Annotated in this window: 55 protein-coding genes and 1 riboswitch; of the genes, 17 read left to right on the top strand and 38 right to left on the bottom strand. The window is 44.0% G+C overall.

Annotated elements, in window-relative coordinates:
• Positions 1-349: 349 nt before the first annotated feature.
• The 7 genes from ACFSB2_RS05120 to ACFSB2_RS05150 all read right to left on the bottom strand — a co-directional run bounded on the left by ACFSB2_RS05120 (position 350) and on the right by ACFSB2_RS05150 (position 4,785).
• Positions 350-1,120 carry an ABC transporter permease gene (locus ACFSB2_RS05120; RefSeq protein WP_377941822.1) on the bottom strand — a complete coding sequence of 257 codons (771 nt, stop codon included), beginning with the start codon at positions 1,118-1,120 and terminating at the stop codon, positions 350-352.
• On the bottom strand, positions 1,121-1,879 hold the full coding sequence (locus ACFSB2_RS05125; RefSeq protein ID WP_377941823.1) for an ABC transporter ATP-binding protein: 759 nt from the start codon (positions 1,877-1,879) through the stop codon (positions 1,121-1,123).
• Between the two features lie 15 nt (positions 1,880-1,894).
• Positions 1,895-2,245 (bottom strand): DUF1048 domain-containing protein, encoded by a 351-nt coding sequence (locus ACFSB2_RS05130; protein WP_377941824.1) that lies wholly within the window; start codon positions 2,243-2,245, stop codon positions 1,895-1,897.
• Between the two features lie 11 nt (positions 2,246-2,256).
• Positions 2,257-2,604: a DUF1048 domain-containing protein gene (locus ACFSB2_RS05135; RefSeq protein ID WP_377941826.1), complete on the bottom strand. Its 348-nt coding sequence runs from the start codon at positions 2,602-2,604 to the stop codon at positions 2,257-2,259.
• Positions 2,604-2,909, bottom strand: coding sequence for a PadR family transcriptional regulator (locus ACFSB2_RS05140; protein ID WP_377941959.1), 306 nt, complete (start codon positions 2,907-2,909; stop codon positions 2,604-2,606). The genes ACFSB2_RS05135 and ACFSB2_RS05140 overlap by 1 nt, the downstream gene beginning before the upstream one ends.
• A 446-nt stretch (positions 2,910-3,355) precedes the next feature.
• Positions 3,356-3,961 carry a recombinase family protein gene (locus ACFSB2_RS05145; RefSeq protein ID WP_377941828.1) on the bottom strand — a complete coding sequence of 202 codons (606 nt, stop codon included), beginning with the start codon at positions 3,959-3,961 and terminating at the stop codon, positions 3,356-3,358.
• Between the two features lie 125 nt (positions 3,962-4,086).
• The gene (locus tag ACFSB2_RS05150) at positions 4,087-4,785 is read right to left on the bottom strand and encodes an IS6 family transposase (protein ID WP_377941829.1); all 699 of its coding nucleotides are present in this window, start codon (positions 4,783-4,785) and stop codon (positions 4,087-4,089) included.
• Between the two features lie 184 nt (positions 4,786-4,969).
• On the opposite strand from ACFSB2_RS05150, the gene ACFSB2_RS05155 reads away from it, so the two are divergent.
• On the top strand, positions 4,970-5,347 hold the full coding sequence (locus ACFSB2_RS05155) for a hypothetical protein (RefSeq protein ID WP_377941830.1): 378 nt from the start codon (positions 4,970-4,972) through the stop codon (positions 5,345-5,347).
• A 206-nt stretch (positions 5,348-5,553) separates the two neighbouring features.
• Here the strand turns inward: ACFSB2_RS05155 and ACFSB2_RS05160 are convergent, their stop codons facing one another.
• The gene (locus ACFSB2_RS05160; RefSeq protein WP_377941831.1) at positions 5,554-5,760 is read right to left on the bottom strand and encodes a hypothetical protein; all 207 of its coding nucleotides are present in this window, start codon (positions 5,758-5,760) and stop codon (positions 5,554-5,556) included.
• 171 nt (positions 5,761-5,931) lie between these two features.
• On the opposite strand from ACFSB2_RS05160, the gene ACFSB2_RS05165 reads away from it, so the two are divergent.
• Positions 5,932-6,042: a putative holin-like toxin gene (locus ACFSB2_RS05165; protein WP_377941834.1), complete on the top strand. Its 111-nt coding sequence runs from the start codon at positions 5,932-5,934 to the stop codon at positions 6,040-6,042.
• 233 nt (positions 6,043-6,275) lie between these two features.
• Here the strand turns inward: ACFSB2_RS05165 and ACFSB2_RS05170 are convergent, their stop codons facing one another.
• A complete protein-coding gene (locus tag ACFSB2_RS05170; protein ID WP_377941836.1) occupies positions 6,276-7,184 on the bottom strand; it encodes an ATP-dependent DNA ligase in 909 nt (302 codons plus the stop codon).
• Positions 7,185-7,332: 148 nt separating this feature from the next.
• Positions 7,333-8,094: a hypothetical protein gene (locus ACFSB2_RS05175; protein WP_377941838.1), complete on the bottom strand. Its 762-nt coding sequence runs from the start codon at positions 8,092-8,094 to the stop codon at positions 7,333-7,335.
• Positions 8,095-8,206: 112 nt separating this feature from the next.
• Here ACFSB2_RS05175 and ACFSB2_RS05180 point away from each other — a divergent pair, with 112 nt between their 5' ends.
• The 3 genes from ACFSB2_RS05180 to ACFSB2_RS05190 all read left to right on the top strand — a co-directional run bounded on the left by ACFSB2_RS05180 (position 8,207) and on the right by ACFSB2_RS05190 (position 10,287).
• A complete protein-coding gene (locus tag ACFSB2_RS05180; RefSeq protein ID WP_377941842.1) occupies positions 8,207-8,848 on the top strand; it encodes a hypothetical protein in 642 nt (213 codons plus the stop codon).
• 65 nt (positions 8,849-8,913) lie between these two features.
• Positions 8,914-9,444: a hypothetical protein gene (locus tag ACFSB2_RS05185; protein WP_377941844.1), complete on the top strand. Its 531-nt coding sequence runs from the start codon at positions 8,914-8,916 to the stop codon at positions 9,442-9,444.
• A gap of 183 nt (positions 9,445-9,627) precedes the next feature.
• Entirely contained in the window at positions 9,628-10,287 is a 660-nt protein-coding gene (locus tag ACFSB2_RS05190; protein ID WP_377941846.1) for an SOS response-associated peptidase, read from the top strand.
• Between the two features lie 84 nt (positions 10,288-10,371).
• Here the strand turns inward: ACFSB2_RS05190 and ACFSB2_RS05195 are convergent, their stop codons facing one another.
• Positions 10,372-10,707: a hypothetical protein gene (locus ACFSB2_RS05195; protein ID WP_377941847.1), complete on the bottom strand. Its 336-nt coding sequence runs from the start codon at positions 10,705-10,707 to the stop codon at positions 10,372-10,374.
• Positions 10,708-10,940: 233 nt separating this feature from the next.
• Between ACFSB2_RS05195 and ACFSB2_RS05200 the strand changes: the two genes are divergently transcribed.
• The 3 genes from ACFSB2_RS05200 to ACFSB2_RS05210 all read left to right on the top strand — a co-directional run bounded on the left by ACFSB2_RS05200 (position 10,941) and on the right by ACFSB2_RS05210 (position 13,186).
• A complete protein-coding gene (locus ACFSB2_RS05200; RefSeq protein WP_377941849.1) occupies positions 10,941-11,198 on the top strand; it encodes a YhjD family protein in 258 nt (85 codons plus the stop codon).
• Positions 11,195-12,457 carry a DNA polymerase IV gene (locus ACFSB2_RS05205; RefSeq protein ID WP_377941852.1) on the top strand — a complete coding sequence of 421 codons (1,263 nt, stop codon included), beginning with the start codon at positions 11,195-11,197 and terminating at the stop codon, positions 12,455-12,457. The genes ACFSB2_RS05200 and ACFSB2_RS05205 overlap by 4 nt, the downstream gene beginning before the upstream one ends.
• 498 nt (positions 12,458-12,955) lie before the next feature.
• Positions 12,956-13,186, top strand: a complete 231-nt coding sequence (locus ACFSB2_RS05210; RefSeq protein WP_377941854.1) for a helix-turn-helix domain-containing protein — start codon at positions 12,956-12,958, stop codon at positions 13,184-13,186.
• Positions 13,187-13,294: 108 nt separating this feature from the next.
• Here the strand turns inward: ACFSB2_RS05210 and ACFSB2_RS05215 are convergent, their stop codons facing one another.
• The 3 genes from ACFSB2_RS05215 to ACFSB2_RS05225 form a co-directional block, all read right to left on the bottom strand.
• Positions 13,295-14,614: a hypothetical protein gene (locus tag ACFSB2_RS05215; protein ID WP_377941857.1), complete on the bottom strand. Its 1,320-nt coding sequence runs from the start codon at positions 14,612-14,614 to the stop codon at positions 13,295-13,297.
• 206 nt (positions 14,615-14,820) lie between these two features.
• Positions 14,821-16,395, bottom strand: a complete 1,575-nt coding sequence (locus ACFSB2_RS05220) for a PcfJ domain-containing protein (protein ID WP_377941860.1) — start codon at positions 16,393-16,395, stop codon at positions 14,821-14,823.
• A 13-nt stretch (positions 16,396-16,408) separates the two neighbouring features.
• Positions 16,409-16,750 (bottom strand): hypothetical protein, encoded by a 342-nt coding sequence (locus ACFSB2_RS05225; RefSeq protein WP_377941862.1) that lies wholly within the window; start codon positions 16,748-16,750, stop codon positions 16,409-16,411.
• Between the two features lie 546 nt (positions 16,751-17,296).
• Positions 17,297-17,382, top strand: a riboswitch (cyclic di-GMP riboswitch).
• 230 nt (positions 17,383-17,612) lie between these two features.
• Here ACFSB2_RS05225 and ACFSB2_RS05230 point away from each other — a divergent pair.
• Complete coding sequence (locus ACFSB2_RS05230) at positions 17,613-18,803, top strand: helix-turn-helix domain-containing protein (protein ID WP_377941864.1); 1,191 nt, start codon at positions 17,613-17,615, stop codon at positions 18,801-18,803.
• A 67-nt stretch (positions 18,804-18,870) separates the two neighbouring features.
• The gene (locus ACFSB2_RS05235; RefSeq protein WP_377941866.1) at positions 18,871-19,113 is read left to right on the top strand and encodes a hypothetical protein; all 243 of its coding nucleotides are present in this window, start codon (positions 18,871-18,873) and stop codon (positions 19,111-19,113) included.
• 41 nt (positions 19,114-19,154) lie between these two features.
• Here ACFSB2_RS05235 and ACFSB2_RS05240 read toward each other — a convergent pair whose 3' ends face one another.
• The 12 genes from ACFSB2_RS05240 to ACFSB2_RS05295 form a co-directional block, all read right to left on the bottom strand.
• Positions 19,155-19,721 carry a restriction endonuclease gene (locus ACFSB2_RS05240; protein WP_377941867.1) on the bottom strand — a complete coding sequence of 189 codons (567 nt, stop codon included), beginning with the start codon at positions 19,719-19,721 and terminating at the stop codon, positions 19,155-19,157.
• A gap of 53 nt (positions 19,722-19,774) precedes the next feature.
• Positions 19,775-19,960, bottom strand: coding sequence for a hypothetical protein (locus tag ACFSB2_RS05245; RefSeq protein WP_377941869.1), 186 nt, complete (start codon positions 19,958-19,960; stop codon positions 19,775-19,777).
• Positions 19,961-20,046: 86 nt separating this feature from the next.
• Complete coding sequence (locus tag ACFSB2_RS05250) at positions 20,047-20,475, bottom strand: hypothetical protein (protein ID WP_377941872.1); 429 nt, start codon at positions 20,473-20,475, stop codon at positions 20,047-20,049.
• Positions 20,476-20,642: 167 nt separating this feature from the next.
• Positions 20,643-21,836, bottom strand: a complete 1,194-nt coding sequence (locus ACFSB2_RS05255) for an FtsZ/tubulin family protein (protein ID WP_377941873.1) — start codon at positions 21,834-21,836, stop codon at positions 20,643-20,645.
• Position 21,837: 1 nt separating this feature from the next.
• Positions 21,838-22,158, bottom strand: a complete 321-nt coding sequence (locus ACFSB2_RS05260; protein ID WP_377941874.1) for a hypothetical protein — start codon at positions 22,156-22,158, stop codon at positions 21,838-21,840.
• 127 nt (positions 22,159-22,285) lie between these two features.
• Positions 22,286-23,239 carry a hypothetical protein gene (locus ACFSB2_RS05265; RefSeq protein WP_377941876.1) on the bottom strand — a complete coding sequence of 318 codons (954 nt, stop codon included), beginning with the start codon at positions 23,237-23,239 and terminating at the stop codon, positions 22,286-22,288.
• Positions 23,236-25,692 carry a VirB4 family type IV secretion system protein gene (locus ACFSB2_RS05270; RefSeq protein ID WP_377941879.1) on the bottom strand — a complete coding sequence of 819 codons (2,457 nt, stop codon included), beginning with the start codon at positions 25,690-25,692 and terminating at the stop codon, positions 23,236-23,238. Before ACFSB2_RS05270 ends, ACFSB2_RS05265 begins: the two co-directional genes overlap by 4 nt.
• A complete protein-coding gene (locus tag ACFSB2_RS05275) occupies positions 25,655-25,996 on the bottom strand; it encodes a hypothetical protein (protein WP_377941881.1) in 342 nt (113 codons plus the stop codon). Before ACFSB2_RS05275 ends, ACFSB2_RS05270 begins: the two co-directional genes overlap by 38 nt.
• Positions 25,986-26,942, bottom strand: a complete 957-nt coding sequence (locus tag ACFSB2_RS05280; protein WP_377941883.1) for a conjugal transfer protein TrbL family protein — start codon at positions 26,940-26,942, stop codon at positions 25,986-25,988. Before ACFSB2_RS05280 ends, ACFSB2_RS05275 begins: the two co-directional genes overlap by 11 nt.
• A 4-nt stretch (positions 26,943-26,946) precedes the next feature.
• Positions 26,947-28,929 carry a VirD4-like conjugal transfer protein, CD1115 family gene (locus ACFSB2_RS05285; protein WP_377941886.1) on the bottom strand — a complete coding sequence of 661 codons (1,983 nt, stop codon included), beginning with the start codon at positions 28,927-28,929 and terminating at the stop codon, positions 26,947-26,949.
• A 15-nt stretch (positions 28,930-28,944) separates the two neighbouring features.
• Positions 28,945-29,310 carry a hypothetical protein gene (locus ACFSB2_RS05290; RefSeq protein ID WP_377941888.1) on the bottom strand — a complete coding sequence of 122 codons (366 nt, stop codon included), beginning with the start codon at positions 29,308-29,310 and terminating at the stop codon, positions 28,945-28,947.
• A gap of 14 nt (positions 29,311-29,324) precedes the next feature.
• Complete coding sequence (locus ACFSB2_RS05295) at positions 29,325-31,664, bottom strand: type IA DNA topoisomerase (protein ID WP_377941890.1); 2,340 nt, start codon at positions 31,662-31,664, stop codon at positions 29,325-29,327.
• 167 nt (positions 31,665-31,831) lie between these two features.
• Here ACFSB2_RS05295 and ACFSB2_RS05300 point away from each other — a divergent pair, with 167 nt between their 5' ends.
• Complete coding sequence (locus ACFSB2_RS05300) at positions 31,832-32,152, top strand: hypothetical protein (RefSeq protein WP_377941892.1); 321 nt, start codon at positions 31,832-31,834, stop codon at positions 32,150-32,152.
• A 154-nt stretch (positions 32,153-32,306) separates the two neighbouring features.
• Here the strand turns inward: ACFSB2_RS05300 and tnpA are convergent, their stop codons facing one another.
• The 8 genes from tnpA to ACFSB2_RS05340 form a co-directional block, all read right to left on the bottom strand.
• Entirely contained in the window at positions 32,307-32,567 is a 261-nt protein-coding gene (gene tnpA, locus ACFSB2_RS05305) for an IS66 family insertion sequence element accessory protein TnpA (protein ID WP_377941893.1), read from the bottom strand.
• Positions 32,568-32,708: 141 nt separating this feature from the next.
• Positions 32,709-35,765 carry a P-loop NTPase gene (locus ACFSB2_RS05310; protein ID WP_377941896.1) on the bottom strand — a complete coding sequence of 1,019 codons (3,057 nt, stop codon included), beginning with the start codon at positions 35,763-35,765 and terminating at the stop codon, positions 32,709-32,711.
• Between the two features lie 121 nt (positions 35,766-35,886).
• Positions 35,887-36,390 carry a hypothetical protein gene (locus ACFSB2_RS05315; RefSeq protein ID WP_377941898.1) on the bottom strand — a complete coding sequence of 168 codons (504 nt, stop codon included), beginning with the start codon at positions 36,388-36,390 and terminating at the stop codon, positions 35,887-35,889.
• 14 nt (positions 36,391-36,404) lie between these two features.
• Entirely contained in the window at positions 36,405-41,114 is a 4,710-nt protein-coding gene (locus ACFSB2_RS05320; RefSeq protein WP_377941900.1) for a hypothetical protein, read from the bottom strand.
• Positions 41,115-41,251: 137 nt separating this feature from the next.
• Positions 41,252-42,625 (bottom strand): hypothetical protein, encoded by a 1,374-nt coding sequence (locus tag ACFSB2_RS05325; RefSeq protein WP_377941903.1) that lies wholly within the window; start codon positions 42,623-42,625, stop codon positions 41,252-41,254.
• 66 nt (positions 42,626-42,691) lie between these two features.
• Positions 42,692-42,922 (bottom strand): hypothetical protein, encoded by a 231-nt coding sequence (locus ACFSB2_RS05330; RefSeq protein ID WP_377941904.1) that lies wholly within the window; start codon positions 42,920-42,922, stop codon positions 42,692-42,694.
• An 82-nt stretch (positions 42,923-43,004) separates the two neighbouring features.
• Complete coding sequence (gene iscB, locus ACFSB2_RS05335) at positions 43,005-44,282, bottom strand: RNA-guided endonuclease IscB (RefSeq protein ID WP_377941906.1); 1,278 nt, start codon at positions 44,280-44,282, stop codon at positions 43,005-43,007.
• A 249-nt stretch (positions 44,283-44,531) separates the two neighbouring features.
• A complete protein-coding gene (locus tag ACFSB2_RS05340) occupies positions 44,532-44,774 on the bottom strand; it encodes a hypothetical protein (RefSeq protein ID WP_377941908.1) in 243 nt (80 codons plus the stop codon).
• A gap of 368 nt (positions 44,775-45,142) precedes the next feature.
• Between ACFSB2_RS05340 and ACFSB2_RS05345 the strand changes: the two genes are divergently transcribed.
• Positions 45,143-46,357: a hypothetical protein gene (locus ACFSB2_RS05345; protein ID WP_377941909.1), complete on the top strand. Its 1,215-nt coding sequence runs from the start codon at positions 45,143-45,145 to the stop codon at positions 46,355-46,357.
• A 130-nt stretch (positions 46,358-46,487) separates the two neighbouring features.
• Positions 46,488-46,598, top strand: a complete 111-nt coding sequence (locus tag ACFSB2_RS05350; protein ID WP_377941910.1) for a putative holin-like toxin — start codon at positions 46,488-46,490, stop codon at positions 46,596-46,598.
• Between the two features lie 243 nt (positions 46,599-46,841).
• Here ACFSB2_RS05350 and ACFSB2_RS05355 read toward each other — a convergent pair whose 3' ends face one another.
• A complete protein-coding gene (locus tag ACFSB2_RS05355) occupies positions 46,842-47,090 on the bottom strand; it encodes a hypothetical protein (protein ID WP_377941912.1) in 249 nt (82 codons plus the stop codon).
• Between the two features lie 284 nt (positions 47,091-47,374).
• Here ACFSB2_RS05355 and ACFSB2_RS05360 point away from each other — a divergent pair, with 284 nt between their 5' ends.
• The 3 genes from ACFSB2_RS05360 (at position 47,375) to ACFSB2_RS05370 (ending at position 49,296) form a co-directional block, all read left to right on the top strand.
• Positions 47,375-48,205, top strand: coding sequence for a hypothetical protein (locus ACFSB2_RS05360; RefSeq protein ID WP_377941914.1), 831 nt, complete (start codon positions 47,375-47,377; stop codon positions 48,203-48,205).
• Positions 48,206-48,718: 513 nt separating this feature from the next.
• Complete coding sequence (locus tag ACFSB2_RS05365; RefSeq protein WP_377941915.1) at positions 48,719-48,829, top strand: putative holin-like toxin; 111 nt, start codon at positions 48,719-48,721, stop codon at positions 48,827-48,829.
• 200 nt (positions 48,830-49,029) lie between these two features.
• Positions 49,030-49,296: a hypothetical protein gene (locus ACFSB2_RS05370; protein ID WP_377941917.1), complete on the top strand. Its 267-nt coding sequence runs from the start codon at positions 49,030-49,032 to the stop codon at positions 49,294-49,296.
• On the opposite strand, the gene ACFSB2_RS05375 is transcribed toward ACFSB2_RS05370, so the two are convergent.
• From ACFSB2_RS05375 to ACFSB2_RS05385, 3 genes are all read right to left on the bottom strand, one after another.
• Entirely contained in the window at positions 49,293-49,673 is a 381-nt protein-coding gene (locus tag ACFSB2_RS05375) for a DUF2750 domain-containing protein (RefSeq protein WP_377941918.1), read from the bottom strand. The genes ACFSB2_RS05370 and ACFSB2_RS05375 overlap by 4 nt on opposite strands.
• A 19-nt stretch (positions 49,674-49,692) precedes the next feature.
• Positions 49,693-56,022, bottom strand: coding sequence for a polymorphic toxin type 8 domain-containing protein (locus ACFSB2_RS05380; protein ID WP_377941920.1), 6,330 nt, complete (start codon positions 56,020-56,022; stop codon positions 49,693-49,695).
• Between the two features lie 385 nt (positions 56,023-56,407).
• Positions 56,408-57,001: a DUF4352 domain-containing protein gene (locus tag ACFSB2_RS05385; RefSeq protein WP_377941923.1), complete on the bottom strand. Its 594-nt coding sequence runs from the start codon at positions 56,999-57,001 to the stop codon at positions 56,408-56,410.
• Positions 57,002-57,499: 498 nt separating this feature from the next.
• Between ACFSB2_RS05385 and ACFSB2_RS05390 the strand changes: the two genes are divergently transcribed.
• Positions 57,500-57,610, top strand: coding sequence for a putative holin-like toxin (locus ACFSB2_RS05390; protein WP_377941910.1), 111 nt, complete (start codon positions 57,500-57,502; stop codon positions 57,608-57,610).
• The last annotated feature ends 61 nt before the right edge of the window (positions 57,611-57,671 follow it).

Consider the following 57,671-nt stretch of genomic DNA (forward strand, 5'->3'; position numbering starts at 1 on the left):
TTTTGATTTGTCAAGTCGGGCTCAGCAACATGGGGGCAAGCGAACAGACCTCGGGCACAGAACCGTTGGTGGTTCAATGAAAACCAAATGCCGAGAGGCTATTAGAAGCTGTGGGGGCGAATGATTGAAACAGGAGGCTTCTGCGGCTGATGGCAACTCTTGAGATGCATGTACAAACATAAATCGAGGCACACCGTTAGCCCGGGTCTGCCTCGACAAAGCGCGAAAAACGTACGCTAAAACATTTAGCGGTATTCGTTCAATCTGAATCATCATTTGCTTTGGTAAACACGGCGATAACGTTCATGGTTAAAATTAGAGCCACCGCTGTCGAATTCACATAACGGATTTAAGATATTCTCCGTTTATAAACCAACATGGCGACTACATACGCAACCACTAGAATACCGAAACACCATGCGAGTGCAATCCAGATGTTATTGCCGACTGGCTGCCCCGCGAGCAAAGACCGAATTGCATCGACAATTGAGTTGACAGGTTGATTATTGGCAAAGGCGCGGACGATGTGCGGCATGTTCTTGGTCGGCACGAACGCCGAACTGATAAACGGCAGGAATAGAAATGGATAGGAAAATGCACCCACTCCATCAGCTGACTTTGCAGACAGTCCAGCAATCACCGCAATCCAAGTTAAGCACAGTGTAAAGAGCGCGAGTAGCCCCGCTACGGCAAGCCATGACAGCACTCCTGCGGATGAACGAAAGCCCATCAGGAGTGCAACAAGCATGATGACAACCACCGAAATCGCGTTGGACACTAGCGAAGTCAAAACGTGCCCCCACAGAATGGTAGATCTCGCTATGGGCATGGAGTGAAACCTCTCAAATATTCCCCGTTGTAAATCCATAAAGAGGCGATAAGCTGTATAAGATATACCGCTTGCAATAGCCATTAACAGGATCCCTGGTAGCAAGTAATTCACATAGTTATCTGTGCCGGATTTTATCGCTCCACCGAACACATAGACAAACAACAGCATAAAAGCAATCGGTATGATTGTGACCGTGATGATGGTGTCCATGCTGCGGGATATGTGTCGCATGGAACGACCAAACATAACGCTCATGTCGCCGAAAAAGTGTCTCTGTAGAGATTCCATTTACCTTTCCTCCTTCTTGCTAACGATTGCGAGAAATATCTCTTCCAAGGTAGGCTGTTTCTCCACATACTCCACTTTGGCAGGAGGAAATAACTCTTTTAGCTGTGCGAGCGTGCCATTGGCGATAATCCTACCCTCGTGCAGGATGGCAATTCTATCTGCGAGCTGTTCAGCCTCATCCAAATACTGCGTGGTCAGGAATACCGTCGTACCACCGTCGGCAAGCTTTTTGACAGTCTTCCAAACGTCGATGCGCGCCTCGGGGTCAAGCCCGGTGGTTGGCTCGTCGAGGAAAATAACTTGTGGTTTCCCGACAAGGCTCATAGCAATGTCGAGTCTACGACGCATGCCTCCCGAATAAGTAGAAACTCTGCGGTTAGCGGCTTCGGTCAGGCCAAAGCGATGAAGCAAGTCGTCTGCAACTGGCCTGGGGTTCTTGAGGTGCCGTAGTTTGGCCATCATGATGAGATTTTCCCGTCCGGTCATCATCTCGTCCACCGCGGCAAATTGCCCGGTAAGGCTGATGGACTGGCGCACATGCTCAGGCTTTAACGCAACATCGAATCCGTTTACGGCGGCAAATCCATTGTCTTGCTTAAGGAGCGTAGTGAGAATATTGACAACCGTTGTCTTTCCCGCACCGTTTGAGCCAAGCAGGGCGAAAATACTACCCTGTTTCACTTCGAAATCTACACCCTTTAGGACTCCTGTGTCCTTAAAAGACTTTTGCAGACCTTTCACTTCAATTGCTGTTTTCATCACCATATCCCCCTTTCACTTTGTTTTATCCGTAACCTTTTTGATGGCCTTATTAACTTCTTGACCAACAGATTCTTGATAGATGTCAGCGTAAGTTTTTGAATCTTTGACTAGAGCGTCGCTGAAAGCTGCTACATCAGTGCCCGTCACTTCGAGCACGCTTTTCCCCAGGACCACGCCCTCTTCAAAAAGATCGATAATCCCTGAAAGCAAGCCCGTCCCGTCGGTTAGTTCAACAGGGCCGACCTTAAAGAGATATTTTTGAATCTCTTTATAAACAATCTGATAGTCTTTCGGGAGCGCTTTGACACGAGCCATGTGCGCTCGCCACTCCTTTTTGCCTTCGATGATGTCGTGTATTCTCATTTTTTACCCTCCTATTTGCCTAATTTTTTAGCGATGTTATTATTGAGTTGCTCGCGCCACTTGTCCCGAAAAGACTTTGCCCCTTCTTCCCCGGCCAACGCTGAACAGAAGCCTTTGATATCGTCACCCAAAATCTCTTGGACACTCTGACCTTCCGCGGCCGTTTCTTCGAGCAGGCCAAGTACACCATCAAGAATTGGCATGAGGTTGCGCCCGCTAAAATCTGAATGCGGCCAAAGATTAGCCTTAATTTTTTCCCATTCAGTTTGATAATCAACCGGCAGCATCTTAGCTCGCGATTCAAAAGCCTTAACTTCTCTAGTCATATCATTGCCTGTGATTTTGTCCCAGAAGTTCATCACTTTATCTCCTTTAGTTCTTCGATTTTCGATGATACGAACTCCCATCTTTCCCAGAACTTCTTCAATTCCTCGCGTCCTGCATCGTTGAGTACGAAAAACTTTCGGGGTGGTCCCATATCGGAGGGCTTTTTGCTGACCTCCACCAGCTTGTTTCTTTCGAGCCGGACGAGGATGGTATACACCGTTCCATCCACTACATCTGTGAAGCCGAGGGCATTCAGTCGCCGCGTGATTTCGTAGCCGTAGGTCTCTTTGCGGCCTATGATTTCAAGGACGCAGCCCTCAAGTACTCCTTTAAGCATTTCTGTTATGTTTTCCAAATCAATCAGTCCTTCGTGTTGAGTACTCTGTAACACGTGTATTCCGTGTTACATATAACAAGTGTTACTTAGTACCGGTATATAGTATTACATAATAGGACTGCGTGTCAAGATGGGACTGATTAAGAATAAGTCAAAGCAATACGCAGTTGGGGCATGATGCGGCGGGCAGGTTACTACGTTACTGGTCGAGACGTCAGTGTAAAGGTTACATCGCTCTTGAACATTGCTGCCCAAGAGTCCCAGAACGGAACTCCTTATCAGCCGAATGTTTATGCACCGTTAAACATGTGTTCCGATCATCGGGAAGACGGGCTTTTTTACCCCATTAAAACTTGGGTGTTTTTGCCCATCCCCCCGAAAAGGTTCATTTCAGGTTTTCTAATTCATCGTATATCTATCGCCCGATTAAGAGTGGCCGTTAACAGTTAAAGATTCGCCTCGTACTCTTTAACCCTTCTGTAGAAGGTATTGCTTTTCATCCCCACTCTTTTCATGGCTTCCACAGCTGTGATTTTATTTTGTTTCCATTCGGGATAGACGGATTTAAAGGTGTCGTCAATCTCGAACTTCTTTCTCCCAAATTTGATTCCCTTCTGAACGGCTACTCGAATCCCTTCTTCTTGCCTTTCCCGTATTCTTTTGCGCTCATCCTCAGCCATATAGCTCAATAATTGCAGAATTAAATCCGAGACCAAGGTCTCAATGCCGTTCAGATTTCTATATTTCGTGGTGTCAAGAAGCGGCATATCTAAAACGGCAATATCAACTCTTTTGACTGTGGCCAATTCCTGCCACTCGTCCAAGATCATTTGTTTATTACGTCCCAATCGGTCCAGCGACTTAATATATAAAGCATCTCCACTTCGAAGCATCCGTTTCATCAATTGGTACTCCGGTCTTTGAAAATCCTTACCGCTAGCCTTGTCTACGAATATGTACTCTTCCTCAATGCCAATCTCTCTGGCGGCAGAAAGCTGCCTTTCTAACGACTGGTCCTTACTACTGACTCTGGCATAAAAAAAAGTCCTCATGGATATCCTCCATCTTTCGGGAGTAAATGGAATACCTTTGGATGCCCGAACTGTATTAGAGCATTTCTGGTTCTGGTGCAAAGATTATGAGCAATTGAGATTGATCCCTACATTATTTTTTTCGATTATGCAGATAAACCAAACAGGTGATCGATGAACCCTGCGACGTTAAGGGCAGGCGAGTTCTGTAACTCGACCTGCCCCTTCCTCAACATGTGCAAAGCCTCAATTCCCTTAAGCGTGCTCTCTGCAGTTTGAAACGATTTGAATCCCAGCATCGGGTTCGTGATCTTCTTGATGAATCGGTGGTCTTGTTCAATAATGTTATTCAGGTATTTTGTCTGCCGGATTAAAGTTTCTTGCGGTATCTTTGTTTCGTCCTTTAATTGTTGTAGTGCCGGAGGATACGCAGGATTTTTATCCACGGTGATGACTCGCGGTGATTGATTATGTGGAGAGGATAACGCCTTTTTAAAGAATCGCTTTGCGGCGATGATATCTCGATTTGCAGACAGCATGAAGTCAATCGTTTGACCTGTAGAATCCACGGCTCTATAGAGATACTTCCATTCTCCTTTAACCTTAATATAGGTTTCGTCAACTCTATACGAATCCGTTGTAGGCTTCAAAAAACGTCGAATTCGCTTATCTAATTCAGGACCATACTGGTGAACCCACCGCATGATCGTGGTATGAGAAACCTGAACTCCTCTTTCTTTCAGCAGTTCGACGATGTCCCGGTAACTTAAGCTGTATCGCAAATACCACCGAACCGCCATCAGGATAATATGAGATTCGAAGTGCTTCCATTTGAACTCATTCATACTATGCTAGCCTCATTCCTGAATTTTATCCGGACAATACTAGCATGCCTGCTGTTTTTGCACCAGAACCACTTTCTTTATATTTTGGGAAACGGAATGTCCACTGTCATACCGTAATTTCTAACGATCGTGTAATTTGTAACGTGTAATTGTGTATAATGAATTCAAGAGGAGTGTGATTATGATGCGCAATGTTCATGATGGAAAGCGAAAGACCAAAGTCACCGATCCCATTGATGAGAGTATTAATGAGTTAATCGACAAACAAATTGAACAAAAGGTCGAATTAGACATCAACATGTCAATGGGAAAACAGGAAAGAAATAATGTTGTATCAGTTCGACTGACAGATGACGGAGTGAGCTGTTTAGACGATTTAATTTTTGCCAAGATCGCCAAAAGTCGTTCTGAGGCAGCAGCTTTTTTAATTACAGAGGGAATCAACGCAAATGCAGCACTGTTTACTCAAACTAAGAAGTATACCCAACAAATTAATGAGGCTAAGAAGATGCTTCAAGAAACAGTTCGGATAAACCGTTCTGTTCAATCTACCGAAAGATAAGAACCTGACAGCGAATCGAATCTATAAAATATAATGAAAGAATAATGAAGGGGAGGACTATTTTCCTCCCTTCATTTGTAAAATAAGGAACCAAAAGGAAATTGGTTTGCTTCCTCCAAAATTCCTGTGAAGATCGTTAACCCAGTGATGAATGGGTCATTGGTTTGCCTAAAGTCAAAATTCCCAAGTGGGCAGTCCACCGTGGCTTAAATAGTTGTTCTACTGTTTGCAACCATACGATATAGCGCTATGACCGCTTTATTTTCACGCTCCCACTCATGGTCTTGCATTAGTGGGACTCCAAACGCGGCCTTGATCTCATCCATCAGAGAGGAGAGGTTGCGATCTCTGTCCTCACTTGGTTCATCCCTCATAATCAACTCGTAACGCTCATGAAAATCAGCTAAGCTCACCATTCCACCTCTTCTCTTCCAGAAATTCATCGGTATGACCAGAATTCCACCATTTAAAACCAATAATCTTGTTTATGGTTTCACTTGCTAGTAAACTCTAGGTACGGTACTAGCTAAATCTGGGGTGACGCCTTCCCGCAAGTCCTACTCGGACAGGGGGAGGTCGGACGAATGTATGTGACATATGAAGCTCTCGGAGTCGGTCTACAAGCGGGCATGTTCCTTCTTGCGCTGCTGACATTCGTAGTAACGATCATAGTCGCCTTTCGCTCACATAAATAAAAGTCACCCCGTAACGGTTTAGCTGCCAGTTCGGGGTGACTTTTGGTTCGCCACATTATGTGGCAACTGATTTAAGTCGTCCGAGTGTGGGAAATCCCGTCACTCAAGGCGATGTACCGTAAGGTGTCGGAGTTCGCCGCTCCGGCACCTTCTTAAATAGCATAGAGCTATTATCTATATTTTATGCGACAAGGTCTACAAACACAACAATTAGTGAATATCTTCCGTAATACTTAACTTTCCCAAACGCAACTATCTGGAAGTTTATTGAAAGCAAACCCCTTGAATGTGACATGCCGTAAATAGTGCAACTCAGTTCTTTCTAGATATTGGACCCGGCAGCATAGGCGTGGCTCTATCAGTTGGACGTTTTTCTCCAAGCGAGTGTGCAGTTGTTTGGCCAAACCAAGAAAAGCCTTACGTTCTTCAGGTTTAAAACCCCATTCGACTGTCCCAACTCGCTTATTTTTTACAGTAGGGAAATTGAGTCCAATGATTAGGCCGAAATGTGGGTCTAAGCGATAACCAAGGATGACCACATCGATCTCGCGCCAATTTTTAAACTTGACCCATAAGTTCGTGCGCGCATCCAGGATGTATTTGGAGTCCAGTCGCTTTGCGACGATACCCTCCCAGTTAAGACGCTCTGTCTCCTGTTTTAATGCTGTACCATTACCGACTACGCCCGTTGTTGGGACCAGGACATCAGACGGAGCCAAGATGTCGGTAAGAATGTTCTTTCGCTCAAATAGCGGGAGATCTATGCGCACCTGGCCATCGTGTAGCACATCAAAAGCGATAAAGGTCGCTGGATGGGTGGTGGTTGCTTGTGCAACCCGTCGCCTATCGGAAATTCTACCTCGATACTGAAAGTCGTCGAATATCGACCGACCATCGCGAATACATACGCCTTCGCTGTCGATAATGGCTGTGTGCGCCCGAATTACGTCTTTAACTCGCGTGAGTTCGGGAAACTTAGCGGTCACATTGCGGCCACTGCGTGTAAACGCCTCAATGCGGTTGCCCTGCTTATGAATCAAGATGCGCCATCCGTCCCACTTTGGTTCATATAGATATTTGTCGTCATCAAATACATCATATTTAAGAGTCAGCATCATCGGTTTGATCGGAGTAAAGAGCATGAGATCACCAGTTACACTGTCGCCGAGAAATAGAGCATCTATTCAGCTAGAGGCTTGGTTAGAATGGTCGTGACGTATGCCGGAAGTCATAAATATGCACGAGGTAAATTTAGGAATAATTTTTGGAATAAAAAAAGCCCCTAAGGGCTTATCCTAAATCCTCAATCCACTCATGGTTACACTTGGAGTTGTCAGCGCTTGAAGTCCACCGTTGCAAGCAATGTTTACAGTATCGACTATTGTCAACTGTCATTTCGATTTCAGAGGGGTCAAACATATTAAACACGTTCCAATATACTTGGTATACGTTACCTTCGTGATCGGTTGCACCAGCGTAATATCGTAATGACCCAACAGATTTCGCAAATTCAACAGGGCGATTGATGAGCGTTAATTTGATGCTGTTAAACTCAACTTCGCGGCCATAGGATACAAAATCCTTACCGCTGAAATAATCGATAACGGTTTGCTTTCGCTCCTCCGTGATCGGCATAACCGCGTGTGGTGTTGGCCACTCGAATGTGCCAGCTTTTTCACTGGCAAGGAACTCGTTGAAATCCCATGTAACTGCGAAATGGTTTGGGGTCTCGTTTTTCGGAACAAGATTGACGTAAAATAGTGCTACCTTGTTATTGTTAAGACCGTAGTTATTATCATTGCCGTATCCTGCATGCTCAAGTGTCATGCCGTCAAAGTAGACTTCTTTCATGTTCTCCCAGTTTTTCATGATTATCGCTCCTTCGTTGTTTTGTGATATTTGGATTAGCCAAGCGCCTTGATCGAGTTTGGCAACAAGATCGCCACGCTCGCATTGACGTTGTATCTTGCGTAACACGGATCGATCAGTCGGGTCGAGGCCAAGAAATACGGCGTAACCGCGAACGGTCGTCACATTATTGAGCATTGACATCCTGTTCACCTTCCAATATGTCGCGATTGCGACTTATTGATTTAATCTTACTACTGTGTCGCGATTGCGTCAATGAGAATTCGGAAATTATTTTTGCTGTGGGTGATTAAAGATGGCTAAAAAAATAAACCTTATTGGTCAACGCTTCGGAAGATTGACTGTCGTGGAGGAGTTACCTAAACAAGGAAGCTCTCCACGATGGTTATGTAAATGCGACTGTGGTAATACAAAGATCGCAACAACGATTGTTTTGCGTCGTGGCGATTGCAATAGTTGTGGATGTCTACATCGAGAGTATCTTGCTGACCGGCATTCTAAAACGGATACAGACATTTCTGGTAAACGGTACGGCAAATTGTTCGTCTTACATAGGGTTAAAGTAGAGGGCAAAAAATCAATCATGTGGTTATGTGAATGTGATTGCGGGGAACGCATTCCAGCCGCAGCCAGTGAGTTGAAAAAAGGGCATGTGCGTAGTTGTGGATGTCTAGTCGCCGAACGCATGAATTCGTGGTTTGAAGCCGATACAAACGTGCCCGCCTTGATGGCCGACACGGTTAGTTCTCGCAATACGAGCGGGACAAAAGGAGTATCCTTTGATTCCGGTCGTAAAATGTGGTGTGCGGAAATTATGTTTCAACATAAGCGCTATCGACTTGGTAGATATGTTAATAAAGAGGACGCAGTCAAAGCACGAAAAGAGGCTGAACAGCGATTGCATGGCGATTTCTTGGATTGGTACCAACAACAATAGCAGGCTGCCGTCGGTTGTTTGGTAAAAAGCATATTTGTCCATGCTTATGATGGGAGGGATAAACCATGTCGTGGTATACCATTAATTATCAGTGCGGGCACGAAGGCGACGAACAAATCTATGGACCGATTAAAGATCGGAAAGAGATTGCAGAACGCCGGGGTCAAAAGCTCTGTCCGGATTGTTATAAAGAAGAAGTTACGAAAAAACGAGAAGTTGAACGGCTCCAAGCGACAGAGAAAGCACAAACACAAAATCTGCCCGAATTAGTGGGATCAGAAAAACAAGTGGCTTGGGCGCAAACGATACGAATGAAGTCGCTGGAAAGCGTAGAAAAATATATGGAAAACAGAAAACCTGGCGTTATAAAAAATGCGGACATGCCAATGGCCGAACAAAATATAAGATGGATGAAACGAGAGTGCAGGGAATTTTTAGAAGATAAGTCGCTAGGTGAGTTTTTTGAAATTGTTACAGCAGGGATCGACATTTTACGAAGTCAGACATCGGCAAGTTGGTGGATAGATCACCGCCAAGCTGATACGGCAGAGGAGATGATTGAGACAGCACTTGGACTGTATATTAAGACTCACTAAATAAAGCCCCGCCAAAGACGGGGCCGCTGTATAAGGAGTCCTTCAAGTAGGATGGCTTTACCTTACTTGCTTGCGCAGGGGCCTGTCCATTATCTGTAGGGGGATTTGATGCTGTATTGGATACATAATAAGTCATCTATACAGCTGATGAATTGGCTAGAATGGTCATGAGGAGTGATGACAGTGTGCGGGAGATTTGCCTTTGCCTCGGATATGACAGAGTTGTTGCAGTATTACGGGTTGACAGAGTCGTCTTATGAGATGCCAACCAGGTACAACATTGCGCCGTCGCAGTCCGTAGCAGCTGTAATCGCAGACGACAATAATCAGTTGCGTGTGGGGCCCCTGAAGTGGGGACTGATGCCGAGGGTGTGGGGGGCAGACACAAAGACCAAACCAATCAATGCACGCGCCGAAGGGCTACCAACCAACCGAACATTTAAGCCACTTCTCACGCGCAAACGCTGCCTTATCCCATCGACAGGATATTACGAGTGGAGACCGTCGGATAAGCAGCCGTTTTACATCCATGTAGAGAGTCAGCCAATCTTTAGTTTTGCTGGTATTTATGACACGCTGGAAAGCGAAAACGGCGAGAAGGTTTCCACTTTTGCGATAATCACTTGTCCACCAAATGACAGAACCGAGAAAATTCACAATCGCATGCCGGTGATTTTGCCTCGCGAACAAGTGATGACGTGGTTAGACCGCGGGCTAACAGACGTAGAATTGCTGACTGACATGTTGAGACCGTATCCGTCGGATGACACAGAATTTTATGCTGTAAGTAAGTTGGTGGGAAACGTACGAAATGACTCTTCAAAATGTGTGCAGCCAATTTAAGAAAAGTCAACCACAACCATACAAGGATGATTTTATTAAAGAAAAAAGCCAACCTCGACAAGATTGGCTATTCTTCTTCTCCTACTAGAGATATGAGAAGAAGTTGTTCCTATACTCCGTGATGTATTGGTTAATTTGTGCAATGGTCACGGCGTTCAATACATCTTCGATGATGGTGTCCATGCGGTCATATTCTGTCTGATTCAAACTGGAACAGTTTGGACCCTTCCGGATGTGGCTGTTATACATAGCCATCGCATAACCCGTTCCAACTTTAACTTTCGCAACGGCATTCAAACCTACGTAATCCGCATCTGCTAAGCACCCTGGATCTTCTCCACGATCTACATCTACTCCGGTCACAGTTCTAAATGCTCCTCTAACAAAATGCTCGTATCGGTGTGCTTCATCTAGCGCCATCAATGATACCCCCATGTATATAAACTATCTTTCTTGCAACATAAGTATAAAGTCAAAGTTAGTCAAAGTCAATTGATAAACAGATGGCGTTAAAGCACATGATGCTTCATCGTTGCTATCACTAAGTAGTATCCCCACTGCCACAACTTACCTCCAAAACCCTTTGCATTATTCCTTTTAGCAAGCATATAATACCCATTAACAGAACGTATGTTCGTATAAGGGGTGCGTATATGGACCGGCCAACGGCATCACTTCGAAGGTTGCTCCTGCTTGAATCTATCCAGAAATCGATCACAAATGAAATCGCGCTTACAAAAGCGCAGATGCGTGAAGCTGGGTTACGAATCATTGAACGAAAGGTGAATCATCATGATGTTTGGATCCAATACCAATATGGCCAACACCATGATGAGGCGATCTTTATGCGAAAAATGCTCGATGCCGAGTCGAAGAACCGCGCTAAGAGAACAGGAATGATCACGCCATGACACGAAAGCTGATTTACGGCTTGTGCGATATGCAATCCTTTTACGCCTCCTGTGAAGTCGCAAGCCGCGAAGAATACGCGGCTCGGCGCCGGGAGTTTGATGACTTGACAGACCCGCCACTTGTAGTTTCAGGAGATCCAGCTCGGCGATCTGGCATTATTTTAGCCGCTACTCCCACTGCGAAAAAGTCTGGAGTAAGCAATGCAATGCGCCTTGGCGAAGCATTGCGCCTCAATCGTCATTTGATTGTAGTACGCCCACATATGGAGTTCTATTTGCAAGTATCTGTGCGAATTCAGGAGGTCATGCGTCAAGTTTTTCCGCTACAGGAGCAGTACTCAGTCGATGAGGGGTTTTTTGCTTTTGAATCGCCTTCGAAATTGTTTCCAGATCCGATGGCTGCAGCTCGTACACTACAACAAAAAATCTGGGATTTATTCAGGATACGCGCTCGCATTGGTATGGGGCCGAACAAATGGGTTGCCAAGATGAGCAATGCCACGGCAAAAAAAACGCCTGGTGGCATCGTTTGGTGGCAGGAAGATGACGTGCCTTCTTTATTGCATACGCTTCCAGTTGATAAAATGTGGGGATTAAAAAAACGTGCGGAGACGTTACGCCTTGAGTTTGGAGCTAAGACGATTGGTGATGTGGCCAAGATTCCCGTCGGTCGCTTAAAAACCAGGTTTGGCGTTTGGGGTGAAGTGATTCATCGTTGGTCGCTTGGCCAAGACATCTCTGAAATTAACCCGAATAGCTTTGATGCACCGCACAAAGGCTTCTCCCATCGGACAACACTACCAAGGGATTTTTTTGAGCTAAAAGAAATCGCCGTGGTCATCCTGGAATTGCTCGATGAGGTCTGCTATCGTCTTCGGAGGGCAAATCAAAGCGGAAGACGTGTTGGGCTAGGAGTGACCTACGAACGGCTTACAGGCGGGTTTTGGAAGGCTAGGACGCTGGCTCGTCACACCGATTCACCGGAAGACTTATACCCTGAACTAATGGCACTCTTAGACCGGCACTGGGACGGCTACACGGGCGTTCGTGCAGTGTGTGTGGGGGTAGATATGTTGCAATTCGAGGATTCCATCCAACTCTCCTTATTTGACGATGTGCCGCAACGTAAAGAGCTGTATAGGACGATTGATACGATTCACGAGCGCTTTGGAGAAACCAGTTTGATGCGCGCTGTTAGCCTCACTCGGGCAGGACAATTACGAGACCGCAGCGGAAAGATAGGCGGACACTTTGTTTAGATATGGGGTACTAGAACGACCGCGTCGAAGAAGAATAAGCCTCAACCTTTTATTGTCATTCGGTAGGTTTATTTTTTGCATCATGATTTAGCCTGGGAGGAAGTTGAAAAATCAGTCGCTTTTGAGGTTGCACTCCTATTTCATTTCTTCTGAATGATTCTGATAAAGTCCTTTTCAATACCTCCTCTTACATGTTATAGTCACCTTACAGGAACCTGGCGGTAACTGTCTTGCCTAGATGGAAGGTCACATTCTTAGGGATGTGGCCTTCATCCGTTTGAGATCACATACGGAATTTCATCCTTTTACAAACCCGTGCAATTAGAACATAAGCATCCTTTCACAGACAGGAACCTGACTTCTTTCTGTTCTTAACACATTCCCCTTAAAGGGAATGTGCAAGCCAGACGTGATATTTTTACATGTTGAATTGCACTTGTTTTTTCCCTTTAAAGGGATATATAATGTATCAAACTATTTGCTGAGGGGTTATAAAAAATGGAGGAAAATTGTTTATCCAAGGTGGTTACAGCTATTGAAGCTTCAAAGATGTGGGGAAAAGACCCTACTCTATTTAAGAAAATGTGCGCAAATGGTGCATTCCAGCCAGAACATTACACCAAAGCCGGTCGAGAATGGCTACTTCTCTTGTCCCCACTTATTCAACTCTATGGAACGCCTATTCATACGCTTGATGAAGTACGCAACATGAAAGATGCGGGAAATTAAAACTACACATGCTGCCCTCCGCTTATTACACTCCCTTTTTTTGAAAAATCAAGATGAAGGAGAAATCCCCAGAAGAAAGGGGAGCATGGAACGGCTCCCCCTCTAAGTTTATGCGCTTTTCTGTTCCTTACCTGGTGAAAGCAGCTCCAGTAAAAACACAGTGATATCGTCCTTTCCCCTTCCAGTGTATTTCACATGGTCAATAAGCCTGAAATAAAACTCATGACATGCCCTTGTGAGACTTCCGTAATACTGAACGGCGAGGCCGATCCAAAACGCTTCTTGAACATCCTCGACCGCGCCTATCCGAGCTAACAAGTCATGAAGAATTTGTCCTTCGTGCGTATTTGAGTATCCAACACCTGCACGATTGAGAACGTCATAGTCAACATGCACCAGTTCTAATTGGTCACAAGAAATAATTCCAGTTTCAAAATCGTCATAATCTCGAGGGAGATGAGGGAAACGACTTCCGTCTGGCATCTGAAGCAATAAGTGATTCGGACGCTTTGCGACAGCTCGGTAAACCGCTCTTTCCTTCGTGTCAAAGTAAAACCCGTCGGTTGGACATTCAAATTCAATATCATTTCGAAGTTCAAACCGGCTTGAAGGTACAAAAGGCTCCCACGTACTTTTTGTGAAATCACTCTCATCTAGCAAGTGGCGTTCGCCGTCAACTTCAATGAGCTTTGTGAAATGACTTTTTTCCGTATCGTAAAACACAGTACCCAAGGGCACATCTGGAGGAGAAGCCAAGACCACGTCATGAATGACTTCGACACAATTTGTCTGCTCCGGCTTCGCGTCGTGAAAGACAACAAAAACATAATGGCCATTTTGATGACTCGGCATGGTATACAAGAAGCCATGCTCATTTTCGTGCGGGGTAATCATGCGCACGATCCGATACCGGCTTCCCGACTCATCTATCATGTCATGAGCATATTCGTAAGATTCCACAATAAAAGACTCGTGTCGATATACCGTTGTAATTTCCTTGCTACGCTCTTCTTGACGCGTAAACAGCGGTACCAATTCCACTTTTTTAATTCGCTTCATCAGGCAATATTCATAATGACCATAATTCGCGTAAAGTCCTTCCGGTTGATTATCTTCGAGACCATGTGGGGTGAATTGCTTCAGTAATGCTGCATTGATTGCCAATCCCCTTTTTACACCAATGACCGCACTAGCCTGATAATCAATATCATAAAAATATCCTTTTCCAGTCGATGGATCCCACAGAGCCTTGAGAACAACGGTGAGCTGCTTCACACCTTTACATTCATAAGGAAACCGTAACGAAACACCTGTGAGATTTCCTTTGTACGGGCTCTCAAATTCCTCCGTAGAAACATCGCGAACCTCCTTAATAATTGTGGCAACATTGTATAGAGTCATGAACAACGAATCATCTGATAAACGCATACTACTTCCTCCTTTGCAGAGGCCAGGAACCTGGCGAATTACTGCCCTCTGTGATACTAATATTATATTCCCTTTAAAGGGAATCATCAAGTGAAAATCCCATTATATCAACGATTTATGGGGAAATTTAAGTATAATCAGTTAGGCATGAGGAATGCAGTTAGGCTACCAATCAGCAAAAACGAGGAGGGTCTCCCCTCCTTGTTTCACACCGCTATAACACGCTCTCGATCTTTTCTTCTGTTGCTTTTCGTTTTCAGTTTATTAGAGGTAAAGCGTTCCAAAAATGCTATTATATCATCCGTTGGAAGATGATTATCCTTCAACCGTGCCTGCCTAATTTTGTGCTCAATTACTTCAACAGTACAGAATGGTGTCTCTGGACTGTCAACCATTCTTACTACAAACAAATCTTTCGTTCCTTCTGCGTAATCCACTGCATACCCACCGACACAATGGTTTAATGCCTTTCCTTCCTCGAATAACTCGATGCTATCCTTTGCCGGACGAATTAGGAAAGTCCCATCTGTAAAGATGTATTTCTTTAAGGATTCAAACCGATCAGCGATAAGAACATTCAGACTCGCATCCTGTTTTATTTTTATCTTTTTCATTGTGTTTGCATGTGCTTTATGCAAGCTGGTTGGATACAGTACATGAGACATTTTCAAATTCATTCCGAGTTCGTTGCACTCTCTAATGTAATCTATCCAATCCGTAAGAATTGTTTTAGCGCTGCGGCGAAACTTTGGAACATCATCGCGACGAATTTGTTTTAAGATGTAACGCGTTGCTTCCTCAATTGTCGCGTAATCAGATAGTGCATCAATCCGCTTTTCATAGAATTCACGTGTCAATTCCTTCACAACATGCGCTTCTTCTAGTGTAAGTTCTACACCACGCCGTTTAAAATATTGATGACTATAGAGTGTAAGAGGACAGACCGTAAAGGTTGCAGAACGAAGTTGTTTCACTTCGTGTTTAGACAGTCTTAGAACCTTTTCGATTGTCCGTCCGCGCCAATAAATTGCACCATATGTGGCTCTACCACATAATTTTTCTATTACCAATTTTTTTAGGCCAAGTTTCGTTAGATATTCAATACATGGATACTTTGCCGCCAGTACAAAAAAATCCAACCAATCGAACGTTTCATTTTCGTAATCTCTCCACGTGCTATACTGAAACGGAGTTTCTAAGACTGCCGCTTCGATACTTTCAATCGAACAAAATACTTTTCTATACCTGAAACCCTTGTAAAGTGAATAGACCGATTTGGATTCTTTCCACTCTCTGTTATCCCAACTTTTTTTAAACATAAGAGCTCTACCATAGCTATGCCGTGTACTTGGTTCAAAAACATACAATGCTATTGTTGTGTATTTGGTTTCTACGGCGTGAAAATTTTCGCGATAGTCACGTACTGCGTACATGCTTTTGGCCACAATTACATTCGGGTCGTGAGCCGACTTCTCATACCAAACAAAATAAGCATCATCAATCAGTTTTGAACGTCCACGGCCACGAGATTTCACTTTTACTTGACTTGAGCAATTCAAGCAGGTTGTTACTTCATTATGCTTCACATAAAATTGCCCATTCCCGATGGGAATTTCGGTTTCACAGTGTGTACAATACCCCATCTGTATTTTACCAACGCGCCAAACGAACAAATATCGACTAGACAAAAATACCGTTTCCCTTACATATGCGGCCAGTTCCTCACTGACCGCACTAGAAAAGTGACTCGAAATTTTGCTGATCGCCGTATCTGTTACCATGCTTTTACCTCCGTTAAAATAGTGACGTCTGAGTAAACTCTTTAGCATCAAAAAAGGAGACTGATGGAATTGTTGTCTTTGCTACATTCGGTTTTTCTCTGAAATAATCAAGAACTATCGAAAACCCTTCTGAGTCAGTCAGTACTGCGCAATTTCCCTGACGCTTTTCTTCGGCAATTTTCCGCATTGCTTCCAAACTTTTAGAGATTGTCTTACCTTCTAACGAAAAGTGTTCTGCTTCTGACGGATTTTTTTCCAAATGGCTAATCAAAAATTGACCTACCACTTGGATATAAGAACTGCTCTTATTGGCCTCCATTTCAGTTCTAAAGTTTAAAATGATTTGTTCTTGCATCGATTTTCCCTCCTTTGAGGAACAGGAACCTGGCGAATTACTGCCCTCAGTGATACTATTATTATATTCCCTTTAAAGGGAATTGTCAAGAAAAAGCCCGTCATATCAACGAATTCAGAAGGAAGTCACGTGTTGTCAATGGGTCGTGGAATACCGCACTGACAGTAATTTTCTGTCAGGAGGATATGCCGCGAAAGCCCATTGACAGCAAGGCTAAGATTCTCCATGCTCTCGGTCTGTCCAACAACTCTGTTGTTGGACCTGCCATGCGGCGAGCTACAGGGGTATATAGGGGATTGGTCCCCTATAGAGCCCTTTAGGGCGGTGGGGGAACATATTTAGAATTGCCAATGCAACCTTTGTGGTGAATACCGAACGCGTAGAGTACTAAGCGGTTGATAATCTACTTCTTTGAAGATGTTTTTGAGATATTTTGGTCAAAAATTTTTCACATATAAGTAAATCGTGGTACTATTGTCTTATTCCATATCAAATATTGTCGAATTTTGACGACTAGGGGGCGATTTTACTCTAAATTTAAGATCATCGTTAGTGGGGCAAACCAGTGGAAACACTGGGACGCAAAGCCATGGGTCTACGGACATTTTGTCTACGACTGCCAGGTTGCCGAAGCCCTCATGGGCCTTTTTTATTTTTTCAGGTATTATCAACCCACACCAGGTGTTGGTACTGCCAAAGGTGATAATGGAGAGCTCGAAAATACGATGAGTGCCAATGTAGCCGACAAAAAGAACATTCCAAATATTTTGCGCATAAGTATCACACCTTCCCAAGGCAATGATACTACAACCTAAAATTGTCCCGCACGAGACTATTTGGGGAGCGCGAGGGGATACGCCGGGTGATCGGGCAGAAAATTAAACAGCTACGTCTAGAAATGGGGATTTCACAGGAAAAACTAATTCACGGTTTGTTTGATAGAACGTATCTTAGCCAAATTGAGCGCGGACTAAAGGTACCTCCACGTGAGACATTAGAGAAACTTGCAGAACGTCTTGGTATACCTGTCCATGAATTAACTGAGTACAGTGAGACCACTGAGCGTATTTCAACAATGTTGAGTTCGGCTCGTGAAACCAAGAATTTGGCTACGATACGAGAAGCTTGGGAGACAGCATTAAAGGTACAATCAATTGAACAGATGGGTGAATGCGTTCTGGCTTGGGCAAGTATCGCTGCAGAACAAGATGCTACTTCAGTTGACCTCCTCGATGCCATCAATCACGTTTTGATGCTGATGAGCAATACAGCTGGTCCGGAGTCATCGTTGGTGCTTCAGATTCTGATGATAAGGGCAAACACATACTATTACTTGGGGATGTTTGACCAAGCTGTTTGGGCTTACCGCAGCCTAGAAATTCGTCATCCACCTGATGAACTATTAGGACGGGTGAAAGTGAGCTTAGGAAGCTCGTTAATGGCTCTTATGCGTTATGAAGAGGCGCTACAACAATTTTCAGAGGCACTTATCGTTGTTGACATTACAGACCTAACGCGGGCGCGAGCTCACCAAGGCGTTGGAGGATGTAGCAGGTATTTACGTCTATGGGAGCAGGCTATACAACATTTGGAGAAAGCCTGTGTACTATTTGCCGGACTAGAAGAGGAATATCGGTATGTTTTAACAAGACATTCACTTGGAATTCTTTTACTTGATAAGTTCGAATTTGATAAAGCACGAACCATCTTTGCTGAAGTTCAGACGTTTTACATAGCACACGAGATGAGCTTACATCTCGCTGAACTATACGAGGAAATGGCACGTATCGAGTTTTATAAAAAGAACTATCAGCGAGGGAATACTTGGTGTAATCGTGGTTTAAAACTGCTCGATGGACTTAATGGTCCTCTGGCAGGCCGACTTTTTCTATGGAAGTGCTGGTCTTTTTATATCACAGGCAAAACAGCACTTGCAGAAGATGCTTGGCAAGCAGCCAGAAGTTTGCTTAACGCGCAACTGAAAATGACCATAGATACATTGGACCCAAATATGACAGAAGAGACAAAGAAGATGTTCCACGACATGATTTAACGGGTGAATCGTAGGTACAGTGGTCTACGCATACCACGTAATTACGATGAAAAGTGGGGATATAATGATGAACTCTTCAATAATTGTCGATACGGAAGATGTACAAAAAATCTTGGAACAATGCGGTCCGCAATCACTTGCCGTTTATATCGGTTTGCAAGCATTGGGCAACCCCAGTACATTAGAAGAAATAAAAGAATTTTGTGGAATGAGCCTTGAAGCGACAACAGAGGCAGCAATACATTTAGGACTTCATAATCTTGGAATTATAATTGAGGAAAAATCTAATCAACTACGACTTGCGCGATAATATAGAGATGATCAAGGTCGGCCAACAGGGTGTGACCCAGTTTACCGACCTTGTTTTATGGTTTTATAATCATTCTTTTTCATGTTCCCCCGAATTTCTGCGCTTAATCTTTTGCGGGACCACACTTCTACACCTGTTTTTCTCGACAATTCGTAAGCTGATTTTGTCAGGTAATGATTAGTGATGACAAGAGCATGGTCAGCCTGATAGTATGCTTTGGCGGCAAGCACTTGATTTACACCATCTACACCGACATTTGATTTCCACCTTTTTGCCTGTATGACGACCTTTCTACCTTTTGGATCACGGCCAATTAAATCTGCGCCAAAATCCCCCGTCTTCTTTGTCGTATCTAAGCGCCAACCCTTTTTCCGAAGTGTATATTCGAGTGCATCTTCAAAATCCTCACCAGACATTCGATCTATCTCATTCATCTGTGGTTGGGTTTTAAAGCGCCTTCGAGATGAACTTGGCTGTAGAATAGCCGTTACAATTACCAGAACCAACAGAAATCCAATCACTAAAAATATAAGTGGTGAAATCGGTATGTGCATCTTTACCCTAAACCATCCCATAGCCACGAGCAGAATAACAAGTGGCACAATCATAGAAATGGTATCTTGCCTTTTGTTTCGCCTTTTAGCCAGTGTGATCCCCCTATCTAATAACCACGTATTGCTTTTTTCACATCTGCAATCATTCTAAATAAGGTATAAAACCAAGCCAGCCCAAATACTGCAATGGTTGGTGACAGCCAATCGTGAGAGTTGGCACCGGCAATCACGATTAACATGGGGAGGAAGATTAGCCTGGCCAATCGAAACGTGTTCCGGAATAAAAAACGCAAGTGACTCGCCTCCTTTCTAAAATGGCTAATCGGAATACCGTGTTGATATTACGAGTGCAATTTCCAGTTCACACGGCTCGGCTCTATTACTTCTGGATCCGTTCTTGATATTCTGCGATTTGCTTACGTGTCCATATTGGCCCTGACCGCAAACGCTGAATTGGTTCGGGGAGACTACCACGCTTGATGTAAGTCGCCACTTTTCGCCTATCCCAATCGAGGATTTCTGCAACCTCAGCAAGGCCGACGAGTGGCGGGATTAGTTTTCCTGACGTTACCTCATGGAAAATCTCCCACGCTAAATACCACGTTGACTCAGGAATCTCGTGGATTTGCTCAACAATGTCAGTAGGAACGCCGTTAGCCGCCGTTAAAAGATGGTCAGTGATCGTTCCAACATGTTCCAATATTTCTACCGTTCCAACATGTTCCAATATTTCTTTTGAAGGTGTTTCAACCCAAGAGCCGCATACACGCACCAATTCTGAAGCGAGATAAGATGCTTTGATGGACATTTCGTATCCCTCGTTTCGTTGCATTTATCATACACAGGATGTATGATGATGTCGACAATTCAACAATAAAAATTGGAAACTATTTTGGAGTCTTCAACACGAAAATCCGAATAGCCTCTAAAATAGGTTGCCGGCATGATTTTAAATTACCACACCGGCACATGAAATTAGCGACGATTTCTTAGTAGTGGGTTATCCGATGTCTTCGTCGCCGCGATCTCATTCTTTGCAGACCGCTTCAAAAGCGGGTTATCAGCATCTGATGCTGAAGGCTTTGCCTTGCGTAGAAGTGGGTTATTGGCATTCAGCATTGCAGCGGGCGGTGCCTCGAACTTTTTAATTGTACGCGTATCCTGAGAAGGCAATTGATCCTTAAAACCAAATACGCGATCTGGAAGTCCTAGGCCACTGACCATTGATAATACGTGGTTTTGATGATTGCTATAGTATCCAAAAAAGCTATCTGCGGCATCGGGTATTAACGTCTTCAGGTGAGAAACGAAGTGCTGCTCATAGGATGATTGACGAATCTTAGCGCCTTGCTCGTTGAGTGTAAAGCACAAAGCATAAATATCGCCCTCATTCAGTCGATATCCATTGGCAAAAAAACCTTTGTTTAACGAGTTCCGGATGACCTGATACACACTATCTTGGTCAAGATCGTGAAGCGCTGCGCTACCAATTGCAAGACAACCACTTGATGACAAAACCTTAAGAAGATCGGTGCGATCAAAATTGCTTTGGCCAACACTAGAACTGATCTGATTGATTTTGTGTAGGGTCTCAGCCAGCAGTTGATTACTGTGATCGCGCCAATCACCAGGTCTTTTCTCCTCTGCAAACTGTTTGTAAAATCGATCATTGTCTACAATGATGACGGCGCCGATTTGTTGGTCTTCGACAGCCTGCTGAATGTAACTTAACACCCCCATTGCATTCGCCTTTTGAACAGCCCCATCGTCATCGCGGGGCAATGTGACTATCAATCCGATTTGTTGGTCAAATAAGGATGTCCCGTGTTGTAAGAATCCTTGTAGCGCACCCGTTCCGGTACCTCCACCAAGACCAGCAACCACCCAGATAAAATCGGAATCCTTCGTGACTGACTGTGCCATTTCAACAAATTCAGGTCCATTCTCCAGAAAGGCATCCAGTCCCAATTGGGGTGTACGACCGGCGCCAAAACTATTTCCTTTTAGCTGTAACCGATAACCCTCTGGTACATTTGACAGCGCCTCAAGGTCATTAACAGCGGTGTTTACCGCCATACCGACGTAACTGTTATTGTGTTGGAGTGCCAAAATTGCATCTACTTGACGGCCACCATATTGTCCCAATCCGATAAATCCGAATCTCAACATACTAGTTCCCCCTTAATTCAAGCATTCTCCGGCCATTTTCAGTAAGCACAACATTCTTTGAGCGTTGATCCGTAACACCAGTCACCAAAGCAATCGCATTAGAACCGTGCAGTAACGCAACTTGAGCGCGGAAATTTTGTTGACTTAGTTTGATGAAGTCATGCAAATCCGTGAGAGATAGCGTCGGATCCTTTTCATGATCTTCTAGCTCCCCGCTTTCAGCACGTGTTAGCAATTCCAAGATCGTCCATTGTGGCAAACTGAAATTCCTCATCAAGTGATAAAGGATTTCATCTGGATAAGGCATCAATTGGTCAGACATGTTTCAACCTCCTGTATGCCCATAATTTTATACCAGCAATTACTATCATGCAATATAAAATAATATTATATGATAATAATTTTTCTTGTGATGAAGCGGTTTTGCCGCGTGAAGTCACGCGGCCATCTTATTGCGTGTCTTGAAGAAAGTCGGTAATCGACTGAAAAAAGTCAGACACACCCACCCACCAATTTGGGTCTTGCGCATAGGAACCATATGGATTGGTGGGATCATTCATCCACTGAATGGGGCTTTCTCCGCTCGGTGGAGGGAAGATAAGTTTGTTGTGAACTGTCCCTGCCGCAATATCCGCACTGTACTGCAAAGATACATGGAATGTGCTCCAATTCCCTGGCCCACTTGAACCAGGCGCCTCTACGTCAAAAGGGTTCTCTTCCATCTCGCTGGCATCTGGATTACTTGCTGGGATGAAACTCAATTCTTGACCCGTGATCGCGATTAGCAGAACTGCACTTACATCATATTTTTGCGCTGCTGATATGATAGTCTCTATGTCAATTAAGGAAAAAATAGACCCCCTATCATGCACGTACTGATAGAGCAGCTGCGCGTTGACGGGTTGATAGGCGAGTTGCTGGACACTAATGGGTTTAAGAGGTCCAGTATCTGATCCTCCACCTGCTCCGACTGTTGGCAGTTGTGCTTCTACGACAGATTCAAGCTGTAGAGCTGCCTGGTACTCGTCCTCTGTATAGCCCAAGCTCATCATCACATCGTGCAGCGTCAAAGGTACTTTTGTGGTGGTGCATACCGCCTGTCCTTTTTTATTTGTTGTGCACGTTCTGACGGTTTTGTAGAACAGATTTACGGTTTGTTGCACCTGGGCCGGTTTTAAGTTATCAAAGTCATTTTGATAACGAAAATAGTCAAGAATAAACGGATCTGCCCAATTGATTTGAGCAAATGTTTGCTGTGATATCGTCTCATATTCTTGCAGCGTAGCTGTAGGTGCAGTGGGCGTTAAGTTCATGAACCCACCTACGCACACAATGATGAAAATAAACGGCATGATCACCAAAGCAAATACGCCATATTTTCCAAATTTGAAGAGAGAGGTCATATGACCTCCTCTTCGCTCTCGTACAGCAAAGCATACTGCTGTGGACGGTAAAGCTTCATTTCGGCAGGGGTCATAAATGTCTGTAATTCGGCGTGTTGACCGCCTACAATCACAATCCCTTTACCACGCGATAATTCAGGCCGCTTGCCACCTTCCAGTAGTTTTTTCTCTCGCGCCGACAAAGGAACAAAATCCGATATCTGAGCAATCTCCGCTTTGTTTAACCGCATAAGAAACTTTACACCGCTGTTGGTGATGATGGCTTTGCCCGGCGGTTCGGGCAAATCTTTAGAGGTTCGTAGATAGTCCCCGACATTTTGTGTCGCACCAACCATGTAGGCCAAGTATTTACGTCCTCGTTTCACCATCTGATATATAAAATCGAGACTTTGTGGGTTCCGTGGATCGGACAGAATATGCTGCTCGTCAATAAAGATGTTCTTGGTGATATCAGGGTGGCTTTTGACGAATTCCCAGATGTCATGCACCAGTAAATCCATGAGAGGGATCAGTGCTGGTGACTTGTTATCATAAAGATCCCGAATGTCCAATCGGGTATAAGCCTGTACTTCTTCACTGATGGTCACTTCATCCCCGCGTTGAATTTCTTTCGTGGTCGTGAATGACCAGTTCGTTTGGCCGTCAAACATCCGAGCGTATATGCCATCTGCATAGAAAGGACTAAAGGCAATTATCATATCTTTGGTAGATTCTATTTTTCCCAACTTCTCAATGACATCTGATAATGTAGGGAACTGATTTTCCACTACAGATGGCAGTGTCTTGGATTCAAACGTTAGATCTTTGTCTGCATATGCCTGGATAATTGCCTTTTGCAACGCAGCTGTTTCAATCGGCGTGATGTCCGGATAAATCCACGAGAAGAACGTCAGTAAGTTGCCGATTTTTAAACGCAGATAGTCACCAGGTGTGTTCGCATCATCACTCTCATTTTCCGTATCCACGACCGTTGAACGGATGTGGAATGGGTTAATCGTGTTATTATGGTTTAGCCCAAAATAGATATGGTTACCAGGGATGAATTTACGTTCGCGTTCAGGATCCAAATCCAAAACGACTTCGCCCTGGTCTAACCTACGAAGCGCTTGGTAGGCCAGGAAAAAGGATTTTCCGCTTCCGGTTTCACCAAGGACAATCATATGTGGGTAAACTTCACGGTCAAACTTCCCGAAGATCACAAGGTCATGTGATTGCTCATTTTGCCCAAAAACAAACCCGTCTTTTGCGGCAAGCGTGCTAGAGTTAAAAGGCTGCATGCTAGCAATGCTCTCCGCTGGGAGATTGTAATAAATGCGATGCTCAAGCGGACCTTTGTAACACAAAGGGAGCGAATACCAAACAGGCTCAAAAGCCCATCTGTTTAACGGGCGTGAAGACATTTTCTTGGAGCTAATACGTGTACGAATGGTCTTTTCGGCATTTCGTAACTCCTCAATTGAGGATGCACGAATTGTAATGATAGTGGTTACCCGATACAAAGTTTCATTTTCGTTTGTCAATAGGTCCAAAATATAGTCCGCATCTGCCTGTTTACGCTCTAGTCTCTTTTGTTCAGCTGCATCCTTCTTGGCGTCTTGCTGGCTAAAACGAATGTTGCGGATGGACCGGTTATAGGCTTTTAGGACTTCTTCTTTATCCGTTGCGACAAGGGTTAGACTCACGTCCAAATCAAGCGGCATATCGAAGACTGGCGTGAGCCAGCCAGCTTGCGAAGCTTTCGTGGCAAACGACTGTATCGTAAAGCTCTTCTGATAGGTCTCATCAAGTATGGTGTAAAATGGGCTTGTTTTGGTATCAATGAGCGACGGGTACAAGTGGGTTATCCCTGCATCGCGGGGCAAGTCCTCGTACAGAGACGTATTTGGATGAAGCTTTTGATAAAATAGGCTCATAATTTGGTATTTTTCAAGCCGCTCAGTGTAAAGAGATTCCCGCGACAACGCATCGTGAATCTGTTTTTCTAGGTCGGCCAGTTCGGATAAAGCTGGCGCCTCTTTCTCAAACTGGCTTTGTAGCACCAAATAAAATTTCAGAACTTTTTCATTACCGACAGAACGGCGCTTGATTTCTGCGATAAGTGATTCCAATCGGTCAACTTGATGTGATTCAGTCGCCTCGTCAATATACTTTTCAAGGTACTGCAAATAATCATCCAAATTCAAACGTTCGCTTGAAACCAGAATTTGCAGACGTTCTGGAGCGGCATTGAGGGCTTCTTGCAAAGCTTCCACTACCATATGTGCCTCTCCCGGCTCCAATAGGCTCATATTGACGGGAGTTACTGAAAAAATTGCGCAAAAATGTCCGTCTTTGCGAATAAAGTAATTACTCTCCACCGACTTTAGCGGAAAAATCGTCGCGAAAGATGACTCGCCCTTGGTGCGCTGAGGTGCCTTATTGCTTTTTGCGCTCGTTTTTTTGGATGGCTTCAAGGATAGCATTCGGCTCACTCTCCCAACGTAAAATTGCCTTATTCTTGGCGTAGTAGGTACTCAAAAATACGCTTTCTGCAAACCGTTCATCGGACAAAAAAACCCATGCCGCCATTGGAATTCCTGCCAGTATGACAAACTCAATAAACAAACTTTTGAGGTGATGATGTGGCGTAACAAGTAAGATGATTAGTGATAGCACCGCAAGGCTTCCCACAACGATGATCCCCCGTGTATCGAGTCCTAACAGCTTCATTCGCTGTTCTATGTGTTTGGGGATGCGATACTCCCGCTTATCCTCCAATTGGTACCCCTCCCGCAGCATTCTTAGCGATTGAGGCAACAGCTCTCATTCCAGTGGGGTTCCCACCAGATATGAGCCCACGAAGTCGGGATGGCCCGATCACCGCAAATACCAAAAGCCCCAAAATCATAAAAATCTTGACCGTACCATCTATCGTTGCTCCATTGGCGGTATCTAAAGTATCTGGATGAACCATCATTTCGAGTGCCAAAAGGGTTGAAAAATACTGCACGAGTTGAGAAAACGCAGTCGATATCGTCTCCCGTAACCATTGACCCCAGGCATTGCCGAATGAGACTTTGTTTAAAGCAAGTATGGGACCGACCAGGGCGAGGAAGTAGAGTTCCGCCCAGCGCATTCCAGACTGAATGCCAATGATGGCGAAGGCAACGATAATAGCCAATACAATGAACACAATGGACCATAATCCCATATCTGGCGCTAAAGCATCGATCATGGAATTCTTTGCAATTTGCATGCTCGTTGCTTCTGTAAGTACACCCCCAGCCGCTGTCTTAGTGCCGATTGAAATGGCGAGAATCGTATCCAACTTCACACTTAAATGAGCGCCTAAACTGTTGGTCACCATTGCTGTAACATCTACGACTATTCGTAATATGACCTGCTGAATCAACAAGGGGCTTAGCCATATCAAAAACGCTGAAAAAAACGTATTTTTGATGATGACAAGAGGTGAAACGTCCATGTCGCCAAGAGATTCCCATTGATTGAGCAGTAGTTCTTTTAGTAACATCACTCCTAACATCGCGGTACATAATGAGTCAATCCCTACAGACAAGTCTGTAAATCCGGGGAGTGCATTCATATCTGTTGGATTGATCACAAATGCGTTCAAAATATCTACTACGGTCTTTAAGAAGTCGTTGATCATCGTTTGAACGAGATTTGTGATCATGTTATTAAACTGATTCGCAAGCCAAGACATGTACTCAACTCCTTCCGTGAATCCATTTGCTACGGGTAGCTCCCACCAGTTCTCTTTCTTCTGTGTCAGCTCCAGGGGGCTCTGGGTGTTCTTCCGACTTTTCTTCTGCGCCATCTCCTGGGACTTCCGAGCGAACAACCAGTTCTTCTTCTGCGTCAGCTACTGGAGATTCCAAGTATTCGACTGGTTCTTCCGGAGTAGCCGAATCCATTTCCAAGAGTTCATATGGTGAATCTCCATATCGGGGCAAGTCTGTAAATACGGCCTCATCTGCAATTCGATGCGCTTCTTCCCAATACCGATACTGCAACTTGTTAAGCAATACAGGCGGCCTGCCACTCTGAATCACGATACTAAAACGCCGGTCGAGTGCTCTGATCTCCGCTGGTTGCAATAAGCGACGGCCTGTAAATTGATTTGTCGTGCTATTTGCCTCGGCTAGCGCTGCACGAGCACCCCGTTTGCTTTGTGTCTCAATGGTTGTGTCTCCTAAACTTTTGCTAAAGAGTTCCGCAGTCTGAAGGTCATTACAAGCAAGTAGAATATGTGTGTCACACGATGACAAGAATACATCGGCATAGTCCTGACCGTATTTCAATTTCAACTGCGGATAGGAGTGCCATATCATCATCGGGAAAACCCCGAGAGACCTCATGGTGGTGAGCTTCGTATCAAAGCCTGCAATCTTTCCGATGTTAGCCATTTCGTCTATCAATGGCGCTACCTGAACAGGTAACTTTCCTCCATTTTCTTCAGCAACCTTGTAAAAAATGTTGAATATGGAGCTCCAAAACACGCTGACAAGTGGTGCATACGTCGTGTCTTTGACACTGATTTGGACAAATACCGCTGTTTTCTCTTTAGTGACACGTGCCAGATCGTAATCCGTGACAGATGTATGTGCCTGCACATTAGACAATGTAAAAAGATTCAATTTCTCAGTGAGCGTACCAATGATATTTGTGATCAAATTTTCTGAACCGGCTTGTGCCATGATGCCATTCAGCAGCAGTCTCGGTGCGCCTCTCACGTTGTATTGGTCCATCAACTCGATGATGTGACCCGGATTTGAAACGAAGTGCGGGATTAACTCAAATATTTTCGTGAATGTTCCCTTCTTACCATAGGCTTGATGAACCAAACCGATCATGGCTGTTAAGAGCTCTTGTGCCTTCCCTTCCCAAAAATCTCGTTTATCGCCTTCATTTCGCGTTGCATTTAGAAACATGTTTGCGACTTCCGCGTACTGTTTCTCCTCGAAGATGTACTGAATGTAATTCTGCCGTTGGCCGTACATGAAATTGATATAGTCAAGCACGACAATGTTGTAGCCGCGCGCCCGTAAATCCTCAGCAGTAAGCCGGTACAATTCACCTTTTGGATCCGTCACCACCATGGATAACCCCTGTTGAGCTAAGTGGAATATGTTTGGCAAAATGAATCCCGTCGTTTTTTTACTTCCTGGCGGTCCAATCACCAGGTATTGATGGTTGAGTTCAGATGAAAACGGATGCACTGAATAACTACCGTACTTTGGATCCTCAAACGCCTTTTCTGCCAAGGGCTTATACGTATCCTTTTTGTAGTCCCCTAGAAGAAAACCATTATTATCTTGGTGATAGAAATGGCGTGATTCATATGCCTCTTGCCAATGTGCGGTACCATGACTCGCATATCCATGTCTCTGCTTGTACTTGCGTCGATGATCAGTCGTTGCTTTCCATGTCTTCCAAGAATCCCAACCTGCCAGTATTGCGGTTATTGCAAATGCCATCAGTGAGAATTCATTTGGATGCGTGATGGCGCGCCAGACATAAACAAAGTGTTCGGCTTTTCCTAGCGTCTGGTGAAAAAATGATGATTTGATGTTTTTTAAATGAGTGACAAGATCGTAAAGTGCACCTGAAAGCGAAGTTGAGAGTAAAAATATAACGAGGGTAAATACCCCCGTTGAAATCCATCGAAATAACGTCCTTTGCTGCTGCACGGAGTACCTGCCTCCTTAAAAACCAAATGTTTGACGTACTGTGGCCAAAATTGCAGATGTACATCCAGCACCAACGAGCGTAACGACAGAACGTACTAAATGTTTTCTGCCTTTGGAATATTGGCCATCATCATCTGCACTGTGCATCGTCCACCAAGCTCGTATCAGGAAAAACGCGGCGCCTGCAGCAAGAAGCCCGAATGCCCATTCTCCTGCTTGGGTTGCTAAATTCTCTCCATCACTCACACCGGCTTGTATGGTTGATGGTCCAGACCCACTCGTTGCCGCGTACGAAATTTTTGGGACGGCAAACGTGACCAGTAACACAATGGCCACCACTTTCCGATAAGCTGATTGAAATGATTTAATAATGAATTTCATGTTGTCTTCTCTCCTCAACGTGGTTTGGTAAAACTCACTTTCCCATCTGTCCCCAAGAATAAAGCGGAATCAAATTTGGTCTTATCTTTCTTCTGAAACCCTTTGATGACAGGCGTTGACTTGCTGATCAATAACTTTTTGAGCTGATGGTCTGTCAATTCTTTGCCTGCAATACTGCGAAACAATACATAGCTGCACTTTGTGCAGGCCAAAACCTTCCCACGAGGATACATAACGCCACCATCGGAACACATAGGACATGGTCCAAAGGACAGTTCTTCACGGCTTGGGAAGTGATATTTGACTTGTCCATCCTCTAGTTGAATGGCCGCCTGAAAAGTCTTTGACTTATCCTTAGACTTGAACGTATGTACCTCTGTCATTTGTCCGTCGACCAGCCGCCGAACATCTTCCAAGCTGAGCATGTAGTGTCCCCAGTATCGCGGTATGGCGAAATCACAGCTCCCGCATGCATATTGAAACCGTTTTGTCATCAGTGATTTTTGGCAGTTTGGGCAATCGACTTCAATGGTTGGTATGGTTTCTTCTTCCTTTACCTCAAAACAAAAACGTACATTCGCCTCCACGAGTTCGCGAACGTCACGCATATATTCATCAACGGACTTCGGATGCTCAAAATCGTTCAGTAGTTGTTCCATTTTTGCGCGTTGAATAACGTTCGAAAGCTCTGGCGCCACTGTGTGAATTAACGTCCTGCCTTCGACTGTGCTAATGAGTTGCTTTCCTTTGCGCGCAATATACCCGCGTTTAACCAGGAGTTCGATTGTGGCCGCTTGTGTGGCGGGCGTCGCTAGCCGTCCATCCACATCCTTCATCGCTTCACGTAATGCTTTATCTTCGATGCTATTTGCGATGTTCTTCATGGATTTGTAAAGCTCAGCCTCTGTATAACGCTTCGGCGGCTCCATTTTTTTTGATTCTGCTTTTGGCGCATCAGTGATACTGATTTCCTGTTTTTCTTTCAAGTGAAATAGGGCTGGGAGTGAAGGTTCTGCCTCTTCATCTTCAGTTCCTCCGGCAAATAAAGCGCGCCAACCAGGTGTGTGTTGGTTGCGACCAGTTGACTCAAATAAATGTCCATCAATCTGGATAATTACCTTTGCTTTGCGGTCTTTCCCACTTTCCGAAAATGCTTCAAAGAAACGTTCCAATACAAGGCGATAAATTTGTTTTTCTTGTTCACTCGCAGCGTCCGGAATTGGTTTTAGTGGGATCAACGCATGGTGATCAGTCAGTTTCTCGTTATTCACGTTGTGCCTCGTGAAATGGACAGCCGAGAATGAGATATCATAGGTTTTACTTAATGCAGCCGCAATGTCATTGACTTGCTCTTTCATCGACTCTCCAACCACTTCAGAGTCAGTACGTGGATACGAAAGACACTTAAATTCTTCGTAAAGTTTCTGAGCAATTTTTAGCGTTTGATCTCCTGTCAGACCGTACTTTTGATTCGCCTTGATTTGCAGTGTCGTTAAACTGAATGGTTTTGGAGGAAGCACAGTCACATCGCTGATTTGAAGGGATTGTACAATCCCATTTTCAGCCTGCTTCAGTTCAGATAGCATATTCGTCACAGTTGGCTGGTCCAAACTAAAGGGCCTGTCCTCTAAATAAGGATTGTCTGGCTTGTATTTCGCAGTGAATCCATCAAACCCGACGGAAATCTCGTGATACTTCTCCCCTTTCCAATTTTCAATGGTCTCGTCTCTACGAACGACCAGGGCTAATGTTGGGGTTTGCACGGTACCTACGCTTAAAAACATGCCTGAAGCCGCTGTATAGGCGATTGTAAGGTTCATTCCGACATACCAGTCCGCATGTTGCCTAGCGTACGCTGCCGAACGTCTCGCACCATAGAAGTCTGTGCCTTTCAGGTTATCCAAGCCTCTAAGAACGACCTCATGACTGAGCGCCTCAGACTCCCAAAAGCGGAGTACTGGCGTCGTCGCGCCAAAATAGTCATAGAGTTCCCAAAACAGCAATTCCCCTTCCCGTCCCGGGTCCGTTGCGTTTACAATTCTTTTATAACCTTGATTCAAGAAATGCCTTTTGAGCGTCTGAATGAGCTTTGCATCACTAGAATTGAATGCATACTTCTCCCGATCATGGAGATTCGGGAAAGCAGGCAAGTGCACCAAAATCGAGCGATCCCATGTCGCTTCAAACGTGGGATTTGACTCTTTTAATCCTTTCAATCGAAGTAGATGTCCGCGCAAGACTGCGATGTTTGCTCGACCCGACCGAAAGAGATTTTCTTTGGCATCCCACTTCGCCCCCAAAGCACTCGCCATATCGCGCGCAGCACTAGGCTTCTCACACACGATTAAGTCCATATTTTCACCTCGATTTGAACATGAATATACACCCGTATTATATGACTTTATATATCTTGCAACAAGTATATAAATACAGTCTGTTCTGTTTGCGTTAATGTTTAACAAGGATATAATTGTGGTTTTAGGTTATACTTTATTCAAAAAAACAATTGGAGGGTAGAAGAATGCCACGAAATGGTACTGGAGAGCTAGAAACTAAAGCTACTGTTGACTATATAAAAACTACCGGCGTTTGGACTGAATTAAAAAATTCGATAGATGGTGGCGACGAAAAAAGAGCCGAGGAAATTTTACATCAATTGTTAAAAACAATGAATACCATGAAAAGCAACTATGAAAAAGTGACTGTAGAAATCCGAAAAGACCTCCTAACTGATGTCAAACTATTCTGTGCACGAAATCAATACACGCTTAAAGTATTTACGAATGTCGCTTTAGAAAGTATGTTGCACATCGGTATGCCTAAAGAATCCGACAACGACTAACAAACAAATCAACTTGTACGCTAATCAGTGGTGGGGAGATTGTGACACCGCACGCTAGATAGACTCGCTGCTCTGGACCGATGTTGCTCAGCATTAACCTGTAAGCGTCCCGACTAGGTCGAGCAACAATTGGGCGTCATATCCCGGATGCACTTCAATCGCGACTGCTTCCGACTCGAACCAGCAAGAAAGTGTTCGTAACCGAAAGGGATTTCGGGATCTGCACTGGAAGAAAGTCAGGCGAAGAGGAAGGTGTTGAGGTAGGTTCACGAAAACGACGCACCCAGTACCACAGTTGATGTTCCTTGATACCATGGTTGGCGCACCACGCTACGCCACTTTGTCCGCTGTTGTGGAACGCGGTCACACGCTCCCACCAAGTTTCACGCAACTGCACCAAATTCGCTTTAATCATAACGATGCCCTTGAAAGGTTTTAACCACATTCTTTCAGGGGTTGGCCAGCCTCGCTAGGTGAGGGGAATTTGACGCTTACGGGAGATTTTTGGTTTCATTTCAAACGACAAGGGAGTGAAACAAATCACTCCCTCCTATGCTTAAATTTTATGCAATTCTTTGACCACAGGGCGTAATGGAGTAAACGCTATAGAAACTTTTAATTTCATACCCCTTTCTATGATTAATTTGTGATATTTGGAAGATGGACAAATAATATCAGGGAACCCATTTATAAGTACATATGAATGGCCAGCTCCAACATACTTCACAATCGCATTGTAATCACATTGCATTCCAACATCCATTGGATTGAACAAGATATGTCTTGCGTTGGAAAATTCACGTCTTATTGCCTCGTTAAATACTACGTCAGCTCGTTCAAATTCCTTATTCAAGAATAATAATCCTCCGAAGGTAGCGACAAAATAGGCATCTGAATAGCCATAAAGAGTACTTTGATTTAGAACAGCTATTGCATTATCCATAGTTCCACCCGACCTTATAATTGATAATGCATACTCAATTGCCGGTCTATATTCATCAGGATTATCTCTGGTAAGTTCGGATAACAATTTAATGCCTTTGTCAATTTGACTATTAAAGTTATACGCTTTAGCCAACAGATAGCGAGATATAATGCTACCCGGGGCATCACTAACCGCCTTTTCCAACGAATGAATTCTGCCCAAATTGTTTCCTAAAAGCTTGTCAACATTTGACGATTCTATCCATAAACCCTCTTTATTTCTAGACTTTTTTAATCCCTTATTTATAATATCCTCTGCCTTTGCAAGGTAAATTGTTCTTTCTTCTTCACCGTCCTTTTGTTTGCTGACCCACCCAAGATACAACTGTGCCAATCCTTGGTACATGTACTCATCTCTATCGTCAATTTTCAAGCCTGTAAAATACGCTTCTTCACTTTGAACAAGTCTTCGCCTGCCAACCTCAGTACTCTCTGAAGACATTGCCATATGATACAATATGTATCCTTTCGTATGATAAAGCGAACGGATAGAGCCATTCATTTGTATAGCTTCCTCAATTGTCCGGAGAGCGGAACTTTCAATATCAGATCTTACATACATTCTGGCATAGTGTTGACGGACATACGGATTGTCGGGATCCTTCTTACATGCCTTTTCAAAAAAACGGATCTTACTTTCGAGGGTCCTAAGAGAATCAACAAATCTGTCAGATCTAATGAAACTTTCGAAAGCAGCTTTGTCTAACCTGTGCAAAATGTTCATTTTATCAACAGCAAGATGGATTATCTCATCCTGAGTACCTGCGTCGAGACATCGTTCCCATACAATTGATGCTATAATTCGATGCCTAGCCCTGGCGGCGTACTCTCCTCTTCGTTCGTTAATACATTCAAATTGCACAACCCCGTCAAGGAATCCTTTGATTTTATCGTATAGTTGAACAACCGATACTTCTAATAAACTGGAAAGTAACTCAATTCGAAGTAGGGAACCATGTTGATGGAAACAGCATATAATTGCATATGCTCTTCTAGAAAATTCATCTTTAATACCAAAGTATTCATCTTCTATAATAGCTTCTATATTATTTCCTTCTGTCGCCTCTCGTACGGATACCAACAATTCACGATTATAATTTCTCCTTATAGCAGCAATTTGGTGTTCCCGATCTAAATGTTCCAATTTATTTAGCTCGTTGTATTTTGAAAGAAAGTCAATGAGCCTCTCAATTTCGGTATCACTCAAAGGTTGAATTTCAAAAGTATCACCTGTGATTTGAGTGCGTGCCTGTGCCCATTCGTTTCTTCGATCACCTAGAACTATCAGAACCGCATGATTAGATTCCCTGGCCTTAAAAAGTATTCTACGAATTATATTGGTATAGTCAGCTGCGTTATCGATAAAAAAAATCTTTCTCTGACTGGAATCGAGTGATAATGCGTAAAACACGTCACCTTCTCTAAGCTCTGTAGGATTGCGGTGAAAAAATACCTGTCCTGCTCTGTCTTTGACGAGCCTAGAAGCAAGTACCATAAGCAAAGTTGATGTGCCATAACCTGCCGGAGCAGACAACATACAAACTCTTGTACGATTTTTTGTTTCAGTAGCATAATCCAACAGAGAATCATACATTTCATCTTCAACGTCGCGGGTGAAATACATATCATTAAATACTGTTCCCCACGTTGGCTTATCTCCTCGAACATAGTTGTGTACATCAGGTTTTAACTGCCCGTTTTCCAAACCATTATTCACATAATCCCAGGACGAAAAAAGCCTTAAAGCAGACGCAGGATTTAGTTCCTCACTATCTCTAAAATCTACAGGTATATGACTACGTAACTCCTCAAGAGATATTTTTTGTGCATCTGACGTAACCACTTGTAATTTCGCATCATTTACGAATTCATCGAATTTTTGGCTGATCGTAATAATATTTCTTGCTTTTAATAGTTCTGTGTCTAAAGCGGATGTATATGGGTCTACTCGATATGCCACAGGAATATCCGCTGGATAAAATTCTTCTTCTATCTCGGTAAGAAGGCTATTCCAATTAGAATCATTATGAGAATACCCGATGTACAATACACAAGAAGCAGCCATGTAATGCTTCAAGTGCTCAAACATCATTCTCCTTTGTTCCTTAAATTTAACATAATCCTGTTGAGTGATAATAATATTAGGACTTCCTTCTTCAAATAAGGCACCATGCAAGTGGAATATGGGTAATTCAAGCTTTGGATCAAAATCCTTAATTCCCGTTGAACGAGTAATGGTTACATAATTTAGGTTCGGTGAAGGGTACTGATCGTAAGCTTTCTGAATTACATTGTCATAATTTGTTGTAAAGATAGCCTTCCATTTAACGGAGGGTATCCACATGAAACTATCGCTTGGATTCGCATCTATAAGGCATTCGCGGATAAAAGCTACTAACTGAGTTCTACCGCCATGTTTCATTTCAATGTACTGTGAAACCTTTGTGAGATCGTAAGAATCACCGCTTACAGGTACGCTAAATTTTTCAGTGAGTTTCTTTGCTAATGCGGTTCCATCAGGAATGGCATTTTGATTTTCATCAACCATATAATGCCCCATACCAGCACCAACAAACAATACACAAGTTCCATCTTCCATCGCTTGTCGTAATTGAAATGGAATTTCCATAACTTACCCCCGTAATATCCTGTGTGTAAATGAAACACAAAAGCAATTGGGAAATCACTCTCATGTTGCTTATTTCAATTAGATTACCGGAAACAAATTGCATAAGAACATAATACCTTAATTAAAAAAATTTGATCCAATATCCTGTACTTGCATCTGACAAAATGCCTGGCTCCTCGTCCCAAGTCCCGCTTTTTATCTTATGGTAAGCATCTGGCGTCGGTGGTGTGCTGGAACTGTAAAACGTTTTATTGCTTGGCAATGGATCCTTTTTAAAACCCTCTTTTGACCAGAGTTGAATCGCCGCAGCCTTATCTGAGTCGGTCCAAACCACGGTCGGCTTTATTTTCAAATGCCCCCAAATACTCCGAAATTGTTGGATAGCGTAAACCTCGTTTGGTGCTATGTAAAGTACATTTTCATCATTTTGAAGGCTATGAAATGCTACTCGTTTTACGGGAAGGGATGTTGCTTTACGCATGCGCGCCTTGGGCGCGGAAAGTGAGTTTTCCACGCCTTTTGGTAAAGCTGTTTGAACGCTGTGAGCTGATACCAGGTGTGTATTTGTTGTGCCACATCCAGTAAGAAATCCGATGAGCGCAAGCGTTCCAATCCACCATTTCATTTTCAATATCCCCCTTAATATGCTTGATGTTCGTGATAATAGCTCCGTGGGTCATTACCCGCCCATGGTGCATCAATAGTAAAACTTGCAGTGGCACTAGCGACCTGATTATCGTCACTTTTCACATTAAAAGAAACCTGATAGGTACCGTCCTCGATATATTGAAGCCATGGCTGCCATGATGGATCCGTGTTTGCTTCTAAATAACCAGTAGATGGATCCATCGTCAGCGGAATAGTTACTGGCCCCCAGAAGTTTTCAGGTGGGTTAGCCGGTGCATACGGGCTTAACTGTAATCCATCAATCGTCACTTGAGCTTCTGAAATGGATTTGATAGACGGAAGCACTTTGAATTTCAATTCTTCTCCGGCCCAGAAATCCGATAAAGAGCGAACTAAAGATGGGTCTACGGTTTGATACTTCTTGTTGTACGCATTTAGGTTGGCCAACCATGCGTCAGTGTGATAGACCTCTGCATCGGACAGAGTAAGTGGTATCTGTGTCCACTGTACGTCCTGTGTGTTGCTGTTTTGCAACTGATTTCCGGAAGCCTGGTCGATAAAATAAGCGACAAATATATCTGTGGTTGGCGCCGATTCTGTATAAGTTGTGCTGTAATCAGTCGCATCGGCAGCGCTTGTCCCCACTACTTTGTCTGCTGTCTCATCGTAAATTTCAATATATGACCCGCTTGGTGCACCACTTGATGTTGCCGTCAGCGTAGTTGGCGATCCAGTTGGTAACTTTGTTGGGTCAGCATTGAGACTAAGTTGCCATTGATACCACGTAACCGAGACAGGGTCGGACGTCTGCAAAGGCGTGGCCTGCGCCGTATCCTCATCTGTGTTTGAATTCCATGCCAAAGCAGTAACACTTGATGCATTGTTGTCCGTGGGCCCCATAGCGGGTCCTGTAGGGTATGAACTCTTTTGATCTCCATAATTCTCCGTGACATCGTACGTTTCAATTCCGGGATAGTTGTCCTGAGACCATCCTACGTAGTCGTTCGTTCCATCAGTCGCAAATGCTTGTGGAAGTGTATAAAAGATGGACTGTCCACATGACCACTGTGGTTCGGATTCCCCATTTTCGGTCTCAAGTTCAGTCTGATAACCTGTTATAACATTTGTAGAACCATTCCACGTGTAGATTGGCTCTTGCTCTGGCTTCGCCTCAATTAATCCACCACCACGGACGCTGATCCCCTCAACCCATCCGTTAACTTGAATATAAATGTCCCCAGATGGTGACGTACCTAGAAATTCAGTGGTTCCATTGATATTTCCGCTACCAGATTCTCCACCAGTTTGAAGCTCGTCGAAATAGTAATCGTTATAGTCGTTCCAATCGAACTGGTAATACACGTTATCTTCTGTCCAACTTGAGGTAGAACTCAAAGTAGAAAATTGAGTCCCATATATATTCTCGAATGACTGCCGAACTGTACTCGCTGATCCTTTATGCGTTGTTTCGTAGTACTCGATAATATACAGTTGGTCATTTGAATAGGCGACACCATCTAGTCCCCAGGTCCCAGGAATATCGGCTGAAAGATCGAATGTGAACTTGGTGGTCCATTCCGTACCATCCCAGACATCTATTTCCGCTTTAGCCTGCCACTGTTGAACAATCATAATCATTTCGTTATTTGGTCCAGTGGTGAGATAAGCAGGTTCAGCTCCACTCCAAGTGGGAAACGTCGTTTCAATCCAGCTGCTCCCGTTCCAGTAGCTGATACCTGTCGCTGTCTGTGCCCACACTTGGCCAGATGACGAGTTGTAAATCAACTTTACAATTGATGAACTATCCGATGGAGCGCCAGCGTTGACCCACTTAGTTCCATCCCAATACGCGACTCCCGAGTTAGCGGTCCCAGCCCATGTGTAACCGTCTTGGGCATCATAAACCAATGATGTTACATCTGGATCATCATTCGGGTTCCCTTCTGAAATCCACTTCCCATCTTCGTACACTGCTGCTCCGTCCGGAGTAGCTGTGGGATCGAAATAGCTCCAATTATAATCTGTTGAGTACATGTCAGCTTGACTAGTAACGGCAGCCCAGAGACCGTACCCTGTCTTTGGGGGTTTAACAATCGTCGCAATATACTTGTCTGTCTGCGGAGTCGATTGAGCGTCCGTCGTAGTCAACGTCGTCTGGCTCAGATCGCCCTCTGCTAGCACCTTACCCGTGGTTTGATTTTCAATATTGAGCACATAACCAGCCGGGAGATTCTGCGTCGCTGCTGTCAACTTGGTAGAAGTACCGACAGGCAATGAAACAGGCGTTGCAGAGAGGGTGACTCCGTACCAATCAACACTTGCGGTATCAGAAGTCACGTAAGCATCTGACACATCTTTACTCGTCGAAACATAGGCAATATATTTTTCTGTTTGAGCAGTGCTCTCTGTTTGCTGAGAAGATATGCTGGCCCCTTGTGTACTGCCAAGCACTTGCCCTGTTGTTTCGTCAAACAAGATAAGCCAATCACCTGAAGGCTTGTTTTGGTCATTCGCTGTGACCGTACTCGTTTGGTTAATTGGCAAAAGTGTTGGTGATGCTGTTACGCTGGCTCCGACCCACTGCACGGACACTGTGTTGGAAGGTTGGCCAAGATTTTCATAACCGTCGGTTATGAAAGCCTCGAATTGATCTGTTTCTGCGTTTGCATTGGTGTACTGGACGGTTGCTGGCGAGCTTGAAGATGCACCAACGGTCTGCCCTGTTGTCGTATCCATTACAATTAAAGAGTAACCCGATGGAATTGCCTGCGTGGTGGTGGCCGTTAAAGTTGTACTCTTATAGGTTTGCAAAAGCGTTGGGCTGGCCGTAAGATTTATTGTCCCATTCCAATCATTTGTCCAATTCACAGATGTTGTCGAAGAGCTGATTACATTTCCGCTAGAGTCATATATGTAAGCTGTGTAATTTGTTGCGATTGATTGTCCTGCAGCTGGGTTTTCTATTTGTTGATATTGCTCAACATAATTAGTCTGTTTCGAAACATTCCACGGTTTAGTGCCACCTGTGCCAACAACTGAAATCGTATCTCCAGGCGACAATGTATTAACTGTGTACTGTATTTCTGCTGGTTCACCTGGGACATTGGATTGTGGGTTTGCAGTGATTGTGATAGTAGGCTTTTGGCTGACCCACATAATCGTCCCCGAATAAGCTGTGGCCAAGTTATCAAGCGCGCCATCATAAATCGTTGCCACATAGCGCACACTGACAGACGCGCCATTGACCGGACTCTCTGTTTCGTACTCAAAGTTTGAGGCATTCTTATCTCCGGAATCATACCAGACATCTTTTGCACCGTTATTTGTGATGGCTTGTACCACGACAAATTCCCCAGAAATCAAGCCTGTCGTTTGATACGATATTGTGACTGGGGTTCCACTTTGCACCTGTGTATCCGAAGATGGTGAGAGTGTGATACTGACAGCTGGCGCAGTCCAGGTAACGGTTACCGGAGGACTCTGTGCATCGATTGCGCCCGTTGTCTTATTTATTTCTTGGGCAACATAAGACACGGATCCAGTTTTATCGTATGTAGCTGACGTTGTTAGGTTTGATTCACCTATTACACCATCTGAATAAGAGCTTTTGTTTCCAGGTAGTGTGTTGTCCAGTGCACTGTCAAGAATCTTAATGTAGTCGTTTGCTGATATGGACGAAGCAGTTGCAGTAAGCGTGCTTGACTGGCCTACATTTAAACTTGTTGGATTTGCAGATAATTGGATCGTATTCCCCGTTCCAATATCCCCGCCAATTGAAAAAGTAGTAGTTGCCGGTTCAGACGATACACGATCAACCCCATCCCTAACAAAAAAAGAAGCAGAGTAGTCTCCAGAAACCAAATCAGACGTGTCTAGCGTAATCGAATCTGTTTGTTTCCCGTCTCCCCCACTCTCTGTGGTCATATCACTCATATCAGAGTCGTCTACACCGACGATCCATGTGGACTCACCCGTAGACGTGTTTGTCACTTTGACGGCATCGTAGTGATGCGTATAGTCGCCTGAGGGAATGTCTTCTGTGGAAGTTAACGTCAGCTTCGTGCTGGCCGTCCCGGAGCCGCTGATGCTGATGCTATCTGCTGTCGGCGGATTCGTGGTCTGTATGTGCCGAACCGACTTGTATATCTCGTTCCCCTCGGCATCCGTCTGCCCAGTTGCCGTCTCATCGTTCTCGGTCACCGATGCCGCGCAAGCCGTCATGACAGCGGAGAATGAAGCAAATTCAAATGTGTTAAAGTTCGTCTGGTCTTGCCCTGTCATGTCGTTAAACCCATTTTGTGATAAATATTGCTCGACGTAAGACAGATTGCCTCCCAAACGGTTCACCCAATCTTTTAAGTTGCTACTGCCGGCAGCTTCACTGCCGATTAACAAATAGCCGTTGTCCGCGTTCTCCCCCTGGACATCTGCTTGAGTAAACTGCTGCTCTCCTAGAGAATCCCCATCGACAATGCCATATGTCTTCATCATTTTGACAGATTGATTATCGAGTTCTGGATAGCCAGCTGAATGCATCAACACACTGTCTCCGCCGTCTATTTCGTAGTTTCCGTAGGGCTTCACCAGTACACCGTATCCAAGCTGTCCTGATGCTGGATAAACCGAATAGGCAAACGCGCTTTGTATCATGACACTTACTGCTGTCACGCCCGCAAGCGCAGCAAGACCTAAAGATGCCCATAGTTTCGTCTTTCGGCCCATTGTGTTCTCCCTTTCATAAACATATCAGCATTACTGTATTTTAATACTTGTTATATCTTTATTAAAGTATATTTTTACAATGACCAAAATAAAAAATGGCCAACCCTAGTGGATTGGCCATAATTATTCGTTTAGAATCATTCCCTAGATTTGGGATATTGACCATTTTCCACACTGAAAGGTTTACTAAAATCTATATTTTGCTCTTGACCAACATAGTCGATAACTGCTCCTTGTGCATCAAAATTCAATGAGGCTATTCTTATGCCAATTCCAGGGCCGTTAGTCGGCACCGTTAAAGTATCTCCGCCGTAGAAGCCTGCTCCTGATGTGCCATGAGAGTATCCCCAGGTATACGTGCCATCCACCACTTGCCATACCACGTTACTTTTTTGGGCATTTGGTAATTTGACAAGTACATTGGACCCCGATTGCTTGACTTCCAACTCATCATAGTAAGTCGTGGTATCCGTCATGTTTTCGTCATACTGAGATTGGCTGAACGCTCCACTTGCGACATTTTGCCAATTCTCGTAATTGGAGTAAAATGGGAGGTGGAGCTGCGTCCATCCACCGCTTAGGTTCTTATATCCATTGATCCACCACTTGAGATTGCTGATTACGGCTGCTGATTCGCTGGTTGTGATCGATGAGTTCGCATTTGTAACGCTCGTACCTTGATACAGTCCGTTGATCTTAGCCCAGGTATAGGCATCTTGAGATGCCTCATACTTCAAAGACCATGGCTGGTAACTCACATCGCTATCGTCATTGTAGGGGTGATCATTATACCCCTTTGCCTGGGCAGCCCAGTCGGCCAACCAGGTTGCTATATCCCCAGCAGTTACAGGATCAGTTGAACTGGGCGTTACCCCAACTGCAGACGGACTTGGATGGCTATTTACATCCCATGAACTCGCATTTAGAACAGACCACATTTGGGTCGCCATATCCGATTGCGACTCTGTGTTGTCAGTCGCCTTTGTAGTGATCGTCCAAGTTGGCGTTGCGGCTCCACCGTTCCACTTGTCAGTACCGGATGAAAGATTCAGCAGTTGATTGAGAAGTTGCTGCACATACCATATCGGCATAAACGTTGTTTCTTTACCCGACGAAGGGTCAACGTCCGTGATGATTGGCGCGTTCTCAATCGTTGTACCGTTGAGTGTTATTGCCGCTCCATTTCCCTTCGAGATAATCTTTGGAGTCTTATCAGTGACAGTCAACGACCAGGTGTGCGTTGTGCCGTTCCAGACGTCATTAGTCGACGTTATTTCGAGTGCTGAGTTGATTAAGTGCTGGACATAGTAAACGGGCATGTATGTGGTAGTCGGAGAGCCACCAACGAACTTGTACTGGTTCGAAAAGACTTTTCCATTTAATACAATCTCAGATTTCTGCATTTTATGAAGAGATGAAGCCGCCATAGCTGATGACGGCTCAAGCATCATGGTCAACGATACTGTGCTCGATAATGCGAAAAGAGTATAGGATAGTTTTTTTAGTTTCATGTTTATTCCCCCATTTTTTCTTCTTCATTTTTTTACAGTATAACAAGTATTGTTTTATGGGTATGACTATTCAGTTATACCCAAATGTCTTTCTAAACTGTCAAGCTCTCTTTTTAAACTTTCGATTTCCGCAAATTCATTCTCTAATCCTTCAACTATTGTCTTAATTTCACGAATCGCCACAGAAATTTTTAAAGTTTCGATAGCAGTTAAAGAGTTTCTCTTTTCTTCAGTTAAACCAATTTGTTGAAGTTCTTCATGCACAATCTTGCGAACAAGTAGTTTAAAATCGTCCATAATTCCGATTACACCTCCTGTACCTTAGGCACGAATATGATTTTTCCAACAATTCTAGACACTCGAAAAACTTTACTATAACTTATATTTTCTTTTGTTCGTATTGCCAACCATCCGCTCTTTGGATGACCCTGCAATATCGGTGAGAAACACCTTGAGCTACTCGCTTACCGTCTTGGAAGATATCAAACGAACCTCTTGCACGTACCGCGACTCGACCATTCCACATGCCAGCATATTTCCCTTTTGGTACTTTCGCCCGAACCAAGTCACCTGTTTGAAATCCAAACACTTGTTTTGCTGACTTCGCTTTGCCACGAGGAAACCCATACTTATCGTTGTTGACCATCTGACGACATCCTCGTCCTTTGGCTGACCAGACATGTACGACTGTCGGCATCTTTGAAAACGACTCCTGTGTACTTTCTCCAACACACAGTGCATCATAGTAGTGTTCTTTCGGCAAGCCGTGCTGAATTCGTTGCATCTTGGTCCGTGCACCTGTACCGCACTCGATTGGTAAACCAAACTCTTTCAGTCGTTCAAATAGTCTCCAACGAGTTGAATTGACAGCAGCCGCGTCTTTGAGCGGTTTCTTCGCAAGTGCTTGAACCTCTGGATGTCCATATTCTTCTGCGGTTCGATTGCCCTTTTCTTGATTGCATTCATGACAAGACAATGCAAGATTAGAAATCCGATTGCTTCCGCCACGGCTTTTGGGAATGATATGTTCTACTTCCAACGGTACATTCTTAACTCCGCAATACACACAAGCACGATGGAATTTCTCCAACAGGTACTCCCTTACTTCATAGCCCATGAGTTCTCCCTGTTGGTACTCCACCCCTGAAATCTCTGGATTTTGGAGTGCTTGTGTATCAAATCGAACCAATTCCATGCTGATTGCTTGCAATGGAATTATGTAGGTCAGCTTACGAACCATCTGGAACGTCTGGTTGACTCTAGCTTCTAAACTAGGTGGCAACCAACCTTCTTTGCGTTTGCGATTCAAAAAGCGCGATTGACGGTATCGGGTCTTCCGATTCCGTCTCCCTCGACGAAGTGCACGACGTGTATCAAGTTTGCTTTTGATGTCCGTTTTGTGTTGCAACTCGCCTAAGAAAACAACCTTTGCAGTGTTTCCTGTTTCGACTGTAACGGCAACGCCCGTCGTCTTGGCACCAGGATCTAACTTGATCCGATAGAACCCATTGTTTCTCGACTCAACACGCTTTTTGAGTCGGATGGTAAACGGGACTTGCCTGTGAATCGTTGCTTTGCCTGAACTAATCCACTTTCTCGCTTGCGCAGGATGGCAGGGAGGAAGTGGAGCCTTGTTCTGATTCAGTACAAATACCACGGAGATAAACTCCTCTCTCGCCCGAAGACGGTAACGTGAGCACTAGACTCATCTCTCCTCGCCAATGTTCAAGAGGCTTGTCATGTCCAGCACACCGCCTACTACCCCAAGCAGACTTTTAATACTGGACGACAGGGCTACGGACTGGAGAAGCATCTGTAGGTGTCATGACCTCTAGAACGTAGTGCTTGAAGAACTTAGGCTGGTCATAGATGGGCTTTTACAAGCCACCGGCTTTTAGCCGTGGGTCTATGACATGATCGGTGGGTCGATGCCGAGCTGTAGCATCCCCAGGCGGCTGCAAAGCGAGATCACGCGATCCTTAGACATGTGACTCCACTCCGATAGACGCGTTAGACTCACTGGCTGCTGCACCGCCTCAAGCAAAACATACATTGCCACTTCTTCAGGCCCCAATTTCGCGAATACCTGTAATACGTCCTGTGTATCGAGATAGACATTTGCTTTGAGACCTTCCATGTTGATATCCATCCATTTTTCCTCCTAAAACCATAACAGCCGGAGCGCCCCCAGATGTGATCTGAGAGACGTCCGGCTGTCATTGACAGAAATGGATGGACGTGGGTCTTGTGGCCATCAGCAAAAATCGCTAAAATAGTCTCAAGTCTCTCTCAGGCTGGATCTGAGAGGGGCAAGCGCCTCTGTTGGTGTTGGAAGCACCAGCAGGGGCTATTTTTATGCCCGACCGTTCGATTTAATTTAGTATATTATACCACACGTGAGTTTTTTGACAATGTAAAAGTGTCAATTCAAGGGAAGTGTATTATTATTTAAACAAGTAGCGGGTTCGAATTATCGACAGCCCATCATAAGCAAGAAGGTTGCGTGGAGGAGTTAGCGTGCCGTTCTCAATAGTTGGATATAGAGTATTGATTTCATCACCCAGTGACGCAGTTGTGAATAGAAATCTGCTTCAGGAAACCCTATCAGAGTGGAACCTAGCAAATTCGACTCGGACTGGTAAGTGTTTTTTACCTGTTATGTGGGAATACCATGTCACACCTGCTTACGGAAAGAGACCACAGTCTTCAATCAATGACCAACTTCTGGAGCAATCAGATTTGGCAATTGCAGTTTTTGGTACGAGAATTGGTACGCCAACAGGTGAGTTTCCTTCAGGAACTGTCGAAGAAATTGAAAAAATGCATGATCAAGATAAAGAAGTATGGGTGTACTTTTTCAATGGAGGTTTCTCCTTAACTGAAGAAGGTCTCCAGTCGGCAACCAAGATCCTAGAATTCAAAAAAACCATTCAAGATAAGTGTCTTTGGAATGAATTTTCTAATGAAATCCAACTTAAAGATCAGATAATGCGTCATCTTTCCAAATATGCGGAAGACAATCGGATTGAAGACCGTCCATCAGTCGGTGATCAGTCAGCAGAATCAGAATCTCCAGTACAAAACTCCATTGCACGCATCAGCTCATTCGAAACAACTATGTCATCAATGAGGACACATATGGATGGACCATCCCTCACTGTCGGTGTTAAGTGTTCAAACAGCATTACTCCTTTTGAATCCGAACAGAAAATATCTGCACTCAGCCTCGCTGAACAGTTGTACATTAACAGTAATGAATATTACTTTGATTCAAAGTTTCGAAAGAATTTTAGCGTAAATTACGCGTTTATCGAAATCTTGGGCGAATATTCACGTGTTGATTTTTCATTGTCTGTTAATGTAGATGGATCTTTATATATTCAAAAATCACTGGAAACTGAGTCAGCTTCACTTAGTCTTGAATACGTGAAATCAGAGTATTTAAGGTTGTTTGACGCCATAACAAACTGGTTGAATCAGGTTAATTGCAACGCATCAATTGTAGCAACGGGTATTCACGTCTCAAACTGGCCCGCTTGTGGACTGAATACCGATTCGCTGTTTAAATGCATTTACCCTGACGATTTGGCTGGAGGTAGTGGACATAGAGAGATCATCGAGAGTTCAGTACCAATTGATCATAGAGAACTGTTTAGAACATTCGTTTATAATGCATTAAACAAGAACGGCTATCTGGACTTCGAAGAAGGAGTGCGGAACCTCACAATTTAAGATAGGTAAATACCAACACCCCTGGCATGCTAGTGTCTGAAGTCCATTAGTAGTAAACTCTTGGTACGGTACTAGCTAAATCTGGGGTGACGCCTTCCCGCAAGTCTTCGCACAGTGGGAGGTCGGACGAATGTATGTGACATATCAAGCACTAGGGGTAGCACTTCAGGGGGGTATGTTTCTTCTTGCTCTTCTGACACTCATAGTAACGATCATAGTCGCCTTTCGTTCACATAAATAAAAGTCACCCCGTAACGGTTTAGGAGCCTGTTCGGGGTGACTTTTTGATCCGCCACATAATGTGGCTTTGAATTAAGTCGTCCGAGTGCGGGAAATCCCGACACTCAAGGCGATGTACCGTAGGAGTCAGGTTGCCCCCTGACTCCTTTTATTATGTTCAGCTTAGCACCTACGTTTTATACGGTCAACGGAGTGTTGATTTGTCCGCAGCAGTGTAAATTCAAGGGAACTGAAGCGTACGCTTTTATGAAACGTCCAAAATAAAATTCTGAACGTCACTGGATGGGGAAACACTCCAAAAGTCGTACGTATTCGCCGTCGGGTCGATTTCTCTTATGGCCTTGCGTAATTTATTTCGTTCTTCGTGCGTGACTTCTGCATTTGTATTGGACATCAGCTCTTTTAAAGTTTCTAATTCGATTCTGTATCGCTTTGCAAATGCTGCTGGCTGAATTTCGTTTTGTTCTAACCATTTACTGAATTTCGTTTTCATCTCTACTCCACTCCCGAATACATTATGTTTTTTTAGACAATGTTCGACATATTTCGATGTTGAATTCATTATACACATATTTATCAGAATTTTATTGAAATTATTTGTGAACATAAATTTGACGGATGAACACATGACTTTGTTTAAGAAACCACGGTAATGCACCTGATCACGAAAATATAGTTGTGTACTGAAAAACAAAGTAAATGTCTGTATAAAAATAAACTGATTTGTAAAATCGTTATTGAACGGACAGATTAACTGAAAAGAGGAGTAGAAGGATAATGGGGACAGCAGCAGATAGATTTATCGAATTTTGGCGTGAATTCAAGGAAGATGCTAATGGATATAATGTTCACCCGGATGACTCAGTGATTACTGAGCGTCAAAGAACCATTTGTTCACATAAGACACATAATGATTTCATGAACGATAAGAACTTTCACAAACTGCTCTCCGGTAAATTGCATTTGAATTTGTTGCCGGCACCGTACATTGGGAACCTTAAAACGGCGTCGATCTATATACTATCGCTTAACCCTGGATTCGGACTATCGGATTACTTCGTTGAGGAAAATAATGACGTCCACAAAGTCATTTTAGACACGCTTTATCAACGGGATTTCGATGGTTATCCAAATATCTGTTTGAATCCAAAGCTCTTGTGGACCCCTGGTGGTCAGTATTGGTATCAAAAGTTGAAACAATGTATGTTTCATGTTTTGAACACACATAAGGAATCAAGCATGTTGGATATCATGAAGATATTTTCCTGTGAGATCGCAACTATAGAGCTGGTCCCCTACCACTCGTCGCAGTACCAGGTACCTCCGAAGCTCTATAACCAGCTAACATCACCCAAACAAGCAATCCAGTTCATCAAGGAGTACGCGGTTCCCAGAGCGATCACGGGTGACGCGTGCATCGTAGCTTTACGGAAAGGGGAAATGTGGGGACTAAAACGGGGTGAGTTCCAGAACATCGTGGTATACGAAAAAAGTTCTAGTCGAGGTGCTCATATAACACCACCGAAGGTAGGAAAGGAACCCACTGATTTTCAGAGAGGCGGCGAAAAGGTAATCGAATTTATGAATAGGGCAATTTGGAGGATTTAACATAAAATTTCAGTTTAAACGATATGAAGTACCTCCAAAACACCCCTTTATTTTGATGCAGGGTCCAACAAATGGAGTGGAGATATCCACTAATTGAAGGTTTCCTTATTGAACATACGAGGGCGAATATTAAAAAAACGCTAAAAAACCGTATAAATATGCGATGAGTAGTATTCCGGACGGTATACGACTTTATTTGTCCAAATCCGCCAATTTATAACTTTAATCGTTCCGCCAAAAAACGTCGATCAACGTACATAGCATTAAGTGAGGAAAATGAGTATACAACTTTATTTTCCGTGATCACTTGTTTACGCTGTCGTTGCATTGTCAGCGGTGTGCCAGCTGGCGTGGCCCCCATGGCAGACTTCTGCGCGAAGCAGGCTCGTATATACAATATCTAGCAGGCATGCTAGTGTCTTAAGTTAATTGGTAGTAAACTCTAGATACGGTACTTTGCTAAATCTGGGGTGACGCCTTCCCGCAAGTCTTCGGACTGAGGGAGGTCGGACGATGTACGTGACATATCAAGCACTAGGGGTAGCATTTCAGGGGGGCATGTTCTTACTTGCGCTCCTGACACTCATAGTAACGATCATAGTCGCTTTTCGTTCACATAAATAAAAGTCACCCCGTAACGGTTTAGCGTCCTGTTCGGGGTGACTTTTTGGTTTGCCACATTATGTGGCAACTGATTTAAGTCGTCCGAGTGCGGGAAACCCCGTCACTCAAGGCGATGTACCGTAGGAGTCAGGGCGCAACCTGACTCCTTTTGTTATGTTCAGCATAGCACCTACGTTTTATACGGTCAACGGAGTGCTGATTTGACCGATGAACGCATGGCGCTTAGCTTGTCGCGTTGGCTACACGGTCGGCGGCGCGCCAGCGGACGTAGCCCAGTGGTGGACTTCAGCGCCACGCGTACGCCCGCTGGCCGCATGGTCGGCGGCGCTGTCAGCGGGCGCGGCTCCGTGGTGAACTTCGGCTCCACATCTGCTCGTGTTGGCTGCGCGGTCGGCGGTGCTGATTTCGCATGTCTACCATCAGGGGAACATATCAGGAACAATAACATCCCGTTCATTTTAGATTAATAATTTTCTAATTCCTGTTCTAAATCTTCCAAAAGACGTTTATTATCTACAGCAACACCCCGATTCGATGGAGTCATAAAGATTGCCGGCATAACCTTATCGTTTACCATACCAGGAATCCACTTTTCAACAAACCGTTCTAAGTCGATCTCTTTCGGTTTGTATCCACTCCACTCGGTTGAATCTACACAGACCTCCGCAAACTCAATTCTGGGCCACAATGGGATTAAAAGTTGTCCATTATCATCCGTTACCATGGCCCATCCATTATTAAATAGCCCCCACACTTCCTGTCTATCGCACACTTGCTTTATAAAGTACTCATATCGTTTAGAACCAGGTAGAGAAATAACTGCGTTAAATTCCTTTTCATGCATGTATAGTATCCCTCCTTGTTCAATACCCTTCGTATTTATGCTGTAAACGATGAAGTCCAATTTCTTGTAAAACACTATGTGAGTATCCGTAACCTTTTTTGGCTTCAAATCCTCTTTTATGTGCCAAATTATAACCCTTTGGGACACGAATAGTCGTTCGTTTTCCACGTTTTATCATGTTAATATCTCTTTTAAGTTCTCCTCGAATAGAGCTTGATAGTTTTGGGTCATCAGCAAGCTCCCGTAATCTAGCCTGTTTTCCGGATCTCCCCGCTTTACTGAGTGCTGCTTTCGCAGCTGATACTTCTTCATTCTCCACTAATTCTACAGAAATTTCTGATGCCGCCCCATCGGTAAGACCATCTAATATCAATGAAGCAGCGAATTCAGCGGTGAATCCCCATGGAAACTCGCCAGTAGGATCCATTTCATTCACTGGGTTATCATCTGCATACGTGTAGAGATTCACCGACGAACTAGCGGAATCTTGGCTTATAAACCTCATAGTTGACGGACTGTAATACCGTGTGTTCAGGTAATACATCCCCACTGCATCGTCCCAACGATAACCAGCATATCGATATGGATTTGAATCGGCCATTGCACCCGACTTGCTCAAGACGTTGCCCCATGTGTCATACGTGTACTGTGCCACTGTATTGCCACTACCATCAGTCATCGCAATGACATCACCGTGGGCATTCTCATGATAATAATAGGTCGTTCCGGTTCCATCACTCCATGTTGTCATTGTGAGCGGCAAACCGTTTTGGTTGTAAGTGTACGAACGTAGTAAGTTTCCATCCCCGTCCGTCTCGTATGACACCGAAGTGGACTGCCCTTGATAAAAGAACTGAGTGGTTTGTCCACTAGCCGTCTCACTGATGCGTCGTCCCAATGCATCATAAGTATAGGTAGCAACCGGGTCGCCAGTTGATGCATTGTCCACTTCCGTAAGTTCACCAAGACTGTTCCACTTATATGCGTATTTACCGTCACCGGTTAACTCTCCATCCGCATTATACGTGTAAGTCTGATCATTAACCGCGGTTAATTCATCATCATTATCATAGGTATAAGTGGTGGTGGTTGAGCCAACTGTCTTCTTCGTGATGTTTCCATGCAGGTCATAGGTGTACTGAGTCACCTGACCGCTCGCGTCGGTTTCTGTTAACAGGCGATTCATGTCATCGTACGTATACGTCGCCAATGCTTTTCCAGACGTCATGTCGATAACAGACGTAATATTGCCATTGTGGTCATAAGCATACTTGAACGCGCCAATTGTGCCATTTGGGCCACTAATGACGACAGATTGAATTCGATGAGCACTGTCATAGTTGTATGACGTGCTTACACCGTTGCCAAAATACATGTTGGCTAATTGATTTGCCTCGTTATAACCAAGGCAGGCAGATGCAATACCGGTTGCCAAATTCACCAGATCATCTTGTGTATTGTATTGATAGTTTGTACTTGCTGAAGTGCTCCCGACTGAAAACGTACTCGAAGTCATATTACCATCAGCATTGTCATAGCCGAAAGTTTGAGATCCGGTATTGTCCTGTTGGCTAGTGATGTTTCCGTCGCCATCTAATGTAAAGCTTGTCTTTGAGCCATTATTAGACTGAATTGACGTTACGTTATTGTTTGCATCGTAGGCCCACTGATTTACCGTTGTACCATCCACACTTTGGGCAGTTTGGTTACCTGCATTGTCGTACGTATTGGATAGGATATGGCTATCTGGCAATGTCTCAGTACTTACGTTGCCATCATCATCATAAGTGTATGTGGTGGTGTTCCCCAACGCATCTGTCGACGATGTCAACTGATTTAGACTGTTGTACTGATTTTGCCCAACTGTGTTTGTTGTCGAGCCGTCAGCTGAGGTCTCGGACACCTTAGTAATATTTCCGTCACCATCGTATGTGTATGAGACGTTTAATCCATTTGCGTAGGTCTGACCTATTAGTTGGTTATCCGCATCATACAGCATTTTCATTAAATTTCCATCAGAGTCGGTAATGCTTGTGTTATTTCCTTCAGAATCATAACCGTACTGCGTTTCATTCCCTGATGGATCAGTTTGAGTTAACAAGTTCCCATCAGAATCGTACGTACTATTCGTGGCTTCTGATGACATTGTTAGGTATAGATCGCCAATCCACAGGTCCCCATTACTACTGGAATTGGTAAGTACCTCTGGTGTAATGTAGGCCGTCCCGCTTGGCGCATTATCATTCAGTTGTACTTGTTCATCACTCCAGTCAAACGTACCTGAATAGCTAGTAGGCTCACCAATATCACCAATATAGTTTTTGTTACTGTCATAGCATCTCAGGTCAAGATAAGTGGTTCCTGCACTTGTTCCAGTAATTAAACCGCCGAAAGTATATTTTTGCCCTGCAACATAGGGAATGTACTGATTAGAGTCACTCGGCTCAATCCCATTCCAACCGGAAGGGTCATCAATATTGATTGAATACTTGCTACCTGGAAAAGCATTCGTTGCGGTCGCTGTAGGTGTAGCCGTACCAACTGTCTGCCAATTTGTTAGCTCGCTATTAAAGCTACCATTTGTGAATGCATTATAATCGGGCACGACTTCCGATTGAGCATTTAGATCGGCCGCGTCAAAGTCTACTTCATCAGTACCTGTCGGATCAGTTTCTATGACAGGCTCACAGGAAGCGGTATTCGTAGGAACATCCTGTGGATCCACACTTACACTTAACTGTTCCCATTGTCCCGCCCCCCCTAAATTTGTTCCATTTATGGAACCTAAAACGGTACCACTAGAATCTAAGAAATCTAACTTTAAGTGTGTTGAATTTGCTGCAGCTACACTTGATGCATTGGCATAGACGGCAAATGCAACACCATTGGAACTTTCATTCGAAAGAGAGACCGGTTTGCTTGTAGGCGTTAAATCAACATTTCCTGTTGCGTTTGAAATTCCCCAAGCATAGCCTCCAAAATAGCTATTCGTTGATTTAATATCAGAATGACTGGCGCCACTTTCGGTCCACCCAGTAGGTAGTGTGCCGTTCCACGACTCAAAGCTGTTATTATTCAGCGCATTATCAAACGGTACTTGTACGTCCGATATTGGATTCCCATTAGAGTCATATACGGTAGTTGTGTCAACACCTACTGGTGATTGATTTACAGCCTGATTATTGTCCTGAGTATTCCCGGTCGTTGGATCCGTGAAAGATGGATAATAATCGTATTGCGTTATACTGGCCAAAAGTTTCCCTGTTGTAGACTGAGTTGTAACAGATGTAACATCATTTCCAATATCACCAAGTGATGATGACGTGTAAGTCTGGCTAGTTTCATCATCTACTGGATCAACTGTATTGATTAGTTGCCCGAAAACGTTGTAAGAATAGTACGTATCTTTCCCGTTAGCATCCGTGACTGTTGTAGGCTCACCAAACTCATTATTCTGGTATGTTGTAACCTGATTTAACCCGGAAGGATCAACCACTTGTTGGGTTGTGTAGTGATCCTGATCATATGTCCACTGCGTTTCAATCCCTTTTTGGTCTGTTAATGTCGCAGTGTTAGCTCCATACGATATTGACTCTGACTTGCCAGATGGATCAGTCTCCCCAGTTACCCTTCCATTCGAATCGTAGGAAATGGTGTATGTGTTGCTGTTCGGATCGGTAATGCTGGTCAATTCATCGTTTGTATAACCATACTGTGTTACATTGCCTTGAGGGTCAGTGACAGATGCGAGCTGACCATTGCTATTGTAGCTATAGGACCATGTATGACCTGAAGGATCGACTACACTTGTAAGTTGTGCATCCGAATTATAATTCAGGGTCGTCGTGTGATCGTTCTGATCAGTGATACTCGAAATGGTGAATATACCATTAGTTGTGTCATCCGACGTATTAATGGTCAGTGCATTCCCGTTTTGGTCAACAATTTTTGACAATTCCCAGCGTTCTGGTCCAGAATCGTCAGCGACTAAAGTATCAAAGTACTCTGTTGTATTGTCTGGTAACTGAAGCATGTAACCCCCTGCTACATTTGGGTCGTTTTTCAGTGTCTCATCTTGTAGTGCAGGCGGGGATGCATAATCAGTACCATCCATTTGAGAGTAGAAATCAGAACAACTCCCGTCAGGTCCGTATAATTCGGCCACGTTACCTACAGGAACAATAGATGTCTGATATCCCATTGCCCATCCGTTCCCAAGAAAACTAGTAACGGGTGCAGAACCACTTTCACCATCACCATTCTCAATGGCAAGTTCACCAGCACTGTTATATGTTCGCTCCAAAGATACTTGTGGTCCCAAACCATTTAGCTGCGCATCTGTTTCCGGTAAAACAAAGTTACCTGTAGCTGCATCCACTTGCCCAACACTAAGCGGAATCATTGTTGATGCTTGTCCACGGTCAGCAGTATATGGCTGCATAGTTGGTGTAAAGGCGTCACTCATGTCCGTCACTTGGCCATCCGAGGTGACAGCGGCAATACGAAAATAATAGTACTGGGTGCCTGTATAATCCGTAGGTTGGCTAGGATTCGCAACGTCAGCATTGTGATACACAGGAGATGGATTAATGGATAGATCTCCACCATCGCCTGGGTTATTTGCAGGCGTTGGTGCTGGATTACTTCCTAACGTATCAGCATGATATAGCAAATAGTCGCCTGATTGCTCCTCTGATTCAGTCGGCCAAATGTTTTTATTTCGGGATGTCCACTCTTGAACACCTGAATTGCTATTTTCTGCGTCGACTTTAAAGCCTTCGTACTGATGACCATCCCAAATCTCAACATAATAGGCACTCGCATTCGAAACTGGATTCCACCACAGATTTACATAACCGGTTTGGCTATCATCATTTGTGACGAGTTCACCCCAAGGTGATGTAGGTGGTGCATAGGTGATCTTTACATATGGACGATTTGCAGAATTCGTAGTTTCATCTGCAGCAAATTTATGTGCATAGGTTTGACTACTGCCACCTTCGTCCAAAAAGAAACCCATATCCGGGGTATGTTCATACGTTGTATCAGGAGTGATATTGTTTGACCATTCCTGAGCCAGCGATGTAATGTTGAAAGAAGCCCACTGCCCCTTTGCAGATGTTGCTGTCGCATACGAAGGTGAGTCATGTGATGGTTTACTCCCCCAAGTGACTGTACTGGTACTCCAATTGGTCGTATTATTCGTCCACAAATACGTCGGTTCAGCGGTAGACGAATAGGACCAGTTACAATACACGTTAAACGTTGCCGACTTTACTGTCAGCCCCAATAATGGCATGTCTGCCGCTGAAGGTAGCTTGAAATATGCCCAGTTATCCGTTGATGAAGAATCAGTTTCTCCAACCTTAAGGTCATAGTCCTTAGTTGCAGAATCATAAAGTGCCGAGCTACTGTAGTTCGTGGAAGTGTTGGTACTCGAAACATAGGCATCTGATAATTGAGACTGAACATTGATGGAAGGATCAACATAGACAGGGTAAACACGTTGAGAACTAGCTAACCACGATTCATCAACGGAAACAGTCAAAATTGTCTTCCCACTAACAGTTGAAATACTATATTTCACTGCGTTGGATTCCGCTGGCTCATCTGTTTGGGGATCAATGTTTGAATCCTGCATATAACCAGCAGGCATTGTGAAGACCGTGTTACCTTTACTGTCTTCAAAAAGGATTGACCCGTCAGTTTGAATCTTGGGCGTCAAACCATCATCGTTAACAACAAACGAAAAAGAATGCAGTCCTGGCGTATATTTGTTAAGTACAAGCACTTCTTTAACGCCTAGGCTTGTCACTTGTTCTTCGAGGCTTACATTTGGATACAGCCCTGAATATGAAATACTATTATGACTAGATTGTCCTGTTACTGATTTTAAATTTCCGAATACATTAGAGCCGAGTTTACTGGCGATGCTCGTACCAACAGGCGTAAACGTAATTTGATGGCCTTGGTAATCCACCGTTTCCACATTCGAATCATCAGATGATTTCGCAAATTGTGTTGTGAAACGATTTTTGGTTACTGAGAATCCACCTTTAGAATCAGGGACTAGGTTTGTGTTAATGTGGTGCCATGTCCCTTGATCCTCATAGTTCACGGGTGTAAAGAAATTATCACTTGTAATTGTTCCATCCGGGTTTCGATATACGTCGGTATAACCGTTTTCTAATGCGGTAACCTCAATCGTCTTCGAAGGTTGATCGGAGGAAGTTTGGGTGCTTGCCATAACTGGATTCACATCTGGGAATAAGGCAGCAAATGAACCTAATAATGCCGTGGCAAGAAATGAAATGCCGATCTTTCTAAAAATGTGGGATCTTTCCGACAAAAAAAACCATCTCCTAGTATAATTTAAATGATGCACCCAGATATATTAGATAAGAATCATAGAAAAGTATAGATGGGAATCAGCGGAAAAATATATAAAATAAAAACCTACCTGTTTCTAAACATTTCTTGTGTTGTCTGTACGTTGTTGGCTTTTACCACGTGATCAGTATTCTGCTTGTCATTACAAGGATGTAAGACCTTTATTCAGTTAGTTTGGCACATTGGGGGCACTTCTAGAGATGAATCGAAGAGGTGTAAATTCACTTAAGGCGGCGTTATAGATTAGATGATGAACCACAAGTTGGATTTTAGATAAATTAAGACGTCTAAGTTGACTAGGAATCACATCTAAAATGGCAACAGAAAATATAATATATTACATATTATTGTAGCCGGACAGTCACAAAACGAGATGGTCCAAAATCTATCGCGTTTTTTCTGACCTTCAATTCGATGTGATTCGTGTTTTTTGGCAAGTCAAAAATCAGGTACCCTGTATGCGATTCCCCTGGGTAGTATGAGATTGTTCCGTCAAAAGCAACTTCGCTAAGTAAGTCATCGTATCCATTATTGCGACTACCATGATTTATCCAATAAAAATCAAAGTCCGAAGTGGCTTTGTCATCAAGTGCATATTGCTTTTTGGCCGCAATGATGTATATCTCATTATTTAATATTTGCATCTTAGAAGAGATGTTTTTAGCACGCATGTATATCATGTAATATTTTCCTTTCGCATGATCAGTTGCTGAAGCACCAGTGTCTGTCAAACTATGAATCGATTTCGGGTACTTAATCCAATTTACGGTATATGTAAATGTATCTGTTTTGAAGATGATTGGAAAATGACTATGACTAATTTTTTGTTGAGTATTTTTAGACATTAGAGGTTGGCTTGTATTGCTCACGTTATTTTCCGCACAACCTGATAAGAGGCTTAGTATAGGAACCAAAATCACCCAACGTAGAATGCTCATATTGTTATCGTTCCTTTCAGTATCCCAGCTCAAGGATTTTAGCATTTTTGAGAATATGTCTCTATTGAAAACCTAAAAACAGTGGTTGAACAACTTAAACCTCCGTTTCGACTGGGCACGTTTGACACTCTTCATATTGAAAGGTCGGTTCGCGCTACGGGCATCGGTACTCTCGCATGACAGGACTGTCTATCAGCTACCAGCGCTCCGGATGGCAAGGTTGGTGATGTGCCAGTTGGCGCGGCCCAAAGAAGACTTTGGCGCGCGAAGGATGTTCGTCCCGCACAGTCAGCGATGCAGCAGACCCGTGGTGGACTTCGACACCAAGCACTCTCCGGATTGCTGCACGATCGGCGCAGTAGGCACGTACATACAATATTTAGCAGGAATCTAGTGGTGTTTGAAGTCCGTTGGTAGTAAACTCTTAGTACGGTACTTAGCTAAATCTGGGGTGACGCCTTCCCGCAAGTCCTTCTCGGACAGGGGGAGGTCGGACGAATGTATGTGACATATCAAGCACTAGGGGTAGCACTACAGGGAGGCATGTTCTTACTTGCGCTCCTGACACTCATAGTAACGATCATAGTCGCTTTTCGTTCACATAAATAAAAGTCACCCCGTTCGGTTTAGCAGCCAGTTCGGGGTGACTTTTATTGTTCGCCACATATGT

The organism is Alicyclobacillus fodiniaquatilis, assembly GCF_042678105.1.
Taxonomy (GTDB): domain Bacteria; phylum Bacillota; class Bacilli; order Alicyclobacillales; family Alicyclobacillaceae; genus Alicyclobacillus; species Alicyclobacillus fodiniaquatilis.

Bases quoted from the DNA above. Each gene is read 5' to 3' on its own strand.
- ACFSB2_RS05235 (WP_377941866.1), top strand. From the start codon at position 18,871: ATGAACTCTTCAATAATTGTCGATACGGAAGATGTACAAAAAATCTTG.
- ACFSB2_RS05375 (WP_377941918.1), bottom strand. From the start codon at position 49,673: ATGCATGAAAAGGAATTTAACGCAGTTATTTCTCTACCTGGTTCTAAA.
- ACFSB2_RS05315 (WP_377941898.1), bottom strand. From the start codon at position 36,390: ATGAAATGGTGGATTGGAACGCTTGCGCTCATCGGATTTCTTACTGGA.
- ACFSB2_RS05350 (WP_377941910.1), top strand. From the start codon at position 46,488: ATGTATGTGACATATCAAGCACTAGGGGTAGCACTTCAGGGGGGTATG.
- ACFSB2_RS05140 (WP_377941959.1), bottom strand. From the start codon at position 2,909: ATGCTTAAAGGAGTACTTGAGGGCTGCGTCCTTGAAATCATAGGCCGC.
- ACFSB2_RS05240 (WP_377941867.1), bottom strand. From the start codon at position 19,721: ATGATTGTGCCACTTGTTATTCTGCTCGTGGCTATGGGATGGTTTAGG.
- ACFSB2_RS05210 (WP_377941854.1), top strand. From the start codon at position 12,956: ATGGAGGAAAATTGTTTATCCAAGGTGGTTACAGCTATTGAAGCTTCA.
- ACFSB2_RS05120 (WP_377941822.1), bottom strand. From the start codon at position 1,120: ATGGAATCTCTACAGAGACACTTTTTCGGCGACATGAGCGTTATGTTT.
- ACFSB2_RS05175 (WP_377941838.1), bottom strand. From the start codon at position 8,094: ATGTCAATGCTCAATAATGTGACGACCGTTCGCGGTTACGCCGTATTT.
- ACFSB2_RS05145 (WP_377941828.1), bottom strand. From the start codon at position 3,961: ATGAGGACTTTTTTTTATGCCAGAGTCAGTAGTAAGGACCAGTCGTTA.
- ACFSB2_RS05215 (WP_377941857.1), bottom strand. From the start codon at position 14,614: ATGCGTTTATCAGATGATTCGTTGTTCATGACTCTATACAATGTTGCC.
- ACFSB2_RS05390 (WP_377941910.1), top strand. From the start codon at position 57,500: ATGTATGTGACATATCAAGCACTAGGGGTAGCACTACAGGGAGGCATG.
- ACFSB2_RS05155 (WP_377941830.1), top strand. From the start codon at position 4,970: ATGCGCAATGTTCATGATGGAAAGCGAAAGACCAAAGTCACCGATCCC.
- ACFSB2_RS05225 (WP_377941862.1), bottom strand. From the start codon at position 16,750: ATGCAAGAACAAATCATTTTAAACTTTAGAACTGAAATGGAGGCCAAT.
- ACFSB2_RS05260 (WP_377941874.1), bottom strand. From the start codon at position 22,158: ATGTCTGACCAATTGATGCCTTATCCAGATGAAATCCTTTATCACTTG.
- ACFSB2_RS05200 (WP_377941849.1), top strand. From the start codon at position 10,941: ATGGACCGGCCAACGGCATCACTTCGAAGGTTGCTCCTGCTTGAATCT.
- ACFSB2_RS05135 (WP_377941826.1), bottom strand. From the start codon at position 2,604: ATGAACTTCTGGGACAAAATCACAGGCAATGATATGACTAGAGAAGTT.
- ACFSB2_RS05280 (WP_377941883.1), bottom strand. From the start codon at position 26,942: ATGTCTTGGCTTGCGAATCAGTTTAATAACATGATCACAAATCTCGTT.
- ACFSB2_RS05185 (WP_377941844.1), top strand. From the start codon at position 8,914: ATGTCGTGGTATACCATTAATTATCAGTGCGGGCACGAAGGCGACGAA.
- ACFSB2_RS05310 (WP_377941896.1), bottom strand. From the start codon at position 35,765: ATGGAAATTCCATTTCAATTACGACAAGCGATGGAAGATGGAACTTGT.
- ACFSB2_RS05290 (WP_377941888.1), bottom strand. From the start codon at position 29,310: ATGAAATTCATTATTAAATCATTTCAATCAGCTTATCGGAAAGTGGTG.
- ACFSB2_RS05205 (WP_377941852.1), top strand. From the start codon at position 11,195: ATGACACGAAAGCTGATTTACGGCTTGTGCGATATGCAATCCTTTTAC.
- ACFSB2_RS05180 (WP_377941842.1), top strand. From the start codon at position 8,207: ATGGCTAAAAAAATAAACCTTATTGGTCAACGCTTCGGAAGATTGACT.
- ACFSB2_RS05170 (WP_377941836.1), bottom strand. From the start codon at position 7,184: ATGCTCTTTACTCCGATCAAACCGATGATGCTGACTCTTAAATATGAT.
- ACFSB2_RS05330 (WP_377941904.1), bottom strand. From the start codon at position 42,922: ATGGACGATTTTAAACTACTTGTTCGCAAGATTGTGCATGAAGAACTT.
- ACFSB2_RS05195 (WP_377941847.1), bottom strand. From the start codon at position 10,707: ATGGCGCTAGATGAAGCACACCGATACGAGCATTTTGTTAGAGGAGCA.
- ACFSB2_RS05250 (WP_377941872.1), bottom strand. From the start codon at position 20,475: ATGTCCATCAAAGCATCTTATCTCGCTTCAGAATTGGTGCGTGTATGC.
- ACFSB2_RS05355 (WP_377941912.1), bottom strand. From the start codon at position 47,090: ATGAAAACGAAATTCAGTAAATGGTTAGAACAAAACGAAATTCAGCCA.
- ACFSB2_RS05130 (WP_377941824.1), bottom strand. From the start codon at position 2,245: ATGAGAATACACGACATCATCGAAGGCAAAAAGGAGTGGCGAGCGCAC.
- ACFSB2_RS05295 (WP_377941890.1), bottom strand. From the start codon at position 31,664: ATGGACTTAATCGTGTGTGAGAAGCCTAGTGCTGCGCGCGATATGGCG.
- ACFSB2_RS05150 (WP_377941829.1), bottom strand. From the start codon at position 4,785: ATGAATGAGTTCAAATGGAAGCACTTCGAATCTCATATTATCCTGATG.
- tnpA (WP_377941893.1), bottom strand. From the start codon at position 32,567: ATGATTAAAGCGAATTTGGTGCAGTTGCGTGAAACTTGGTGGGAGCGT.
- ACFSB2_RS05165 (WP_377941834.1), top strand. From the start codon at position 5,932: ATGTATGTGACATATGAAGCTCTCGGAGTCGGTCTACAAGCGGGCATG.
- ACFSB2_RS05125 (WP_377941823.1), bottom strand. From the start codon at position 1,879: ATGAAAACAGCAATTGAAGTGAAAGGTCTGCAAAAGTCTTTTAAGGAC.
- ACFSB2_RS05365 (WP_377941915.1), top strand. From the start codon at position 48,719: ATGTACGTGACATATCAAGCACTAGGGGTAGCATTTCAGGGGGGCATG.
- ACFSB2_RS05300 (WP_377941892.1), top strand. From the start codon at position 31,832: ATGCCACGAAATGGTACTGGAGAGCTAGAAACTAAAGCTACTGTTGAC.
- ACFSB2_RS05220 (WP_377941860.1), bottom strand. From the start codon at position 16,395: ATGGTAACAGATACGGCGATCAGCAAAATTTCGAGTCACTTTTCTAGT.
- ACFSB2_RS05385 (WP_377941923.1), bottom strand. From the start codon at position 57,001: ATGAGCATTCTACGTTGGGTGATTTTGGTTCCTATACTAAGCCTCTTA.
- ACFSB2_RS05320 (WP_377941900.1), bottom strand. From the start codon at position 41,114: ATGGGCCGAAAGACGAAACTATGGGCATCTTTAGGTCTTGCTGCGCTT.
- ACFSB2_RS05360 (WP_377941914.1), top strand. From the start codon at position 47,375: ATGGGGACAGCAGCAGATAGATTTATCGAATTTTGGCGTGAATTCAAG.
- ACFSB2_RS05265 (WP_377941876.1), bottom strand. From the start codon at position 23,239: ATGACCTCTCTCTTCAAATTTGGAAAATATGGCGTATTTGCTTTGGTG.
- ACFSB2_RS05325 (WP_377941903.1), bottom strand. From the start codon at position 42,625: ATGAAACTAAAAAAACTATCCTATACTCTTTTCGCATTATCGAGCACA.
- ACFSB2_RS05340 (WP_377941908.1), bottom strand. From the start codon at position 44,774: ATGGATATCAACATGGAAGGTCTCAAAGCAAATGTCTATCTCGATACA.
- ACFSB2_RS05255 (WP_377941873.1), bottom strand. From the start codon at position 21,836: ATGTTGAGATTCGGATTTATCGGATTGGGACAATATGGTGGCCGTCAA.